The 57,671-nt window shown below is 44.6% G+C and carries 53 protein-coding genes, 5 tRNA genes, 1 other RNA gene and 1 pseudogene (2 of these 60 only partly in view); 21 read left to right on the top strand and 39 right to left on the bottom strand.

Annotated elements, in window-relative coordinates:
- A protein-coding gene (locus DYD54_RS06050; RefSeq protein ID WP_063514993.1) for an efflux RND transporter periplasmic adaptor subunit crosses the window boundary here: on the bottom strand, positions 1 to 881 show its 5' portion. 520 nt of this gene lie to the left of the window's left edge; only the first 881 of its 1,401 coding nucleotides appear in the window; the start codon lies at positions 879 to 881; its stop codon lies off the left edge, out of view.
- A 482-nt stretch (positions 882 to 1,363) separates the two neighbouring features.
- Here DYD54_RS06050 and DYD54_RS06055 point away from each other — a divergent pair.
- Both DYD54_RS06055 and DYD54_RS06060 read left to right on the top strand, forming a co-directional pair.
- A tRNA-Cys gene (locus DYD54_RS06055) sits at positions 1,364 to 1,437 on the top strand.
- 26 nt (positions 1,438 to 1,463) lie between these two features.
- Positions 1,464 to 1,550 (top strand) — tRNA-Leu (locus DYD54_RS06060).
- A gap of 197 nt (positions 1,551 to 1,747) precedes the next feature.
- On the opposite strand, the gene DYD54_RS06065 is transcribed toward DYD54_RS06060, so the two are convergent.
- Together DYD54_RS06065 and DYD54_RS06070 are read right to left on the bottom strand one after the other, a co-directional pair.
- Positions 1,748 to 2,530 carry a hypothetical protein gene (locus tag DYD54_RS06065; RefSeq protein WP_063514164.1) on the bottom strand — a complete coding sequence of 261 codons (783 nt, stop codon included), beginning with the start codon at positions 2,528 to 2,530 and terminating at the stop codon, positions 1,748 to 1,750.
- Positions 2,521 to 3,345 (bottom strand): D-Ala-D-Ala carboxypeptidase family metallohydrolase, encoded by an 825-nt coding sequence (locus DYD54_RS06070; protein ID WP_228703529.1) that lies wholly within the window; start codon positions 3,343 to 3,345, stop codon positions 2,521 to 2,523. Before DYD54_RS06070 ends, DYD54_RS06065 begins: the two co-directional genes overlap by 10 nt.
- A 683-nt stretch (positions 3,346 to 4,028) precedes the next feature.
- On the opposite strand from DYD54_RS06070, the gene DYD54_RS06075 reads away from it, so the two are divergent.
- Positions 4,029 to 4,613 (top strand): septal ring lytic transglycosylase RlpA family protein, encoded by a 585-nt coding sequence (locus DYD54_RS06075; protein ID WP_063514165.1) that lies wholly within the window; start codon positions 4,029 to 4,031, stop codon positions 4,611 to 4,613.
- 76 nt (positions 4,614 to 4,689) lie between these two features.
- Here the strand turns inward: DYD54_RS06075 and radA are convergent, their stop codons facing one another.
- From radA to ffh, 12 genes are all read right to left on the bottom strand, one after another.
- Complete coding sequence (radA, locus tag DYD54_RS06080; RefSeq protein ID WP_063514166.1) at positions 4,690 to 6,105, bottom strand: DNA repair protein RadA; 1,416 nt, start codon at positions 6,103 to 6,105, stop codon at positions 4,690 to 4,692.
- 23 nt (positions 6,106 to 6,128) lie between these two features.
- Positions 6,129 to 6,860, bottom strand: a complete 732-nt coding sequence (lptB, locus tag DYD54_RS06085; protein WP_228703530.1) for an LPS export ABC transporter ATP-binding protein — start codon at positions 6,858 to 6,860, stop codon at positions 6,129 to 6,131.
- 96 nt (positions 6,861 to 6,956) lie between these two features.
- Positions 6,957 to 7,487, bottom strand: a complete 531-nt coding sequence (gene lptA, locus DYD54_RS06090) for a lipopolysaccharide transport periplasmic protein LptA (protein WP_063514168.1) — start codon at positions 7,485 to 7,487, stop codon at positions 6,957 to 6,959.
- Between the two features lie 27 nt (positions 7,488 to 7,514).
- Positions 7,515 to 8,090 carry an LPS export ABC transporter periplasmic protein LptC gene (gene lptC / locus DYD54_RS06095; protein WP_063514169.1) on the bottom strand — a complete coding sequence of 192 codons (576 nt, stop codon included), beginning with the start codon at positions 8,088 to 8,090 and terminating at the stop codon, positions 7,515 to 7,517.
- A 23-nt stretch (positions 8,091 to 8,113) separates the two neighbouring features.
- A complete protein-coding gene (locus DYD54_RS06100; RefSeq protein WP_063514170.1) occupies positions 8,114 to 8,641 on the bottom strand; it encodes a KdsC family phosphatase in 528 nt (175 codons plus the stop codon).
- 15 nt (positions 8,642 to 8,656) lie between these two features.
- Complete coding sequence (locus tag DYD54_RS06105; protein WP_063514995.1) at positions 8,657 to 9,628, bottom strand: KpsF/GutQ family sugar-phosphate isomerase; 972 nt, start codon at positions 9,626 to 9,628, stop codon at positions 8,657 to 8,659.
- 225 nt (positions 9,629 to 9,853) lie between these two features.
- Positions 9,854 to 10,735 carry a 4-hydroxybenzoate octaprenyltransferase gene (gene ubiA, locus DYD54_RS06110; protein WP_063514171.1) on the bottom strand — a complete coding sequence of 294 codons (882 nt, stop codon included), beginning with the start codon at positions 10,733 to 10,735 and terminating at the stop codon, positions 9,854 to 9,856.
- Positions 10,725 to 11,000, bottom strand: coding sequence for a hypothetical protein (locus DYD54_RS06115; RefSeq protein ID WP_063514172.1), 276 nt, complete (start codon positions 10,998 to 11,000; stop codon positions 10,725 to 10,727). Before DYD54_RS06115 ends, ubiA begins: the two co-directional genes overlap by 11 nt.
- Before the next feature lie 12 nt (positions 11,001 to 11,012).
- Positions 11,013 to 11,828 carry a class I SAM-dependent methyltransferase gene (locus DYD54_RS06120; RefSeq protein ID WP_063514173.1) on the bottom strand — a complete coding sequence of 272 codons (816 nt, stop codon included), beginning with the start codon at positions 11,826 to 11,828 and terminating at the stop codon, positions 11,013 to 11,015.
- Positions 11,829 to 11,961: 133 nt separating this feature from the next.
- Entirely contained in the window at positions 11,962 to 12,804 is an 843-nt protein-coding gene (locus DYD54_RS06125) for an undecaprenyl-diphosphate phosphatase (RefSeq protein ID WP_063514174.1), read from the bottom strand.
- A 125-nt stretch (positions 12,805 to 12,929) separates the two neighbouring features.
- Positions 12,930 to 13,586, bottom strand: coding sequence for a tRNA (adenosine(37)-N6)-threonylcarbamoyltransferase complex dimerization subunit type 1 TsaB (gene tsaB, locus DYD54_RS06130; RefSeq protein ID WP_063514175.1), 657 nt, complete (start codon positions 13,584 to 13,586; stop codon positions 12,930 to 12,932).
- Between the two features lie 78 nt (positions 13,587 to 13,664).
- Positions 13,665 to 15,212, bottom strand: coding sequence for a signal recognition particle protein (gene ffh, locus DYD54_RS06135; RefSeq protein WP_063514176.1), 1,548 nt, complete (start codon positions 15,210 to 15,212; stop codon positions 13,665 to 13,667).
- Between the two features lie 151 nt (positions 15,213 to 15,363).
- Here ffh and DYD54_RS06140 point away from each other — a divergent pair, with 151 nt between their 5' ends.
- Positions 15,364 to 16,155 carry a cytochrome C assembly family protein gene (locus DYD54_RS06140; protein ID WP_063514177.1) on the top strand — a complete coding sequence of 264 codons (792 nt, stop codon included), beginning with the start codon at positions 15,364 to 15,366 and terminating at the stop codon, positions 16,153 to 16,155.
- Between the two features lie 101 nt (positions 16,156 to 16,256).
- On the opposite strand, the gene folD is transcribed toward DYD54_RS06140, so the two are convergent.
- The 7 genes and pseudogenes from folD to argC form a co-directional block, all read right to left on the bottom strand.
- Positions 16,257 to 17,108, bottom strand: coding sequence for a bifunctional methylenetetrahydrofolate dehydrogenase/methenyltetrahydrofolate cyclohydrolase FolD (folD, locus tag DYD54_RS06145; protein ID WP_063514178.1), 852 nt, complete (start codon positions 17,106 to 17,108; stop codon positions 16,257 to 16,259).
- Positions 17,109 to 17,275: 167 nt separating this feature from the next.
- A pseudogene (gene clpA, locus DYD54_RS06150) lies at positions 17,276 to 19,480 on the bottom strand (ATP-dependent Clp protease ATP-binding subunit ClpA); the annotation flags it as partial.
- Between the two features lie 45 nt (positions 19,481 to 19,525).
- Positions 19,526 to 19,864 (bottom strand): ATP-dependent Clp protease adaptor ClpS, encoded by a 339-nt coding sequence (locus tag DYD54_RS06155; RefSeq protein WP_063514180.1) that lies wholly within the window; start codon positions 19,862 to 19,864, stop codon positions 19,526 to 19,528.
- Positions 19,865 to 19,931: 67 nt separating this feature from the next.
- Entirely contained in the window at positions 19,932 to 20,699 is a 768-nt protein-coding gene (locus tag DYD54_RS06160) for a hypothetical protein (protein WP_063514181.1), read from the bottom strand.
- Positions 20,700 to 20,835: 136 nt separating this feature from the next.
- Entirely contained in the window at positions 20,836 to 23,061 is a 2,226-nt protein-coding gene (locus tag DYD54_RS06165) for a heavy metal translocating P-type ATPase (protein WP_063514182.1), read from the bottom strand.
- A 150-nt stretch (positions 23,062 to 23,211) separates the two neighbouring features.
- Positions 23,212 to 23,424, bottom strand: coding sequence for a heavy-metal-associated domain-containing protein (locus tag DYD54_RS06170; RefSeq protein ID WP_063514183.1), 213 nt, complete (start codon positions 23,422 to 23,424; stop codon positions 23,212 to 23,214).
- A 103-nt stretch (positions 23,425 to 23,527) separates the two neighbouring features.
- Positions 23,528 to 24,586, bottom strand: coding sequence for an N-acetyl-gamma-glutamyl-phosphate reductase (argC, locus tag DYD54_RS06175; protein WP_063514184.1), 1,059 nt, complete (start codon positions 24,584 to 24,586; stop codon positions 23,528 to 23,530).
- 256 nt (positions 24,587 to 24,842) lie between these two features.
- Here argC and folE point away from each other — a divergent pair, with 256 nt between their 5' ends.
- From folE to ybeY, 5 genes are all read left to right on the top strand, one after another.
- Positions 24,843 to 25,448, top strand: coding sequence for a GTP cyclohydrolase I FolE (gene folE / locus DYD54_RS06180; RefSeq protein ID WP_063514185.1), 606 nt, complete (start codon positions 24,843 to 24,845; stop codon positions 25,446 to 25,448).
- A 160-nt stretch (positions 25,449 to 25,608) separates the two neighbouring features.
- Positions 25,609 to 25,803: non-coding RNA, 6S RNA (gene ssrS / locus DYD54_RS06185), on the top strand.
- 139 nt (positions 25,804 to 25,942) lie between these two features.
- A tRNA-Asn gene (locus DYD54_RS06190) sits at positions 25,943 to 26,018 on the top strand.
- Between the two features lie 134 nt (positions 26,019 to 26,152).
- Positions 26,153 to 27,232, top strand: a complete 1,080-nt coding sequence (locus DYD54_RS06195) for a PhoH family protein (protein WP_063514186.1) — start codon at positions 26,153 to 26,155, stop codon at positions 27,230 to 27,232.
- A complete protein-coding gene (ybeY, locus tag DYD54_RS06200) occupies positions 27,222 to 27,749 on the top strand; it encodes an rRNA maturation RNase YbeY (protein ID WP_063514187.1) in 528 nt (175 codons plus the stop codon). Before DYD54_RS06195 ends, ybeY begins: the two co-directional genes overlap by 11 nt.
- Before the next feature lie 48 nt (positions 27,750 to 27,797).
- Here the strand turns inward: ybeY and pyrF are convergent, their stop codons facing one another.
- The 12 genes from pyrF to ppsA form a co-directional block, all read right to left on the bottom strand.
- Positions 27,798 to 28,496 (bottom strand): orotidine-5'-phosphate decarboxylase, encoded by a 699-nt coding sequence (gene pyrF, locus DYD54_RS06205; protein ID WP_172459604.1) that lies wholly within the window; start codon positions 28,494 to 28,496, stop codon positions 27,798 to 27,800.
- On the bottom strand, positions 28,496 to 28,864 hold the full coding sequence (locus tag DYD54_RS06210; protein ID WP_063514189.1) for a LapA family protein: 369 nt from the start codon (positions 28,862 to 28,864) through the stop codon (positions 28,496 to 28,498). The genes pyrF and DYD54_RS06210 overlap by 1 nt, the downstream gene beginning before the upstream one ends.
- Positions 28,865 to 28,899: 35 nt before the next feature.
- A complete protein-coding gene (locus tag DYD54_RS06215; RefSeq protein ID WP_063514190.1) occupies positions 28,900 to 29,208 on the bottom strand; it encodes an HU family DNA-binding protein in 309 nt (102 codons plus the stop codon).
- Between the two features lie 266 nt (positions 29,209 to 29,474).
- Complete coding sequence (gene rpsA / locus DYD54_RS06220; protein WP_036362958.1) at positions 29,475 to 31,148, bottom strand: 30S ribosomal protein S1; 1,674 nt, start codon at positions 31,146 to 31,148, stop codon at positions 29,475 to 29,477.
- 305 nt (positions 31,149 to 31,453) lie between these two features.
- Complete coding sequence (locus DYD54_RS06225) at positions 31,454 to 31,774, bottom strand: GNAT family N-acetyltransferase (protein ID WP_063514191.1); 321 nt, start codon at positions 31,772 to 31,774, stop codon at positions 31,454 to 31,456.
- Positions 31,771 to 32,481, bottom strand: coding sequence for a (d)CMP kinase (cmk, locus tag DYD54_RS06230; RefSeq protein ID WP_370446610.1), 711 nt, complete (start codon positions 32,479 to 32,481; stop codon positions 31,771 to 31,773). The genes DYD54_RS06225 and cmk overlap by 4 nt, the downstream gene beginning before the upstream one ends.
- Before the next feature lie 202 nt (positions 32,482 to 32,683).
- Positions 32,684 to 33,253, bottom strand: a complete 570-nt coding sequence (gene tadA, locus DYD54_RS06235) for a tRNA adenosine(34) deaminase TadA (RefSeq protein ID WP_370446591.1) — start codon at positions 33,251 to 33,253, stop codon at positions 32,684 to 32,686.
- Positions 33,253 to 33,975 (bottom strand): uracil-DNA glycosylase, encoded by a 723-nt coding sequence (ung, locus tag DYD54_RS06240; RefSeq protein WP_063514193.1) that lies wholly within the window; start codon positions 33,973 to 33,975, stop codon positions 33,253 to 33,255. Before ung ends, tadA begins: the two co-directional genes overlap by 1 nt.
- Positions 33,976 to 34,014: 39 nt before the next feature.
- Complete coding sequence (locus tag DYD54_RS06245; RefSeq protein ID WP_063514194.1) at positions 34,015 to 34,968, bottom strand: RDD family protein; 954 nt, start codon at positions 34,966 to 34,968, stop codon at positions 34,015 to 34,017.
- Positions 34,969 to 35,302: 334 nt separating this feature from the next.
- The gene (locus DYD54_RS06255) at positions 35,303 to 36,502 is read right to left on the bottom strand and encodes an MFS transporter (protein ID WP_063514196.1); all 1,200 of its coding nucleotides are present in this window, start codon (positions 36,500 to 36,502) and stop codon (positions 35,303 to 35,305) included.
- 220 nt (positions 36,503 to 36,722) lie between these two features.
- Positions 36,723 to 38,354 carry a tetratricopeptide repeat protein gene (locus DYD54_RS06260; protein WP_063514197.1) on the bottom strand — a complete coding sequence of 544 codons (1,632 nt, stop codon included), beginning with the start codon at positions 38,352 to 38,354 and terminating at the stop codon, positions 36,723 to 36,725.
- Positions 38,355 to 38,504: 150 nt separating this feature from the next.
- Positions 38,505 to 40,868: a phosphoenolpyruvate synthase gene (ppsA, locus tag DYD54_RS06265; protein WP_063514198.1), complete on the bottom strand. Its 2,364-nt coding sequence runs from the start codon at positions 40,866 to 40,868 to the stop codon at positions 38,505 to 38,507.
- Positions 40,869 to 41,113: 245 nt separating this feature from the next.
- Between ppsA and ppsR the strand changes: the two genes are divergently transcribed.
- The 3 genes from ppsR to sthA all read left to right on the top strand — a co-directional run bounded on the left by ppsR (position 41,114) and on the right by sthA (position 44,005).
- Positions 41,114 to 41,986, top strand: a complete 873-nt coding sequence (gene ppsR, locus DYD54_RS06270; RefSeq protein ID WP_063514199.1) for a posphoenolpyruvate synthetase regulatory kinase/phosphorylase PpsR — start codon at positions 41,114 to 41,116, stop codon at positions 41,984 to 41,986.
- Positions 41,987 to 42,014: 28 nt separating this feature from the next.
- Entirely contained in the window at positions 42,015 to 42,395 is a 381-nt protein-coding gene (locus DYD54_RS06275) for a DUF4377 domain-containing protein (RefSeq protein ID WP_063514200.1), read from the top strand.
- A gap of 98 nt (positions 42,396 to 42,493) precedes the next feature.
- A complete protein-coding gene (sthA, locus tag DYD54_RS06280; protein WP_115265772.1) occupies positions 42,494 to 44,005 on the top strand; it encodes a Si-specific NAD(P)(+) transhydrogenase in 1,512 nt (503 codons plus the stop codon).
- A 56-nt stretch (positions 44,006 to 44,061) separates the two neighbouring features.
- On the opposite strand, the gene DYD54_RS06285 is transcribed toward sthA, so the two are convergent.
- The 4 genes from DYD54_RS06285 to DYD54_RS06300 all read right to left on the bottom strand — a co-directional run bounded on the left by DYD54_RS06285 (position 44,062) and on the right by DYD54_RS06300 (position 48,900).
- The gene (locus DYD54_RS06285) at positions 44,062 to 45,081 is read right to left on the bottom strand and encodes a mechanosensitive ion channel family protein (RefSeq protein ID WP_063514201.1); all 1,020 of its coding nucleotides are present in this window, start codon (positions 45,079 to 45,081) and stop codon (positions 44,062 to 44,064) included.
- A gap of 140 nt (positions 45,082 to 45,221) precedes the next feature.
- Positions 45,222 to 46,574, bottom strand: coding sequence for a siroheme synthase CysG (cysG, locus tag DYD54_RS06290; protein ID WP_063514202.1), 1,353 nt, complete (start codon positions 46,572 to 46,574; stop codon positions 45,222 to 45,224).
- Positions 46,575 to 46,683: 109 nt separating this feature from the next.
- Complete coding sequence (locus tag DYD54_RS06295) at positions 46,684 to 47,202, bottom strand: DUF934 domain-containing protein (RefSeq protein WP_063514203.1); 519 nt, start codon at positions 47,200 to 47,202, stop codon at positions 46,684 to 46,686.
- Positions 47,203 to 47,223: 21 nt separating this feature from the next.
- Positions 47,224 to 48,900, bottom strand: a complete 1,677-nt coding sequence (locus tag DYD54_RS06300) for a nitrite/sulfite reductase (RefSeq protein ID WP_063514204.1) — start codon at positions 48,898 to 48,900, stop codon at positions 47,224 to 47,226.
- Positions 48,901 to 49,439: 539 nt separating this feature from the next.
- Here DYD54_RS06300 and DYD54_RS06305 point away from each other — a divergent pair.
- Positions 49,440 to 50,693, top strand: a complete 1,254-nt coding sequence (locus DYD54_RS06305) for an NRAMP family divalent metal transporter (protein ID WP_063514998.1) — start codon at positions 49,440 to 49,442, stop codon at positions 50,691 to 50,693.
- Positions 50,694 to 50,752: 59 nt separating this feature from the next.
- On the opposite strand, the gene DYD54_RS06310 is transcribed toward DYD54_RS06305, so the two are convergent.
- A complete protein-coding gene (locus DYD54_RS06310) occupies positions 50,753 to 52,324 on the bottom strand; it encodes an aminotransferase class I/II-fold pyridoxal phosphate-dependent enzyme (protein WP_063514205.1) in 1,572 nt (523 codons plus the stop codon).
- 227 nt (positions 52,325 to 52,551) lie between these two features.
- Between DYD54_RS06310 and msrB the strand changes: the two genes are divergently transcribed.
- The 8 genes from msrB to trpC form a co-directional block, all read left to right on the top strand.
- On the top strand, positions 52,552 to 52,977 hold the full coding sequence (gene msrB / locus DYD54_RS06315) for a peptide-methionine (R)-S-oxide reductase MsrB (protein WP_063514206.1): 426 nt from the start codon (positions 52,552 to 52,554) through the stop codon (positions 52,975 to 52,977).
- 33 nt (positions 52,978 to 53,010) lie between these two features.
- Positions 53,011 to 53,490 (top strand): glutathione peroxidase, encoded by a 480-nt coding sequence (locus tag DYD54_RS06320; protein ID WP_046698257.1) that lies wholly within the window; start codon positions 53,011 to 53,013, stop codon positions 53,488 to 53,490.
- Between the two features lie 159 nt (positions 53,491 to 53,649).
- Positions 53,650 to 53,725, top strand: a tRNA-Val gene (locus DYD54_RS06325).
- 5 nt (positions 53,726 to 53,730) lie between these two features.
- Positions 53,731 to 53,807 (top strand) — tRNA-Asp (locus DYD54_RS06330).
- Positions 53,808 to 54,055: 248 nt separating this feature from the next.
- Positions 54,056 to 55,456, top strand: a complete 1,401-nt coding sequence (gene rimO, locus DYD54_RS06335) for a 30S ribosomal protein S12 methylthiotransferase RimO (RefSeq protein WP_063514999.1) — start codon at positions 54,056 to 54,058, stop codon at positions 55,454 to 55,456.
- 175 nt (positions 55,457 to 55,631) lie between these two features.
- Positions 55,632 to 56,255: an aminodeoxychorismate/anthranilate synthase component II gene (locus DYD54_RS06340; RefSeq protein ID WP_063514207.1), complete on the top strand. Its 624-nt coding sequence runs from the start codon at positions 55,632 to 55,634 to the stop codon at positions 56,253 to 56,255.
- A gap of 32 nt (positions 56,256 to 56,287) precedes the next feature.
- Positions 56,288 to 57,370, top strand: a complete 1,083-nt coding sequence (gene trpD, locus DYD54_RS06345; RefSeq protein ID WP_063514208.1) for an anthranilate phosphoribosyltransferase — start codon at positions 56,288 to 56,290, stop codon at positions 57,368 to 57,370.
- Between the two features lie 29 nt (positions 57,371 to 57,399).
- Positions 57,400 to 57,671, top strand: the 5' end (the start) of a protein-coding gene (gene trpC / locus DYD54_RS06350; protein WP_063514209.1) for an indole-3-glycerol phosphate synthase TrpC. 565 nt of this gene lie beyond the right edge of the window; only the first 272 of its 837 coding nucleotides appear in the window; it begins with the start codon at positions 57,400 to 57,402; the stop codon falls past the right edge of the window.

The following is a 57,671-nucleotide window of genomic DNA, read 5'->3' on the forward strand; positions in this document are numbered from 1 at the left end:
CCGTCTTCTAGGACAATTTGCACTTCTGGATCGCCTTGGCTCGCTTTACCTTCGGCGATCTGCTGACGTAAGCGTAGCATCTCTGTGGATGATTGGCTGATGTCTACATAGACATAATCGGTGCGCGCGATGGTTACCAAGGCGTTTGATTGATTGGCTGACACCAATGCACCATTCGTTACTGCCGAGATACCTACTTTACCGCTAATGGGTGCGCGTACGATGGTACGGCTTAGGTCTAGCTCGCTTGCGCTTAGGCTGGCTTTGGCGCTGTTGATCGCAGAATCTGCACTACCGACACTCGCTTTGGCTTGTGCGACCGTGGCTCTAGCAGCTTCGACATTCGCCTCAGCCGTACGCACAGCAGTCACCGCCTGATCATAAAACTGTCTTGATACTGCATCAACTTCAACTAAGCCTTGTAATCTGGCTAGGTCAGCACGCGCTTGGGCTAAAGTTGCTTGCTGCGCGGTTAGGTTGGCTTGAGCTTGAGCTTGGGCTGCACGTGCATTTTGCGCAGAAGCTTCAGCATTGGCAATCGCTGCACGACCTGCATTAATCGCACTGGTATAGTTATCCGTGTTGATACGGTACAAAGGCTGACCTGCACGTACAAACCCACCTTCGCGGAACAACACTTCATCAACGATCCCCGTCACCTGCGGGCGAACCTCAGATGTCTCAACTGCCGTCACACGACCCGAGAAAGACTTCACTACAGGAATGGCACTAAGCGTTACCGTCTGAACATCCACGACCGTTGGCGGCATTTGTTGCTGTGCTGCCGCTTGCTCATCTTGGGCTGATTTATTACAAGCAGCCAGCAGTGTCATGCCTGCAAATACTGCAGCAATGGTCGCTGCACGTAAATTTAATTTCATAAGCACCTTATTTTTGGTTTTATCAGAGAATGAAAATGGGGTTTTACGGATTTGATTTTTTAGATGGTTGCAAAACCAATCATCAAGCAAGCACCCAAGAAAGCAAAACCCTAAAACCACGCAGAATAAAAGCATCGATAAACACTCTTATTCAACCTAATGGTTTTATTGAGTTTTTTGTATTTGACAATTTCAAAACAAACCAACAGTTTTGATAAACCCATAAAACTAAATAAATTTTACTATTATACTTTAAAATTCTTGATTTTATGAGCTTTTTATGTACTTCACATCCAAAAAAATAGATTGATTTTTACCAAAAATTGTGAACAAGCGTCTATTTTTTATGCATAATTATCGTCACACACTCTGCCATTTGACAAAAAATATAAAAAATGCAAATTTTTATAAAAAATCACTTGCTTTTTTGTAAAAATTTGATATCATAGCGTCCACTTAATCGATGCGATTAAGCACATAATGGCTGGGTGGCAGAGTGGTCATGCAGCGGACTGCAACTCCGTGTACGCCGGTTCGATTCCGACCTCAGCCTCCATTTTTGAGTGTTATTATTAACAACCCGCCCGGGTGGTGAAATTGGTAGACACAAGGGATTTAAAATCCCTCGCTAGCAATAGCGTGCCGGTTCGAGTCCGGCCCCGGGCACCATCTTTAAGCTCTTGAATATTCAAGAGTTTTTTTATTGCCTAAATAAAAGTAAACGCCCTAAATTAATTGGTTATTCTCAGTGAAAGTTGGAAATTAACCAATCAATAATTAAAATTATCACATGCCTTTATATCATTAAAATAACAGTACAATTGACAGTACAAAACCAAGTCGGTCCCATCCTTAATTCAAGATGGTTAAGCCGTTACCGACTGCCACAGCTGTTTCTTAGCATTACCGTCTTGATGCATCACCAAAAGTTGTGGTAATGTTTGCACTTCACCAAAATAATCCACCCCATCACTTAGCTCGCTTAGGAAGGCTAATTTTACCTGATCGAATTTGGTGATGTCGCCCATCATTCGTAATCGCAGAATAAAACCATCAAGGCACTTTTGAGCCAGCGCTGGCGAATTTTCCAGATCATCGTTCATAGGATAACGAATACTCTCCACCGAAAGAAAGGCTTTGCGTTCTGTCGCCCATTTTGACAATGCCGTCTTTAGCGATGCCCATACCAGCTTCTCTTCATCACCCATCAGAGTCATATCCACCAAGAGCACCCACTCACCAACACGAATACCTTCTAGCACATATGAAATAGCAGTCGATGATAAATCAGCGGATTGGGAGGTACTCACCTCATCTATATTTGAAAGTGCACTTTGGGCAGGATTTTTAGATTGCTGTGTGTTATTGATTGACTTATTCAGTTCTTGGACAACCGATGTAATCTGCGTATTATCATCTACCACCACAGAATTTTCAGGCGTGGTTAATGGCGGGCTAGGCTCAGCTTGATCCTGACGTATATCATCGTTCTTAGAATCGAAACGCTTAGCATCCTTCATAAACCTATCAGCTAAGCTTGCCACCTGAGCGACAGGCGTGCTTAATTGCCCCCATTGGCGAATACCGATAAGGTTTAAGATATGTCGCTGTTGTATCAATGCATCAAAGGATGATTTGGTTATTGCCATGTGAACTCACCAGGCTTAGGCAGTGTATAGCGGCACATGGAATGAGACTCGGAGAATTGTGCACCCCATTTTCGATAGCCTTGCGTATCTAGATGAATGGCGCCTGTGCCATATAATCCCAAACCAAAATTATGCGATTCACCATAAAACACCCAGTACTCGCACAGACGATTCTGCAGTTGATATAATTCATGACTGCCTGCATCATAAGTAGGCACCCAAATATCCATCGCACCATTCGTCATGTGCTTACTGCTGGGCGCACCGCCAGCACAACGGTTTAAGTCAGGATTGCGATATACTGAACGGATATGGGTATTGGCAGGTAGGATGCCTTTAGCGCGAAGTTCGTTATACAGCTTAATCGTTGGCAGCATCTGCGCCCATAGCTCACGGGGCGGTACTTCATAAGGCTCATAACCACACTCCTGCCATGAACGCGCCGTCGTCAGTAGCTGGTGCATCGGCGGCAAATTTTTACCGATATGATTCTTAAGGAATTGCTTATATTCTTCAACCTGAGATTTTTGATGGGGATGACTGCGTAGCCACATCTCAAAATCTGCCTTCGTTCCGACATTCCTGATAATGTCATGAGCATGCCCATCATGATCATCGTGATGATGGATGATGTTAATCTGAGGCGGTTTAACCACTGTATTGACGGTCTTCACGGGTTGCTTGTTGGACTGTTTAGGTTTTGATAACACTTTGGTTGGTTGTGGTTTTTTGACGGGTGCAGTTTTTTGGGCGCACGATGACAAGCCAAACACCCCCATCATAACCACCGCTGTTACCTGTAATTTTTTATTCATTGTCATCATCTTATCAACCTAGCCAATTATCATTAGCACCAAAGCTATTGATTATTATAAAATATCTTAACATTAATCCGAAAAAATCTCATGCTACATTTGTAATTTTAGCAATTTTTCCACCAATCCACAAATCGCTATCGCATTATTCGATACAAATAAAATCGCATTATTAAAATTATTAAGTTTATCTTAATTATTATTAATAAAAATATCATAATTAAATATTTAAAATATCTAAACCTATTAGACAGTAATTTTAATCAATAACAACGCAACATAACCAATTTTTGAATCAAAAAACCTTGCAAATATGGACTTTATAAATGATATTTTTAGTTAAGTATATGATTTTAATGGTTTTAATATGCTTGTAATTTATCTAAATGGTGTTACCATATAAAACATCCATAAATCTGCATTGCTTTATCAGTTTATCAATTGATTTAGACAATGAAAGTTATACTTTTTATGACCAAAATCGTTTAGTTAAAGTGCAAGGCATTTTGATCAGACATCAAATTATTGAATGCAGTTTGTCATATGGTTTAAAATCACAGTGACTTGAATTTTTCTGCGTTCATCCCCATGTTATTAAGATGTTTTAATAACAAATGTCTATCTAATAGACATCGGTGAAATCGCCTGATGGGACTTCACCAAACACCAAAGAAGAGGTAGTTATGAAAAACATTAGCACGTATTTGCTAGGCACCAGCATCGCACTTGGCGCAGCCATGAGTGTAACTGCCACTGCTGCCGACAGCAAAACAGGCGCTGTCAACATCGATCAAGTGCTCGGTGAATTGATTCGTCAGCATAATGGCGCACCAAGCTTGGTCAAATCTGCTCGTCAGCCTTCTTCTTTGACCTTTAACAGTCCATTGATTACTCAATCCGGCTCATCAGCTAAACAAGACGAGCCCGTATTAGAAAAATTAACTGCTGTGGCTTCTAACACAGTCAATAAATTCAAACAAACTGGTCTGGCATCTTGGTATGGCCGTCAGTTTCATGGCAAAAAAACCGCCAGTGGCGAGACTTTTAACATGAACGCAATGACCGCAGCCCATCGTTCACTGCCTCTTAACTGCTATATTCGAGTCACTAATAAAGACAATGGCAAGTCCGTCATCGTAAAAGTCAATGATCGCGGTCCTTTTAATGGTAATCGCGTGCTTGATCTGTCTTATGGTGCAGCACAAGCCATCGGCATCACGCAACGTGGCACAGGCAATGTCATCATCGAGCGCGTTGATGGACCTTAATATTTCATTTAATAAAAAACAGCCCTAGGAGCTGTTTTTTATTTGTGTCTTTTTCACCATGTAAAGGCCATACTACCTAAATCAACTCAAATGCTCTATCAATGGCATCATCCAATCGATCTACAGCAATCACCTGAATGCCTTTAAATTGCGAACTGTCAGATTTGGGTGCATTGGCCTTAGGCACGATGGCGTGTGTGAATCCGTGCTTCATCGCTTCTTTTAATCTTTCCTGCCCATTAGGTACAGGGCGAATCTCACCTGATAGCCCCACCTCTCCAAAAACCGCCAAGCGTGGTGGCAGAGCCTTTTCTCTTAAGCTGGATGCACAGGCCAACAGCACTGCAAGATCAGAACCTGTCTCCACGACCTTCACGCCACCCACGACGTTTACATACACATCTTGTCCGCTTGTGTGAATGCCACCATGTCTATGCATGACCGCAAGGAGCATGGATAACCTTTGATGGTCAAGACCTAACGCCATACGCCTAGGCTGAGCGTGCGAATCATCGACCAGTGCCTGAACTTCAACAAGTAGCGGGCGAGTTCCTTCTCGGCTTACCATGACCACCGAGCCTGCAATCGGTCGTTCGTAACGACTTAAGAATATCGCCGAAGGGTTGGCGACTTCTTTTAGTCCTGTATCTGTCATACCGAAGATACCAAGTTCATTCACCGCACCGAAGCGATTCTTTACCGCGCGAATCATTCGAAAACGACTGTCAGATTCCCCCTCAAAATAAAGTACCGTATCAACCATATGTTCAAGCACACGCGGACCTGCTAATGCACCCTCCTTGGTAACATGACCTACCAAAAATAGCGCCGTTCCCGTCTGCTTGGCATAGCGTGTCAATATCGCTGCAGATTCACGAATCTGAGCCACGCCACCAGGCGCCGACTGTATGGCATCGGTAAATAATGTCTGGATAGAATCAATGATTACCACGGCTGGCTGTTCGGTGGATAAAGCCAAACAAATGGTATCAACATTGGTCTCAGCAAGCACTCTTAAGCGATCTGTCGGCAGTCCTAATCGCTTGGCACGCATGGCAACCTGAGATAAGCTCTCCTCACCCGTGATGTATAGCGCCGATCCCGCCAGAGAATCACTTGCCGCCATATTGGTGGCAGTCTGTAGCAGGATCGTAGATTTACCAATGCCTGGATCGCCACCAATCAGCACAACCGATCCTGCCACCAAGCCCCCGCCAAGCACTCGATCAAATTCCCCTATCCCTGTCGGCATTCGAGTCTCTACAGTAACGCCCACCTCATCAAGGCTCATGACACCCGACAACGCACCTGCATAATTAGAAGTTTTAGGCGTGGATGCGATGGTCTTTTTGGTGGCTTTATGATGTGGCATACTGACATCGAGTGCCTCTACCAGCGAATTCCATTCACCGCAGTCGGCACACTGTCCTGACCATTTGCCATAATGAGCACCACAGGATTGACAGACATAAGATGTTGATTTTTTTGCCATTTATTTATAATATTCAAGTTTGATTAAACTAAGAAATCTTTACCAAGGTATACTTTTTGCACCAATTCATTCGCCAAGATGTCATTGGGCGCGCCTTCTGCGATGATGGCGCCTTCTGAGACGATGTAAGCTTTTTCACAAATGGACAAGGTCTCACGCACATTGTGATCGGTGATTAACACGCCAATGCCGCGCATTCTTAGGGTGCTGATGACGTCTTTAATATCACTAACAGAGATCGGGTCAACACCTGCAAATGGCTCATCAAGCAAAATAAACTTAGGGTTGCTTGCCAAAGCACGTGCTATCTCGCAACGACGACGCTCACCACCAGAGACGCTCATCCCGAGAGATTGGCGCACGTGCTCTAAGCTAAACTCGGCCATTAACTTCTCAAGCTCTTGCAACTGCTGGTCCTTGTTCAGGTCTTTGCGCATTTGTAGCACAGCCAGAATGTTCTGCTCGATTGTCAATTTACGAAAAATCGATGCTTCTTGTGGCAGGTAACCAATACCTTGAGCGGCGCGTTCATGCATGCTTTTTTTGGACAAATCCAATTCGCCAAGCGTTACCTGACCACGATCCATCGGCACAAGCCCGACCACCATATAAAAACTGGTTGTTTTGCCGGCACCATTTGGCCCCAAGATACCAACAACTTGACCTTGCTCCACTTCAAATGACACGTCTTTAACAACCCAGCGCTGACCATAGCGCTTGCCCAAATGACGCATGCTCAATGTCGTATTTGACATGTTTTTCCTTATAAGTTTTGACATTCAAAGCATCATCAATCACACAGATGCCCCATACCCAAAAATCAAAATAGGGCAAAACGCCCTATTCAACCATCAGCGCAAGCCCTGCTGAGAGCTGCCGCCACTTGGTGGGAAAACAAGCTCCACACGCTGACCACCGCCGGCATTCGCTTCAACATCCCCAGCTTTTAGGCTGTAACGGATGGTATTGCCTGCAAAACTAGAACCTGCTTGGGTAAGCTTTGCATTGCCGGTTAGGGTTACGATGCCAGTGACTGTATTGTAGTCAATGCGATTGGCTTGACCCTTAGCAACACCCTTTTCTTTGGTGATGACTTGCTGGAAGGTAGCAGGTCTGCCGGTGGCAGTCGCCGAGCTGATCTTACGATCGTTACTTAAGTTCAGCGTGATGTTATCAGCAGCGATCTTAAGGCTGCCCTGCTCAATGGTGACATTGCCCGAATAAGTTGTAACGCCAGTACGTTCCACATAAGTGGCACGGTCGGCCAGTAGGCTAATTGGTTGATTGGCGTCTGATGGCAACGCATTGGCGCTACTGATAACCAAAGGTAATCCAAATACGCCGATTGCCAAAGCAGTTTTTAGAACATTAAAAGTTGACATAGTATTCTCAAATTTTAAAAATATAAATTAAAACAACGATTTGTCCTGTCTAGGTGCAGAATTGTAAAGCACTTCAATCTTACTAAATTCGTATTCGCCTGTTTGTAGGTTCGCACTAAAACCCTGAGCTTTAAAGCGATCTTCACCATTGACAACAGTCAGCGGTTCATCGCTTGAGAGCATACGCGATTTGGTATTACCCGATAGTTTATTACCCGTGATGACAAGTTTGGGTTTATTATCCACCGCTTCACGCGTTAAAGTAAACCCATCAGAAAGCGCCATATCGCCTGTTGACTGTTCAAGAACAGCTCTTTTAGCTTCGATGATATACTTCTCGCCTTCAGGTGGCTGCCAATTCATCACCGCGACCAACATCTCATCTTCGCCACTGGCATTTTGCACCAAAGAGTCGGCAGTTAACGTGTACTCAGTCTCGCCCGTCTCTTCATTCGTCTGAACGGCTTTGATCTCGGTGACTTCATAAGATACGTCAGGCTTGTCGGGTACGGCAGGTTCAATCTTTGGGTCCTCTTGATAAAAAAACCAAGCGGCAACCATGATTACCATTACGCCAAGTACACTTAAAATTCGTACATTCATTTAATAATGCCTATCACACTAGACTACAAAAATTTTTGGATAAAGGCATCGTACTTACCTTGCGCCTGCAAAATAAGCTCACACACTTCACGTACTGCGCCATGCCCACCAGCCTTCGTGGTTACATAGTCTGCCGTCTGCTGAACGATGGGCGCTCCATTTGGTACACTCATGCCAAGCCCTGCTTCGCGTATCGCCTTTAGGTCTGGCAAGTCATCGCCCATGTATGCACATTCATTCAAAGATAAATTCAGATCGGCAGCAAGCTTTGATAACGCGGTAAATTTATCATCGCGACCTTGAATAACATGGCGCACCCCAAGCTCGTATGCACGACGATCCACCATGGGAGATCTGCGACCCGTGATGATGGCAAGGATAATGCCCACTTCTTTGAGTGCTTGCAATCCTACACCATCTTGTACATAGAACGCTTTCGTCTCCACGTGATTCGAGCTATAAATGATCTGCCCATCCGACAAGATGCCATCGACATCCATCGCCAACATTCGGATTTTGGCAGCTTTTTGGGTGATAATGTCTTGTGTCATGTCTTCTTCCGATTTTTAGCTAACGCCTGCTTGTACCACATCATGGATAGATAGAACACCTTGTAACTTACCGCCATCCAAGACCAACAATTGCCCGATACTGCACTCATTCATGATGGATAATGCATCAGCGGCGCGTGTCTCTTTGGTGGTGTGTTTTGGTGTACGCGTCATGATGTCGCCAATTTTTACTGATAGATCCGTGCGCTCAGCAAGTCTGCGGCGTAAGTCACCATCGGTAAAAACGCCAACCACATCTTCTGCATCATCAATGATTACCGCAAGTCCTAGGCGACCACTGGTCATGACAAGCAGCGTATCATGCAGGCTGGCGTCCTGATTGATGACGGGTAGATTCTGGTCGTGCATCAGATCTTGAACACGGGTCAATAGCTTGCGACCCAATGCACCTGCTGGGTGCGACAAGGCAAAATCATTACTGGTAAATCCACGCGCATGCAGCAATGCCACCGCGAGCGCATCCCCCAGTGCAAGGGTTGCTGTCGTACTGGATGTCGGCGCCAAACCAAGTGGGCAGGCTTCCTCAGACTTACCCAGCGTCAGCGCAATGTCAGCAGACTTCGGCAAAAACCCGCGCTTATCACGGCTGATGCTGATGAGCGGAATGTTAAGCTGCTTAACCACAGGGATTAATGTGCGAATCTCATCAGACTCGCCTGAATTAGAGATGGCAATCAATACATCGCCTTTGACGAGCATGCCTAAATCACCATGCCCCGCCTCACCAGGATGCACAAAAAAAGACGGCGTGCCAGTCGATGCAAATGTCGCTGCCATCTTGCGTCCAATATGGCCAGACTTACCCATGCCTGTAACCACCACACGCCCATTGCAATTCAAAATCGTCTGGCAAGCCAAGATGAATCGCTCATCAAGCTCATCAATCAATAAATCAAGCGCACTCTGTTCTGTGCGAATGGATTGCACCGCATCAGCAATAAAATCAGTCTTCATCTTATCCGTCATAATAAATAATAAATACCAAGCCAAATCCTCTTGGCAAATTACCAGTCCATTCACATCATCCAGCACCATCTACAGCGCGGTTATTTTAAGGATGTATCATATCATATTTTGATCGTAAGTTATGAATTTTCCTAATGATATGAGCCCACTTTCCCGAAAAATCCATAAAAATACAACAAGGTATTTATAAATAATAACAAAGAAATACCTATAACTTTGAAGGAATTAACCACCAAAATAAAAAATACACAAAATCAACACCAACGCAAAAACATAGCGCCCCACCCATGCGTTGTGGCGAAAGGCATGAAAGCACGCCATGCGCTCACGATTCCTAATTAATCGATATTGATAAGCGAACATTACAAACAATGGTGAAACCAACAGCCACCCCGTCCAATTATCAAAATAATGCCGCAAGACCAAGCCCATCAATAGCGCAAATGCCAAATGCAGCAACATGGTGATTGCCACATCATAGCGACCAAACAAGATTGCTGTTGATTTAACCCCGATTTTTAGGTCATCATCTCTGTCGCACATGGCATACTGCGTGTCATAGGCCACCGTCCAGCACATGTAGGCAGCGAATACCAGCCAGCCCCATCCATCCACATACCCTAAAGTCGCAGCATAAGCCATCGGCACCGCCCAGCCAAACGCTGCCGCCAATACAACTTGGGGCAGATGCGTATAACGCTTCATGAATGGATAAATAAAAGCAAGTGCTACCGCCCCAAACGACCAATAAAATACCTGCAACGGCAAAAATACAAGCAGACAGGCCGACAATAAAGCCAAACCCACAAAGGTCACCACGGCCGTCTTGGCAGACAACCTTCCATCCGCCAAAGGTCGATCTTTGGTACGCTTAACCTGACCATCTACCTTGCGATCAGCAAAATCATTAATCGCACAGCCTGCCGCACGCATGAATATCGCCCCAAGCATAAAAATCACCAAATGAGCGATACTTGGCAATCTTTGTAATCCTGCATTGGCCAAGAACAGCGCCCACAGCGTCGGGTAAAGAAGCAACTCCGTGCCCACAGGCTTATCAAAGCGGGTCAACTGAAGCCAAGCGATGAGTTTGTCTTTAAAAGTCATGCTTTTGGTTCTTGGTTTTGATTGGCTGATTGTGTGCGATTTGACTCACTTCGACCGCTTGTAGCAGGTTTAGCTCGCTAAATTCACGGCGCAGCTGCTTGACAGCCACAGCTTGGTCGCGCGTCTGAGCCACGATCTCAAGATAGCGCGTTATATATTTGCTCTTATCCATCGCTTGCCACAACTGTTTAATTTTACGTCTTAACGAAAAATTCTGCCACGCCATGATCAGTACAATGATTAGCACCAGATATTCATATTGCATAGATTTTCTCACTCATTTATTTAATTCATATCTATCAAACCGTATTACATCATTTGCCACGCTTTGCACGGGCGTTTTATTTGCCAAATAGGGGGCGGATAAGGGACGTTTGATGATGATTTTGCCATTGTCTTTTAATTGAGTATTGGCAATATCCAAAAATAGTTTTTCATCATCATCGCTTGGCGGATTTGCCAAATCATGTAATACTTGCATGGTTTTACCCACTTTGGCAGAATAACAATCAGACGGAAACATGGGGTCAAGATAAATCATATCCGCCTTTGGTAATGTCGCCATAAAATCAGTATTCAAAAAATTACCATGATAAATTGCAATTCGGCTTAATAATTTTTGCCAATTTGGATTGGTGTTCATCATTTGGTGTTCAAATAATAATAGCATTGCCAAGATAGGATTTTGCTCTATCATGATTACATTTGCCCCTGTGCTTGCCAATATCAATCCGTCCTGCCCAAAGCCTGCCGTACCGTCTATCACGCTCATGTCGGACGTTAATTTGCTTGCTTGTAGTATCAGCTCGGACTTTCGCCCTGCGGTTACGATACGTTTGGTTAGGGCTTGCCAATTTAATGATGATTTTATAATGGCGTTATTGTCAATTTTAATTAAAGTTGGGGTATTTTTGATAAGAGCAATTAAAGGAATATTGACATTATTATTGGTAAACGATGAGATAAATTTATCACTTAATTTTGATAAAGCATAAAAAGATAACTTTAAAGACAAATTGTGAGTTTTATTGATAACGTCTAATGTATCAAATAAATCTTTGTCTTGTTCGGTGCCGATGATGTTAATATTCAAAATGTTGCCTTTTAAATGGGTATTTTATAAATCAAAAATGTTTTTTAGGATTGTAGGAGCGAATTGTAATTCTCCCTAGATTGGTTTTTATTAAAAGTAAATATTATTTATATACATTAAATTTAATAAAAATTTACCCTTGAATTTGATAACCAAACACAAAATACGCCAATAACACAATTACGCCTGTGATAATCCGCAAATAGGCAAAAATCATAAAGTCTTTTTTGGATACCCATGCCACCAAAAGGCGAATACATAGCAGGGCAACGACAAAAGACACAAACGTTCCCACACCCAAAATCGCCCAATCTTGTCCTGTTTGTAGCACGTCTTTTTTCTCAATCAGCTCCAAAAGTCCCGCCCCGACAATGACAGGAATGCCCAAAAAGAACGAAAATTCGGTCGCCGCCTTGCGAGACGCTCCAAACCACAACGCCCCGATGATGGTAGAGCCAGAGCGACTGGTACCGGGGATTAGGGCAAGGCATTGAGCCAGTCCGATTTTTAACGCCATTTTAAAGTCAATATGCTCGGCTTCTTGTGCCTTAATGGGGCGTGGGTGCTTTTCGACATAGATAATCAGTAACGCCCCAATGATAAGCATGGTCGCCACGACAAGCGGATGAAAGAGCATGCCTGTGATAAAGTCTTTTAGGGTAAAGCCGACAACCATGACAGGAATGGTGGCGACAATGAGCGAGATACCCAGTCCACGGGGGTTGGTCATGCCGTCCGCCTTGCCTGTCAGTAGCCCCATAAACGCCGTCCACAGCCTGCCCCAATAGTCATAAATGACCGCCAAAATCGCCCCAAGCTGAACAAAAACAATAAACAAATCTCGCTTGCCCTTGTCCCAAAAATTCATGATGTCTGCCGACAAAATCATATAACCTGTGCTAGAAATCGGCAAAAACTCGGTAATGCCTTCGACAATACCCATGATAACGGCTTTGATAAATAATAAAATGTCCAAAATATTACTCTTTTATTTAAATTTACCAATATTTATTGGCGGTATGGATTGGGGGTTAAATAATTTTTTGGCATTAAATGATTGGGCGAATAAATTGCCCTGTATTTCATTTTAAAATTGGTTAATTATTTCTTACCTTGTTCTGCCAATGTTTTCCAAGCGTTATTTCTTAGATACACAGGTAAGGCATTTTCTGCCGTTACCGTCTCACCCTTTAAAAATAAGGGATAGGCAAGGTGTGCAATGTGGCAAGCAGTCGGATTTAGGCGTAATTTTTTGGCAGTTGTTGCCACCAAATCCACCCCGTCCCCCACGATGATGTCGGTCTCTACACGCTTATCATAATCCAGCAAATATTCGCTTTGGGCAATGGGTAAGGCGTTTTGCACCACAAAATCCCCTGCATAGACTTGGTTTTGGCGAGCGTCTATCACGGCAGTTATCGTTGTGCCGTCCGCCATGCTCTCTTGTTCACACGCCATAAACGCCAAGGCGTGCAGGCTAGATATGCCGATACACGGTGCGTCATTGGCGACAGATAGGGCTTGGACTAGGGCGGTATTGATTCGAATACCACTAAACGCCCCCGGCCCACGGTTAAACGCCCAAGCCTGTACGTCTTTTATGTCCACACCTACCGTATGTAATGCCTTGTCAAGCATGGGCAAAATAATCTCCGTTTGCCCACGCCCGCCTGCCAAGGTCTCGGTATAGATAACAGTGTCATTTTGCAAAATGGCGATAGAGCATTGCTCAAAAATGGTGTCAAAGGCGATTAGCATGGTCAGGAGATCTTGGTTTATACAATAAAAACAAAACACCCAAGCCCATTGTTGGGTGTTTTATGGCGAAATAGATGATTAAAAACGCTTTTTAAAATTAGGAAGCTGCCCTTCCATCGCTTTCATCTGCTTTTGCATGTCTTCCATGCTTGGCATATTGTTAGGATCTAGCCCTAGGTCTGCCATGGATTTTTTCATGTCTTCAGCATTCATGCCTGCTGGATTTTGACCAGCATTAGCACCACCGAATAACGGCCCACCGCCACCACTCATGCCTTTGGTTAGCCCTTGAACAGCTTTCATCATCTTGCCGATGCCATCAGGACGGCTGATCATCTTCATCATTTTCGCCATTTGCTTGTGTTGTTTTAGCAAGCGATTGACATCTTGAATTTGCTTACCGGAACCTGCGGCAATACGACGTTTACGGCTCGGGGTGATTTTGTCAGGGTTCTGGCGCTCAAATGGGGTCATTGAGTGGATCAGCGCTTCCATCTCCTTGACTTTCTCTTCAGGCTTGGCTTCTTCCATCGCTTTTTGGAGGTCGGCGCCACCCATGCCAGGCATCTTATCAAGGAATCCTGCCATACCGCCAAGATTTTTCATTTGCTGGAATTGATTTAACAAATCTTCCAAATCAAACTCACCGCCCTTTTGGAGCTTTTTCGCCATGCGTTCGGCTTGCTCGCGGTCGATTTTATTCTCAACCTCTTCGACCAATGACAACACGTCACCCATGCCAAGGATTCGCTGTGCGATACGCTCAGGATGGAACAGCTCCAAGGCCTCCAGCTTCTCGCCACGACCTAGGAATTTGATTGGCTTACCGGTGATGGCACGCACAGACAAGGCAGCGCCACCGCGAGCATCACCATCTGTCTTAGTCAAGATGACACCTGTCAGCGGCAAGGCGTCGTTAAATGCCTTGGCAGTATTGGCAGCATCTTGACCTGTCATCGAGTCCACCACGAACAGTGTCTCGGTTGGGTTCACCGCTGCAGTAAGCTCCTTAATCTCATTCATCATCTCCTCGTCGATCGCAAGGCGACCTGCGGTGTCAATGATCAGAATGTCTTGATACTGCAATTTGGCTTGTTCGATGGCGCGGCGAGCGATGTCGATTGGGTTCTCGTCTGTACTAGATGGCACAAAGCTTGCATTAACCTGACCTGCCACCTGCTCAAGCTGACGAATCGCTGCTGGACGATATACGTCGGCTGATACAAGCATGACTTTTTTCTTTTGTTTTTCTTGTAGGAATTTGGCAAGCTTACCTGCGGTCGTTGTCTTACCTGCGCCCTGTAGACCTGCCAACAGATACACCACTGGCGGCTTGCCAGTCATCTCCAAAGACTGATTCGCCGAACCCATCATCTCAGTCAGCTCATCATAGACAATCTTAACGAATGCCTGACCTGGCGCAAGCTCTTTTAGAACCTCTTGTCCTAGCGCCTGCTCTTTAACCTTCGCGACAAATTCACGCGCCACAGGCAAGGCAACATCCGCCTCAAGCAGTGCCATGCGCACTTCACGCAATGTATCCTTAATGTTATCTTCGGTCAGCTGACCTGTGCCTGCAATATTACGAAGGCTGCCAGAGAGTCGTTCGGTTAAGGTATCAAACATAATTTTTCCACAGTTAAATTTAAAATCAAACAGCAAGACTGCTACAAATCCCCCCTATTTTATGATAAATTATGCAATTATGCCAATTTAAATTAAAAGTACGGGGAAAAATACGCAATTTTGGGCGTTTTTATCCTAATTAGGGGTTGTTGTGTTAATTATTTATCTGTTGACCGCTTTGATTTATACCGCCACCGGCCTGATCTTGTATCAAAAACTCATCAAGCAACAACCCATCAACAAACTTCCAATCATCACCGCGTTCATCATCGGCGCAGGAGTGCACGCATTTTTGCTATGTCCAAAAATCGTCACGCTATACGGGCTTAATTTTAACATCTTTAACACGATTAGCCTAATCAGTTTGTTCTTTTTGGTGTTTTTTGTACTATTTAGTCTATATCGCCCCATATTAAGCCTTGGTATCCTTGCTGCGCCATCTGCTTTGGTCGGGCTTAGCGCGGGCTACTTTGGGCGCGCCGCTTACGAGCCGCTAACCGACCTTAACCCCCTGCTTCAGGCACACATCTTACTCTCATTCGCCGCTTACTGCGCTCTGCTGATGGCTGCTGTGCAAGCGATTATCTTGCGCCTACAGATTCGCGAACTCAAACACAAGACCATCCACCGCTTTTGGGTGAGTAAACTGCCAAGCCTACAGAGCATGGAAGGCTTGTTGTTTGACATGATTTTGATGGGTTTTGTGATTTTAAGTGTGGCGCTTGGGCTTGGCGTGGTTGCCACTTATGATATCATGGCACAGCACATCGCGCACAAGCTATTCTTTAGCGTGCTGTCATGGACGGTATTTGGTGTGTTTATCGTTGGTCATTATCGCCAAGGCTGGCGCGGTAAACGTGCGGCGAACTTTACCATCTATGGCTTTATTCTACTTGCCATTGGTTTTGTTGGCTCAAAAGCGGTGTTGGATTTGATCGTCTAAAATTATCACAGCTGCCACAAATACACACATAGGGATTTAATAATTCCTCGCCAAAAATAAAACCACTCCGAAGAGTGGTTTTATCATTTAAGCGATACAGATTAGATGCCAGCTTCTAGCTCAGCGGCTTCCACTGTCTGGCGAATCAGTGTATTGATCGTCATCGGACCCACACCACCTGGAACTGGCGTGTACGCTGAAGCCACGTTCTCGATGCCTTTTAGCTCGATGTCACCGCATCCGCCTTCTGGCGTTGGGTGGAAGCCTGCATCAACCACGATTGCGCCTTGCTTGATCCAGTCTTTTTTGATTAGCTCAGGAACGCCCACAGCACCCACCACGATGTCCGCTTGACGGATGTGCTCGCTTAGGTTCTGAGTGCGTGAATGGCAGATGGTCACGGTACAGTTGGCATTTAGTAGCATCGCCGCCATTGGTTTGCCCAAGATGGCGCTACGACCCACCACCACAGCATGTTTGCCAGACAATTCAACATTGTAGTGGTTCAGCAGGTGCATGATGCCTTGCGGCGTGCAAGAACCATAAGCACTCTCACCCATCGCCATACGACCATAACCTAGGCACGTAACACCATCCACGTCTTTTGATAGACTGATGCGATCAAAGCACGCACGCTCATCGATCTGAGCAGGCACAGGGTGCTGCAGTAGGATGCCGTGCACGTCAGGATTGGCATTAAGTTCATCGATCTTTGCCAATAATTCATCGGTCGTGGTACTCTCAGGCATCTCAACGCGAATGCTGTCCATGCCGATACGCTTACAAGCATTGCCCTTCATGCGCACATAAGTGGCAGATGCAGGGTCATCACCCACCAAAATGGTCGCAAGAATTGGCGTGCGCCCAGTTTTTTCTTTTAATGTTGCCACGCGTGCTGACAGTTCATTTTCGATAGAACTTGCCAATGCTTTACCGTCTAAAATCTGTGCCATAAAAAATCCTTCATCGGTTCAAATTATGCTCATAACAAGCCGCCACAAGGCTTAAATCATCGCATTTAAGCAGGCGAATTTTGCAATGTGGATTGTATCACATTAAAGCTTAATTTTGCTAAGTTTTGTTGATTGTCATCCGCCTGAGATTCTTTGGTATTCATGGATTTATCAACAGAAATCTGCACCACACCGCCATCAACCAACTCCCCAAAGAGAATCATCTCAGCGAGGACTTTTTTGATTTCATTTTGGATCAGCCTGCCCATTGGGCGCGCACCCATGAGCTTGTCATAACCTTTTTTGGCAAGATATGCTCTGGCCTCGCCATCGATCTCAATCACGACATTCTTATCATCAAGCTGAGCCTGTAGCTCGATGATGAATTTATCAACAACCGATGTGATGACACTCTCATCAAGCGGTGCAAAATTTACAATCGCGTCCAAACGGTTACGAAATTCCGGCGTGAATGTGCGTTTTAGTGCGTCAGCATTGTCCGCCGAATGATCTTGGTGGGTAAAGCCCATGGATGCGCGACTGATGCTCTCTGCGCCCACGTTCGTCGTCATGATTAAGATAACCTGCCTGAACGACACCGAGCGCCCGTTATTATCAGTCAGCGTGCCATGATCCATGACTTGCAATAATAGGTTAAAGACATCAGGATGCGCCTTTTCAATCTCATCTAGTAGCAGTACAGAATGTGGGTGTTTATGGATCTTTTCGGTCAAGAGCCCACCTTGGTCAAAGCCCACATAACCCGGCGGAGAACCGATCAAACGCGATGCGGTATGCGCCTCCATGTATTCACTCATGTCAAAACGCACGAACTCCACACCCAGCGCAAAGGCAAGCTGCTTACATACTTCAGTCTTACCCACCCCTGTCGGGCCTGCAAACATGAACACACCAATGGGCTTATCGGTAGGCTTTAGACCCGCGCGAGCAAGCTTAATCGCATCAGACAATGCCTCAATGGCCTCATCCTGCCCAAAGATGACGTGTTTTATATTACGCTCAAGGTTTTTTAGGGTATCTTTATCGTCTTTTGAGACTGACTTGGGCGGAATGCGTGCAATCTTCGCCACCACCTCTTCGATCGCTGGCACATCAATCACGGTCGCAGCTTCATCGTCTTTGGCAGCTTGAACTAGCCTCGTTCGTGCACCAGCCTCATCCATTACGTCGATCGCCTTATCGGGCAATAATCTATCTTGAATGTAGCGCGCTGACAATGCTGCCGCAGCCTCTAGCGCTTCATCTGTGTACTGCACATGATGGTGTTTCTCATAACGCTCTTTTAGCCCTTCAAGAATGCCCACTGTATCAGTCACGCTCGGCTCAACCACGTCGATTTTTTGGAATCGGCGTGACAAAGCATGGTCTTTTTCAAAGATCTGACGATATTCATTAAAAGTCGTCGAGCCAATACAACGAAGCTCGCCATTAGACAGTGCTGGCTTAATCAGATTAGACATGTCCATTGAGCTGTTCATGGTAGAACCTGCGCCGATCATCGTATGAATTTCATCAATGAATAATACGGCATTTGGTTGTTCTTTTAAAGCTTCTAATAGTGCCTTCATGCGATTCTCAAAGTCGCCGCGAAACTTAGTACCGGCAACCAGAGAACCCACTTCAAGGCTATAAATCACCGTGTCAGCCAAAGGTTTTGGCGCTCTGCCGTTGACAATCAACCAAGCCAAACCTTCTGCGATCGCCGTCTTACCTACGCCGGCTTCACCGACCAACAAAGGGTTATTTTTACGGCGGCGGCACAGAACTTGAGCCGTACGCTCAATCTCAGCATCACGTCCGATGAGTGGGTCGATTCGGCCTTTTTTGGCTCGCTTGTTTAGATTGGTAGCGAATTCTTCAAGCGGGTTTTTGGATTTGGCAGGCTCTTTATTCTCACTTGGTGTCTGAGAGGATTCAACTTCGTCTTTTTTATTGTGTGATATGTAGCGAAGGACGCGCAATTTACTCACTTCACGCGCCTGCAGTAGATACAATGCCTGAGAGTCTTTTTCGCTGAATATCCCAACCAGTACATCCATGCAATCAATCGGTCGCTCAATGCCGCTAGATTGATGATGCCATATCGCACGCTGCAAGACGCGCTCGCAGCTCTTAGTAGGTTTGACACGTGCATTATCGTCGGCGGTTTTTGGTACATAATCCGACAGGTATATTTTTAGGGCATCACTTAATTCATTGACATCCACCCCAAAATCATCCAACATGTCTTTGACAGCCTGATCATTAATCAATCCTAAGAGCAGATGCTCGACCGTGATGAATTCATGGCGATTTTTTTTGGTAAAAGTTTCTATGCGTTTACGTACTATTTCAAAATCTGAACCAAACATCTCTACCCCGTTTATTTAATCATTATCTTAATAATGTTATCCATGTCATTGTTTTTCAAGCGTGGTCAAAAGCGGATATTCCATTTGCTCTGCCAATTCATTCACCTGTAGGATTTTCATCTCACCAATCTCAAATGGCAGTATCGCCACCACCGCTCGCCCTGATTCATGGATCTGATACATGAGCTCAACCGCCCGATCAACACCATGATCGAAGATCTCAACGAGCACATACACCACAAAATCCATCGTCGTGTAATTATCATTATGCATGACAACCGCATACATGGGCGCACGAACAGGTTCCGACACTGTCTCAAGCGCGACGTCTGATTCTGCCTCATGTTCCTTAGTATTATAGATAGACAACTTATTCTGATTCATGATATTCATATCTTATCTGGCTCATCATAACAATAAAAAAGCCGAGCGCGCGCCCAGCTTTTGGTGATTAATTACTACTGATGGGTCGATTATCCGCACCATCCGCCTCTGACAAGGAAGCTGGTGCATCGCTGATGATCTTACCCACCTGCCAATCGTATAGCTGCTGGATTTTTTGATCGCCTGCGACCAACTCCAGCTTCATCTGACGAGGAGAGAAGCCTTCAGGCATCACAAAGCGACCACGAATATTCGCCACGCCATTAATGTCATAGCTAGATGGCTCAAGCGGGATCTCAACCATGCTTGTCGCGTTTAATAGAGTCAATCTTGGCACCATGCGTACCGATCTGCCCGACACATCGATCATCGCCACATCAAAGCGATATTCAAAAGTGTTCTCAGGCAAAGAACCAATCTCCGAACCGATTACCTTTAGGGCAACACCGCCTTGCTCCGCCACCGATGATTTTAATAGATCATTAACTTGGGCGAGTTGTAGATTTTTTGTTTCTAATGCTTTTTGTTCTTCGGTCAGTCTTTCAAGATTGCCTATGCTGATGTCGCGCTCTTTAGTTAGTGCATCCACATCTTCTTTGAGCTTGGTATTCTCAGCCGCCAAGGTACTCACATCTGCCGAGGCCACCTGATCGGACTTTAGGTTTTTGGCAGCATAGACGCCTTGGCGATGACCAACTTGATAACCAATAAACGCCACAACGAGCGACGTAAAAATAAGCGCTGCAAGAAATAGTGCTAAAATCTTTGCCGTCGCGCCCGCTTGTTGATTAAGCGAACGGCGCGATGGCACGGTTTTTGAGGGTGTTATTGACATGATACTCAAAATTCATCAAACTAAATTCGCGTATTATATCAAATATCTGAGGATATTAATGATAATTTTTTTCAAAAGCTACGAAAAAATTACAATAGCAGAACATACCGATTTTTCGGCTAATTTTTGCGCTTTGTTAAATTTTCAATCGCTTTAATCGCAAGGCATTCATCAGCACCGAGATTGAGCTTAGTGCCATGGCGGCTGCCGCAATGATCGGATTGAGCAATCCAAAAGCAGCAGCCACGATACCAATGCAGTTATACACGAATGCAAAAAATAAGTTTTGCTTGATGTTATTTAACGTCGACAATGCGATATGCTGAGCATGCTGTGCGTGCGTGACAGAATCACCCACCAGCTCCGCCGATGAAGTATGCTTGGCGATGCTGGATGCGTCATGTACCGAGAAGCTGACCTGCGCCTCTGCCATGGCTGGCGCATCATTTACACCATCACCGACCATGGCGACAGTTTTACCCTCTTGCTTAAGCTTACTGATTTTTTGTGCTTTGTCGCGTGGTGAGAGCTTACCATAGGCGGACGTAATGCCCAGTCGCGCCGCCACATCATCAACCACACCTTGATGGTCGCCACTCATGATGATCACGTCGATGCCGTCTTGTTTTAATTGATCGATGGCGTCTTTGGCGTTCTTCTTAATCTCATCCATGAGCGCATAAGCTGCCACAGGCACATCATTCACCGATACCGCAACAATACTGGCAATCTGCCAAATATTATCATCATAAGCACCGACGTATCGCACATTCTTAGCATTGGTTGAACTGGTGACAGTCTCATCAAAGTGATCAAAGTCGGCAAATTGCGGTGTCCCCACCTTAACCATGCCAACACCTGCCACCTCACCCATCAGACCTTGACCGACAACGGTGGTGGGATTTTTAATATCGGTGAGATTAAGCCCTTGGGTTAAGGCACTTTTGACCAATGCATTCGCCAATGGATGCGATGCGTGTTGCTCTAGGCTCGCTGTGATGCCAAGTGCATCATTCTCATCCATGCCATCAGACAGATAGGTAGCACGGATACTTGGCTGACCCATGGTGAGCGTGCCTGTCTTATCAAATACCATGGTGTCAATACGTCCCGCCATCTCAAGGCTGGGCGCATCTTTAAAACGCACACCATATCGCGCCGCCGTGCCCATGCCTGCCATGATAGCAGCGGGCGTCGCTAATCCAAGCGCGCACGGACATGCAATGACAAGCACCGACACAGCTCTCATTAACGCCTCATCAAAGCTGCCCAACATCACCCAATTCCCAAAGAACACCACAAGCGCAATGCCAACCACCACAGGCACAAAGACACCGGCAACTTTATCAGCCAAGCGCGCGATGTCTGCTTTTGTGCCTTGCGCCTCATCAAGTGCACGCACCATATCGCCAAGTGCAGTCTCACCACCCGTGGCAGTCGCACGATATTCAAACCCACCATCAACCACGGCACTGCCAGCTAGAACCCCATCTCCAGCTGTCTTGGCAAGTGCAGCACTCTCTCCTGTTAGATGCGCCTCATCAGTAAAGCCCGCCCCCATGGTGACCACACCGTCCACGCCGATGCGATCGCCCACACGAGCCAGCAGAACATCACCAATTTTGATGTCTTTGACGCTAACCGCGCTCCAGCTATCACCTGCTTTACGCTGAACCGTATCAGGTACCAGATCCATCAGCATCGATAAGCTGTTTAGGCTTTGCTGCTTTGTGCGCGCCTCAAGATATTTACCAAGACTTACGAAAGCTATTACCATCACCGACGCTTCGAAGTACACAAGCCCGTGCCCACCATGATCGGAAGTGAGCCACGTATAGGTTGAGTAAGCCCAGATCGCGCTCGTGCCCAATGCCACAAGTACATCCATGTTAGCAAGACCGCCACGAATTGACGCCCACGCACCCTTATAAAATACCCAACCAAAATAAAACTGAACCACGCTAGCAAGCACAAACTGCATCCACACAGGTGGCATCAGTGCATGACTACCGACCATCATGCCGACCATCCCCACCCAAAATGGCAATGACAACGCCCATAATACAATCAATCGCCAAGGCATGCTTGGTGCTTGTCTTGGTTTTGGTGCATCATCGATCAGCCGCCCCTCAAAGCCTGTTTTTTTGATCCAGGCTTGGATGTCCTGAGTGTCAGCATCATGATATCGGATGTTTAAGGTTTCGGTTGCAAAATTCACCTGCGCCAGATCTACCGATGGATTTTTATTTAAGACCTTCTCTAGGCGATTGGCACAGGCTTGGCATGTCATGCCTGTGATGGCATAACGCGCTTCTTGGGTCTCGGATGAAGGGGTGGTATTGTTATTTTGATTGTCATTCATGGCGGTCTCGTCGTTTTAGTTATTGTTCATTTTTATTATGCGCCCTTATCATCATTTATCAATCCCGATTTACCAAAACAATTAAATAAATCCAACAAAAAACCGAACGCATTTAGCATTCGGTTTTTTAATGATTCATCAAGTAAAGAATTAAGTCGTACTAAATCCCGCACTCTCAACAGCATTGATGATCTGAATCTTATCAAGCACCTCATCATCATAAGTGACCACGGCTTGTTCAAGTGGGCGATTCACTTCAACATCCTGCACGCCCGCCAGTTCACTCACCGCATTAATAACGCTCGTCTCACAGCCCTCGCAGGTCATGCCATATACTTTCAAAGTTAAGGTTTCAACACTCATGATTTTCTCCATTTCGTTAATTGTTAATCATATAAGCACTCTAGCACAGCCGTTCGCCTGCTACAAGCACCATTTACAAAAACACTACCCAGCCACCTACCAATTAAGGCACTACAGGCACGATGTCCAGCCCGGCCTTCTCATCTAGACCGAACATGATATTCATGTTCTGCACCGCTTGCCCTGCCGCGCCTTTCACCAAATTATCCTGCACTACGAGTATCGTTAATGTCTCGCCATCTTGGTGGACAGCCACTCTAAGGAAATTTGAAGCGCGGGTCTGACGCGTCTGCGGCAGCTGCCCCTTAGAAAGAACATCCACAAAATACTCATCTTGGAATCGACGCTCAAATACGCTCTGCCAATCGACCGCACCACCTGCCTCAGTCAAGGTCAGATGAATCGTGCTGAACATGCCTCGAATCATCGGCACTAGATGCGGGACAAAGCGGATTTTGTGTTTAAAATTGGAACCCAAGAGCGCATGCACACCCTGCTCAATCTCCGGCAGGTGGCGATGTCCTGCCACGCCGTACGCACTAAAGTTATCCGCCGTCTCACCAAAAATCATCTCCATCTTCGCACTGCGACCTGCGCCTGAGATACCTGATTTGGCATCAATGATGATGTGATCGCCGATAAGCTGAGCGTTTTGGCGGTTTTGCTCATCGATGATGGCGGATAAGCCCAAAATCGCTGTCGTCGGATAACAGCCAGGGTTGCCCACGACTTTGGCGTCTTTGATGACATCGCGATTCACCTCAGGCAGACCGTATGCAGACTGCTTAAGGACATCAGGGCATTCATGCGCCATGCCGTACCATCTACTAAAAGCATCCAAATCCTGCAGACGAAAATCCGCCGCCAAGTCGATCACCTTAACGCCCTTTTCGGTAAGATACGGCGCTGACTTCATGGCAACCCCATGCGGCGTGGCAAAGAACACCACATCACATTCGGTTAATTTCTCATCATCAGCATCACTAAACACCACATCTGACAGACCACGAAGGCTGGGGAAAATATCACTGGCTTTCTTGCCCGCTTCCGAGCGAGACGTTAGCATGATTATCTGAGCTTGCGGATGATTTACCAGAAGGCGAATCAGCTCCACCCCTGTGTAACCTGTGCCACCAACAATACCTACTTTAATCTTTGACATAACGCACCCACCATGAGATATTTAAAAATTTCCAACAATATACCAAATTTTAACCGCCTTGCCAAAACTTTTACAAATATTCAAACATTAGAACCAAACCAATCAAAATCCACCCCAAAGTACTTTTAAGATGCATGATGCAAAATTCATCATGATTTTGTGATTTTTTGGGTAATTTTTGCGATTTTTACTTGATAAAATTTGATTTTAAGTTAAGCTATACCGTTTATATTTTAACTTTTTATAGCTTATTGCCATGTCGAATTCTGATAACTCTAATTTCACCCCCGATTATGATAAAATTGCGAGCTATTACGCCAGCATCATTGAAGGCTGCGGCGAAGATCTAAGCCGCGAAGGACTGCTTGACACCCCGATGCGTGCCGCAAAGGCGTTTGGCTATCTTACGCGCGGCTACCATCAGTCGCTTGAAGTCGTGGCGAACGATGCGATTTTTCCCTCGGATAACCCCGAGCTGGTACTGGTGCAGAACATTGAGTTTTATTCACTGTGCGAACATCACCTTCTGCCTTTTCATGGCGTGGCACACGTGGGCTATCTGCCAGAAGGTAAGGTTTTGGGTCTATCCAAAGTAGCGCGCATCGTTGATATGTACGCGCGCCGTCTACAAATCCAAGAAAACCTCACCAAGCAAATCGCCACCGCCATCGAAGAGCTGACCGGCTGCCGCGGCGTTGCTGTCGTGATGGATGCCAGCCACATGTGCATGATGATGCGCGGCGTGGGCAAACAACAATCCACTACCAGAACCATGAGCATGCTTGGCGAATTCACCACCAATAATACAGCACGCGCTGAATTCTTAGATGCCATTCCTAGACGTAGGCCTGCGTTTGGCTAATACATTGATGCAATTCTTAAGCCACCCCTACCAATGTAAAAGCTAGTAGGGATTTTGTTATCCTTTACTCGCTAGATTTTATAAAAATATTAAAAATCGAATAGTTATCACTGCAAAGACAAAGTATTACCTTGATAACTGACGAAATTTTGTTATAATAAACATACTGAAGTGTTCGCCAGTAGAGCGTATTCCTGAGCCGATAATTTTACCTTAGGGATGCATTTCTACTATTTTGTTGAGCAGGCCTGCATCTTTTTTAGATGTTTCAGGAAGCCGTAATAAATAGTGATGAATCCCGCCTTGAACTTCACGGTTCATGGTAACCCCTCTACAGCGGCACTTTGGTTTTTTATTGCCTAAATTTCTTGGTTGCGTTATTTTTGGTCTTTTTTACAATTTTTTGAAATTTTAAAAATTTTTTTAAAAAAAATGATTGACACGCAAAAAATACTTGCTATAATACGCACCATCTTAAGCGACTTGCTTAATATTCCCCAATAGCTCAGTTGGTAGAGCATCGGACTGTTAATCCGTGTGTCCCTGGTTCGAGCCCAGGTTGGGGAGCCATATTCTGCTATAAATAGCAACTTAAAAGCCTTTTCATATCGAGAAGGCTTTTTTATTGCTAAAATCTCTTGAAAATCTTTGCATTGATCCTTATTATGAACTCGTGATTCATTCAACCACATAAGGATAACTTCTTGAGCATCACTCGCACTCTTGTTTTAGAACTTGACAGCCACGCCCTGCGCAACTTAGCAGGTGAATATAATAAACACATCAAATACCTACAAGAACGCCTAGAAATTCAAATCACTCAGCGCCAAAATAACTTTATCCTAACAGGCGATTTAGACGCTGTTGAACGAGGCGAATTCATCCTAAATAAACTCTCAGAAATCGCCGATGATGACGTCCCTAGCGAAGAGTTGCACCTCATCATCCAATCAAGCCTTGCCCGCAGCAATGACAGCGACATCACTCAAAATACCCAAGCCCCCTCAACCAAGAAGACTAGCAACACTTATGCTGACATCAGCCTAAGAACACGCAAAGGCAAAATCACACCGCGCGGTTACAATCAACAAGAATACGTCAAAAAAATCCTAATCTCTGACGTGTCTTTTGGCGTGGGTCCTGCTGGTACAGGTAAGACCTATCTTGCCGTTGCCTGCGCCGTTGATATGCTCGAGCGCGGCGAGATTGAACGCATCTTGCTTGTGCGCCCCGCGGTTGAAGCAGGTGAAAAATTGGGCTTCCTACCCGGTGACTTAACCCAAAAGATTGACCCCTATTTACGTCCCCTATACGATGCCTTGTACGAGATGCTTGGCTTTGAGAAAGTGGGTAAGCTGCTAGAGCGTCAAGTTATCGAGGTTGCGCCCCTAGCCTACATGCGTGGGCGCACACTAAATAACAGCTTTGTCATTCTTGATGAAGCCCAGAACACTACGCCAGAGCAGATGAAGATGTTCTTGACGCGTCTTGGCTTTGGCTCACGCGCGGTCATCACGGGCGACATGACGCAGGTGGATCTACCTCGCGGTCACAAATCAGGACTGTCCCAAGCCCTGCAAATCCTATCAAAAATCGACGAGATTCACATCACCCGTTTTGACAGTAAGGACGTGGTACGTCACCATCTGGTTCAAAAGATCGTCCAAGCCTATGACGCGTTCGATGATGAACAAGAAAAAATCGCCGCCAAACGAAAAGCCGCTCGTCTGGCTGAGGAATTAGCAAAAGCAAGCTTAGATAAGGCAGAATCGCATGACGATTAGTCTATACATCGATCATCATCCTGACATTGATGGTACTGTCTATGACGAAGCGACTCTAACCAAAGTTGCGCATCATGCCATCAATGTCATGACCGATAAACTAAAAAACGGCTTAGAATTTTCCTATTTTGACAACGTTGAAGATTATTGGCAAAAAAACAAAACCTTGGACATCTATATCACTAATACCACCGAAGGACGACAGCTTAACTTAGATGCACGCGGCAAAGACTATGCCACAAACATCTTATCCTATCCAAGTGAGCTGCCCAGCGATGTACTTGATCTGATGGATGACATACCATTAGGCGAGCTCATCATCTGTCATGAGGTACTTGTGCGTGAGGCAAATGAACAAGACAAGCAGTTTGAAGATCATCTGTATCATTTATTGGTGCATGGCATCTTGCATTTGCTTGGATTCGATCATGAGATCAGTGATGCTGATGCCGATGAGATGGAAGGTTTTGAAATCGAAATCCTACAAGGATTAGGAATAAGCAATCCATATCTCTAATTTTAATAGTTAAATAAAAAGCAATCTTTAAAAGATTGCTTTTTAATTTTATAGGTCATTTAAGATTAAGCGAAGCTTATTATTGGGATTATCAGCATTGGTGATGGAGCGTCCAATAACCAGATAATCCGAACCATTAGCCAGTGCGTCTTTTGGGGTGCAGATACGCTGCTGATCATCGCTACCGTCTGTCGCCAAACGGATGCCTGGTGTAACAAGCTTAAAATCACTACCAAACGCTGATTTTAATACGCTTGCTTCTTGTGCAGAGCATACAACACCATCAAGACCGGCATTTTTGGTTAATGCAGCAAGTCTAAGTACGTGCTCTTGAGCATTGCCGTTAATACCAAGCTCCAATAGATCGCTGTCCGCCATCGAGGTTAATACCGTTACCGCGATCAATAGCGTATTATAACCACCAGTGAACAGACGCGATTTGGCCAATGCCATCGCTTTGGACCCTGCCGATGCATGGACATTCACCATCCATACACCCATATCAGCAGCCGACAATACAGCCTGTGCTGTGGTATTTGGAATGTCATGAAACTTCAAATCCAAAAATACATCAAAGCCACGTCGATGGAATTCTTGAACAACCTGAGGACCGCAGATGGTGAAGAGCTCCTTGCCAACTTTAAGACGGCAAAGCGATGGATCTAAAGCATCTGCCAACGCAAGTGCGCCATTCAAATCATGCTTGTCCACCGCAACGATTACAGGGGTGTTTAACTTACTCATGATTATAGATGTGGGTCGTTAGTTGCATTTGCCGGCGCTGCATTCTCAACGATCACCGCCCCAGCAGGACGAACCTCAGATTGCTGAGCCAATTTGATGTTTGCTTCTATTAGCTGAGACTGGGTTAGTTTCAGCTCTTTTTTTAGACGGCTGATTTCCCATTTGTTCTGGAAAACGCGGAATACCAACAGCGCAAGTAGCATCCCTAGGATGACACCAAGAACAATCGTCACCACAAGCAGCAAGCCCAAATTCATGGTAGGCACGCTCGAGAACATCAGGTTCACCGCCACTTCACTGTTGTTCATCAGCACCAGACCAATGGCATAGGCGCATACCGCCACTAATAATACGATTAAAATAATATGCATGTTTATACTCTCATTTATCAGTCATTAAGGATAAATTAATCATTAATGGCATTTACTGCTTCTTTTAGCGCTTTGCCAGGTTTAAAGTATGGCACAGCTTTGGCTTTTACTGCCACCGTTTCACCTGTTCTTGGATTTCTGGCATGGCGTGCATCGCGATGGTGCAAACAAAAACTACCAAAACCTCGAACTTCCACCCTGCCATCATGCGACAAACTGTCCACCAGCAAACCAATAATCTCACGCACCGCCTCATCAACGACAGTCTCTTCGATGCCGTCACATGCCGATGCCAAATTAGTAATAAGATCAGATTTATTAATGACTTGTTGTGCTTGCTGCATATATCCCGCCTATCAATCCGCCATCATATCATAAGGACGAATCAGCTCATATTAACAAAAATGCAATCTTTGGTAAGATTTTGTTCAAGTTATAATGATAACTGAAAAATGGCAAAATGTGAATGAATTTTTTGTTAATTTTCATCACTTTGCAAATCTTTAATATTTTAGCATGCTTGTTAATTTTGCAATGTAGTAAATCAGTAAACATATGTTCAAGATAATAAAAAAGAGCAGCCTAAGCCGCTCTTTTTTGTTTGCTTTGATTAGCCTTTTAGCTGATCAGCAAAGATGTCACCTAGAGTTTTAGGTTGGTTCTCTGCAGCTGTATTTGACAGCTCTTTGATCGCTTGACGCTCATCAGCCTCGTCTTTGGCTTTCACAGATAGTGTGATGCCACGAGATTTACGGTCAACACGAACGATCTTAGCTTCAACTTCGTCACCAACGTTTAGCACTTTAGAAGCATCTTCAGTACGCTCACGAGCGATGTCAGCAGCAGCTAGGTAGCCTTCTACTTCGTCAGCTAGTGTGATAACAGCACCTTTAGCGTCAACTTCTTTTACTGAACCTTTTACGATAGCGCCACGGTCATTTGCCAGTAGGTATTCGTTGAATGGGTCAGAGTTAAGTTGCTTGATACCCAGGCTGATACGGTTGGCTTCTGCATCAACTTGTAGAACAACAGCTTCTACAGTGTCGCCTTTAGAGTAGTTGCGGATCGCTTCTTCGCCAGACTCAGTCCAAGAGATGTCAGATAGGTGAACCAGACCATCAATGCCACCTTCTAGACCAATGAATAGACCGAAGTCAGTGATTGACTTGATGGTACCAGAGATTTTGTCGCCTTTAGCGTGGTTTTTGTCAAACTCTGCCCATGGGTTTGGCATGGTTTGCTTGATACCCAAGCTAATACGACGACGCTCGCCATCAATTTCAAGAACCATTACATCAACTTCATCGCCCACTTGAACAACTTTAGATGGGTGGATGTTCTTGTTGGTGTGATCCATCTCAGAAACGTGTACCAAACCTTCGATGCCTTCTGCGATTTCAGCGAAGCAACCATAATCAGTTAGGTTGGTTACGCGAGCCTTAGTGATGGTACCCACTGGGTAAGTCTTCTCAACTTCGCCCCATGGATCAGAACCAAGCTGCTTAAGACCTAGGCTAACACGGTTACGCTCACGGTCGAATTTCAACACTTTAACTTTAAGGTCTTGGCCAACTTCTACTGCTTCTGATGGGTGCTTGATACGCTTCCAAGCCATGTCAGTGATGTGTAGTAGACCATCGATGCCACCTAGATCAACGAATGCACCGTAGTCAGTTAGGTTCTTAACGATACCATTAACTTCCATGCCTTCTTCTAGCTTAGCAAGTAGTTCGTCACGCTCAGCACTGTTCTCAGCTTCCATTACCGCACGGCGAGATACAACGATGTTATTGCGTTGCTTGTCGATCTTGATAACTTTAAATTCTAGCTCTTTGCCTTCTAGGTGAGTGGTTTCGCGTACTGGACGAACGTCAACCAATGAACCAGGTAGGAACGCACGTACAGAACCGATCTCAACAGTAAAGCCGCCTTTAACTTTAGAAGAGATAAGACCAGTAACGATTTCGTCATTTTCATGAAGCTGTTCAAGCGCACGCCAGCTTTCTTCACGTTTTGCTTTTTCACGAGAAAGAACAGTTTCGCCCATGCCGTTGTCAACTTTCTCAACAACTACGTCTACTTTGTCGCCGATAGCCACTTCAAGCTCGCCAGCTTCGTTCAAGAACTCTGAACGCGCGATGAAGCCTTCTGATTTTAGGCCAGTATCAACAGTGATGCGCTCGTTGTCGATGGCAACAACAGTACCAGAAATAACGGCACCGATTTCAACTTTGATTTCGTTGGCGTTGCTTTGTTCAAACAGTTCAGCAAATGATAAACTCATTAGTAATACCTTAAAATTAGCCGTAGCCTGTCCAGCACAGTACGGTTCAAGTGATGTGCGCTATTGAGAGATGCTGGTTTTGACTCAAATAGCAACACAAAAATATGATAAACCCGACAATTATATCAGATAATTATTAAAATAGATAGCGATTTTATTTTAAGACAATACACCCCTTGCTCGCTTTTTTTCCCCATAACGGTTCGTGCCTGTCTTATAAAACTTATCTTTTCATAAAGTCTTTGGGCGGAGACATTGGCGTGATTTACTCCAAGCACAATCTCATCACAAAGGGCAGTGCGACTTTAGCAGAAATTTTTTAAACGATTAAACTCTAAGGCTCTTTTAGCGTAGCCCTTACCTTGAAAAACAGGATTTATGGACATAGAGCGAAGTAGGACGGCATTGGGATTGTCGGTGTAGCGGTATTTGTCCTGTCCAATATCCAGCACAAAAAATCCCACCACCTGATGCAAATCATCGTCCAAAATCACCGCCTTATAAGCATCCGCACGCTCATCATCAAGCCAGTCTTTTGGCAAGACAGTAAACTGTATTTGCTCATCGCCTGGCTCATAAGACAGCTCATTTTGATGTGTGCTGCTAAGTGGAGCAAGTGTTATCACAGCTTACCCTGTGTAAATGCCAAAATCTCATCAAACACCACATCTGCCGATTTGTCCGAGCTGTCAATGACAAGGGCATCCACAGCAGGGCGACTTGGGGCAACAGCACGGTTTTCATCTCGCTCGTCTCGCTCGATGATATCCACCAAAATCGCTTCATAATCTGCCACTTTGCCTGCCGTTTGTAATTGTAGCACTCGTCTGTCGGCACGAGCTTTGGCACTTGCGGTTAAAAATACCTTGACAGGAGCATCGGGGAAAATCACCGTCCCCATGTCTCGCCCGTCCGCCACAAGTCCTGCTCTGTCTTTTGCCATGTTTTTTTGTAAATCAAACAAAGCCGTCCGCACGCTTGGCAACACAGCGACACAGGACGCATATCCGCCCACGATTTCGTTGCGAATGTCGTCCGTTAGGGGGGTGTTATCCACTAGGATTTCCACCGTTTTTGTGGCGGTATTGGGGCGAAAAGATAGGTTTAAAGACTTAGTTAATTTGGCAACTTTTTGCTCGTCAATTTCTGTGCTATTAAGCAAGCCGTTTTTAAATGCCATTAGCCCAACAATGCGATACAACGCACCGCTATCTAACAGTTCAAAACCAAAATGCTCGGCAAGGCGATATGCCACCGTGCCTTTACCTGCACCCGAAGGACCGTCAATGGTGATGATTTTTGGGGTTGTCATGGGGATTTCTCTTTTAAGAATAAATTTAATAAATTTTTAAAATAAAAATGTCTTTTAAAATTGGGTATGTAGGTATAAATTTATTTGCCAAAATTTAATGTTTTATCATAGGGCGAATGTAATTCGCTCCCACAAGCCCTTTCAAAGATATGTTTGATTAACAATAGCAAATTTTTAAATGATGATTTTAAAATATCATAAAACAGAATTAAAAATACAAAAATCAATGCCCGCCATTTAACTGATTTTCAATTTTCGCCTTTTTCTTATCGGCTCGTCTTTGTTTAAAAAATTGGCTTAATAGCTTTGAGCTTTCATTTGCCAACAGTCCGCCTTGAATATTGATGACATGATTATAAAACGACTCTTTGATGAGGGTTAATTGGCTTGCCACCACCCCTGCCTTTGGTTCATACGCCCCAAACACCACACGGCTGACACGGGCATGAATGAGCGAACCAAAACACATGGTACACGGCTCTAACGTAACATACAGCGTACTACCAATCGGCAAGCGGTAATTTTGCACCCGCTCACACGCCTGACGCAAGGCGACAATCTCGGCATGATGCGTGGGGTCGTGCGTGCCAATCGGGCAATTAAAGCCTTCGCCCAAAATCTGTCCGTCATGCACCACCACCGCCCCCACAGGTATCTCGCCACGCTCCGCCCCAAGTCTGGCAAGAGCTAGGGCGTGGTTCATCATGGCGACATCGGTAGGCGACCAAAATGTTAAGGAGCTAAAATTTGGCAAATCACACGCCATTTTAGGAGCAATTTCACGATACGCCATTACTGTGGCAACGCCCAATCAATCGCCCCTTTGCCATGTCTAATGAGATAATCATTGGTCTGCGAAAACGGACGAGAGCCAAAAAATCCGCCACGGTTCGCCGATAAAGGGGATGGATGATTGGCGGTTAAAATCAAATGGCGAGAGGTATCAATAAACCGCCCCTTTTTCTTGGCATAACTGCCCCACAGAATAAAAACCGTGCGGTCGGTTTGGCGGTTAATAACGTCTATCACCGTGTCCGTAAATTCTTCCCAGCCTTTACCTTGGTGCGAGCCTGCTTGCCCATTTTCTACCGTTAATGTGGCGTTAAGCAGTAGCACGCCTTGATTTGCCCAATGGGTCAAATCGCCATGAGCCGAGACAGGAATGCCCAAATCGGTGGCAAGTTCCTTTAAAATATTGGCAAGGCTTGGCGGTTTAGGGATGATTTTTGGCACGCTAAACGACAGCCCCATAGCCTGCCCTGCCCCATGATAGGGATCTTGCCCAAGTATCACAACTTTGACCGCTGATAAGGGCGTGGTATTTAGGGCATTAAAAATTTGTGATTTTGGCGGATAAATGGTTTTGCCTTGGGCGTATTCGTTTTGCAAAAAAACACGCAAATCATCCATAACAGGCGATAATAATATATCCGCTAAGGCAAATTTCCAATCATCGGGTAATTGTACTTTGTTTAAGGCGGTTAATTGGTCGGGGGTGAGTTCTTGGCTGTGCATAGGTATATTGGGATATTTCAATAAAATCAGACAGATTGATCACAACCTGCCCGAACGGGTGTTATTTTTGGTTTTATCCAGCTGGCTTGGGTGCGCCTTAACCACAATGGTATTGGCAATTCTGTCATGCCAGCCCTGCTTTTTATCATTCGTCGACGCCATAAAATAATTCACACCCACCAGTACCAATGCCAGGTTAAATGGCATCGCAGATGCTATCCAATAAATCACCACAAGCAGAAGCGTGCGCACACCCACTAATGACGTAAAAGGCGGAATTTTTTTTGTGCTTTGGCTGACCGCTCGGATGCCCATGACTAATTTACCAAATGATTGACCGCGCACCACAATCAAGATCAACTGTATCAATATGAATCCACCCACCATCATCAGCGTCATCATCGCCACTTGGCTTGGTATCTGCTCAGCGAGAGTCTGGGCATATGTCATGCGTGATTCAAAGCTGCCGGTGGTCATCTTCTGCTGATCAGGGTTTAGCTTAACCATCGCTGATAAGAATGGCAAAAATGCAATGATGAATAGCACAAGATTAATCGCCAATGCCAAGAATCGACTGCCAATCGAAGCATAAACCACTTCATTGGCATTAGTTGTCGATGACACCTTAGAAAATGCTGGTGTAGACTTAGGTGGCAGCATGGTCGATGGCTCGACAGGCTTACGACCGTAGAGCTCAGCAACACTAACTCGCTGATCTTTTTCTGATTTAAAATCAACATTATCGCCAAAGCCACGCTGACTTGATGGCTGGGCTGACTGATTGGCTGACTGATTGGCTGACTGCAAATTGGTGGTGTTTGGCTGGTAACTTAGTTGACCACCAGTAACATCGCCAATTTTTTGCCAGCCATTCATTCCCGCATGCCACATCAAATCATCAAGAACCACCGCTCCTGATGAAAGCATGATATTGACCTCTTCGAGAGTGTATGGACCTGCTTGAACTTTATTTCTAGCTAAAAAAATTTTCATTTTACTGTCGTCATGATGAAATTTTTTTATTTTAAACGAAAATGTGGCAAGTTACAATAATTGAATGTGAATTTTCTCAATGAACAAATTTCGTCTGATGATGATTTGTTTTCTTAGTTTTTCATTTAATGTCATGAGTGCAGGATTAATGAAACATAACAAGTTAAATTGATTGCTGATATGACTTGAATGATGTATTGCACCCCCACCCATCATGACATATTTAAACAACATTGATGCTGTTTCATCACACATTGATTTGGTGATGACAATCCAAAAAAACAGTTGAAATGACCTTCCGTCATGACGGTGCATCACACACCTTACACCAATACTATCTTTTTATCAATAACTTTAACAAAAAAATAATCACCATATGAACAGCTGCCAATACTGCACAATATAAACAAATCTGGGCATAATCTGCTATATTTTTTGGTACAATCCATAAACTTGTAACCAATGAACCAACAGCATCTCCTGCCAAAAAAGCAGTTTGGGTAAAGCCCAAAGCCATCGCCAAAGTTGCTTTATCAAGAAATTCATATTCTAATACTTCTTCAAAAGATGAAGATAATCCAGTAAATGCACTTCTCGCCAAAGTTGCTAACACCAGCACCCAAAGAGCCAAACCATAATACAAGCCAAAAGACATTAGCAAAAAAGACAAAATATAACCCATCATTGCAACAAAAAATCCAATAAAAGGCATATTTTTAAATTTGTTATTATATTTCAATAATAGCATATTTACCAAAATAGACATAACGGTCGTCATCAGATAAATAAATACCGACTTAGATTCGGAAACACCATACTCCACAAACATCAAAATCAAGTAAGGCTTAAATAAACCAACATAAAAACCAACAACAAAATTAGATAAAATAAACAAAATAGTAGATAAGGTTAAAATATTTTTTATGGATATTTTTTCTTTCGGCTTAATTGCTACCTTTTTCAATTTATCAAACTTAATATTCTGATAGGCAAACACACTTGACATAAAAACAAAACCGCCTGCCATTAACAATAACCAAAAATAAATAGAACCAAATACATACACCGCCAACGATACAAGACCCGTCCCAACCAACATAGCAATATTGACAATCATAGAACGCATTGCGGTTAATTTGGTGGTATTCTGGGTACTGTCTTCAGAAATTTGTAGAACCCAAGAGCGATTGGCGAGAATGGCAGTAGATGCACCAACACCTGCGATTATTGCCGTCATAACCGCAATGACTGGGTGCGTAAATACCCGCATAGATAAAGCAAGGGCGTATAATAATAAAGCAAATAACAAGGCTTTGGCAAAACCAATTTTATCTACAAATATTCCATAAACAAAAGAAAACGCCCCTGTTACCGCCATAACCGAATATGCCATTCCGTAGGCGGAGATGGCGTTTTCATTTTTAAAATAAATTGGCATAGAAGCCAGTGATATTGCCATACCCATCTGAAAAAAGAGCATAAAAAAAGCATACCGCTTTACATTTGGGTTAGCAAAAAAAATTTCTTTAATCATAAAAAACTCTTGACTTTTTAAAAAATATATTGTATATTAAGAAACGTCAGAAAAAATCTGACATTTTGAAAAATTTTAACTCACTTGAAAAGGAGACTGCTATGAAACTAGCAATTCAAGCGCCAGAAATGAAAAAAGTCAATCATGATCTACTTTATCATATGAAGTAAGCTTTAGCAAAAGATGTAGAAACACGTCTAAATCGACATTTAGCCGTGTTTTATTCAAAATATAAAGAACTTAAAAATTCATAGTTTTGTTTTAAAATGTTATTATTGGGAAATTTAACCAGTGCTAATGATAAATAATCAAGGGCTTGCTTCTGATTACCTTTACACAACTCTGTTTCCGCCAATAAACTAAAAGACTTTACAACCTCACTTTCATCAAAGCCAAATAATTCTTTATTTGTTACAAAATTCTTTAACACCGCTTCTAAATCAGGACAACAATCTTGTTCTTTGGATAAAATTTTTGAGTAGAGAGCATCATTTAGATACATTAAAGACTTTTTAGGATCAAGACACAATTTATAAGCATAATAATAGTTAAATGCTGAATCTAAATACAATGTTTTTTGTAATTGCCAATAAGCAAGGTTTGCCCAGTTTTGATGACTGTAAGGGTTGATTAATGTTGTCTGTCTGCAACTAAAAATCGCAGAATCTATATCATTTAAATAACCATAAACTCTTGCCAAATCCAAATAATAAGTATCCATTAACTTATCTTTATCCAAAAGTTTATTTAAAGAGATGATGGCATTATTATAATCGCCAAGCCTTTCATAACATTGAGCCAAATTGTACACCAAAACAGAACAATACAATTCTAATTTTTCTTCTCCATCAATGATCGATATATTGTCAATTTGAGCAATACAATCTATCATTAAATTTTTTGCCTCTTCTATTTTATTATTTCGAAATAAAATCAAAGCATACCCATTACGATTAAATAAAGCTGAAAAAATTGCATTTGGAACATTATTTAGATACTCATCAGAGCTTGTAATTTCATTATAGGCTTGATTCAATAAAGACTCTGACTTTTCTATACTTTGAAGTTCTTTACTGTGTACTCTAGCATATAGCATAGCCTTAGAATATCTAGAACCATTTTTGTATTTTTCAATATTATTGTTATTTAATATTAAATCTAAATAATATTCAGACATTATTGGATTTCTTAGCATTTGTTCAGATATAGAAAGAGTATTCCATAAATCAGAATCGCTATAAAAATTCTTAACAAAATTACAGATATTTTTTGCAGTCAAAGCATCGCCAGCATTTAAATATTCAAGTGAGATATTAATTAAATCATCATACAAACCCTTATCAAAATCACTTTTTCCATTGGATTTTAGTGTACTTAATTTATTATATAAATTTTCATCATTTTGATTTTTATCTGAATTTAAAGAGTAATTATGCTGAATTTTACAGGAAACCTCCCAACCGCCAAATTTTTGAGCCATCTCAAAAAACCTCTGGCTAAATTCATCCAAATAAGAGTTGCATACAACATAGACAGATAATTTTTCTCCATCAATGTTTTTGTTGATATAGTCAATAATCTTAGCGTATACCGAATCCAAAACATTTTTGGTTCTATAACGAATTCTTTGCTCCAAAGGAATTTTTTCTGTCAAACTAAGATTGCACTGATAAAAATTAGATTTTACAACCATATCAGTGGGATAAAACAGATATAGACTTTTAGATAGACTTGGATCAAAGTTTTGTTCATTCAGACCCAGTTTTCTAAACAAATCTTTTACAGAAGAGAAAGCAATGACATTTCTAGTATCGTGATGAACAACCAATTCCAATTTTTTAACTTCAACCATAAAAAACTCCATTAAGCTAAGAATGGTTCCAATACTTATATCATAACATAGTTATAAAGTCAACAAAAATTTATTGTATTGTATAAAAAATCCTGCAAGCCCTATTTTTGCAACAAAAACAAGACTTGCAGGAAAACAACAAATTTTTAATTACTTATCCTTTGCTAAAAATAACCAAGTATCAAGTACGCTATCAGGGTTTAGTGATACTGAGCTGATACCCTGCTCCATGAGCCATTTGGCAAGGTCTGGGTGGTCGGACGGTCCTTGACCGCAAATGCCGACATATTTGCCTTGCTTGCGACACGCTTCAATCGCCATGCCAAGCAGTTTTTTGACCGCAGGGTCTCGCTCATCAAACAAGTGCGACACGATGCCACTATCACGGTCAAGCCCTAGCGTAAGCTGAGTTAGGTCGTTTGAACCGATTGAAAAACCGTCAAAGTATTGTAAGAATTCATCGGCAAGCAAGGCATTGGTTGGCAGCTCGCACATCATGATGATCTCAAGAGAATTCTCGCCACGTTTTAGCCCATTTTTTTCAAGTAATTCAATGACTTGGCGGGCTTCGCCTGTGGTACGCACAAACGGAATCATGATTTTTACGTTGGTTAGCCCCATGTCATCACGGACGTATTTCAACGCACGGCATTCAAGCTCAAAGCAATCACGGAAATTGTCCGAAATATAACGGCTCGCCCCACGGAAACCGAGCATGGGGTTTTCTTCGTGTGGTTCGTACAACTTACCGCCGATTAGGTTGGCGTATTCGTTGGATTTAAAATCGCTCATACGCACGATGACAGGCTTGTCTTTAAATGCCACGGCAAGCGTTGAGATGCCTTCGATGAGTTTGTTGATATAAAACTCCACAGGCGAGTTGTACCCTGCGATACGCTCAAACACTTGGGCTTGGGTCTCTTGGGGCAAGGTGTCCACGTTAAGCAAGGCTTTTGGGTGTACGCCAATCATGCGGTTGATGATAAATTCTAAGCGAGCCAAGCCCACGCCTTCGTTCGGGATTTGGGCAAAGTCAAAGGCACGGTCGGGGTTGCCCACGTTCATCATGACCTTAAAGCCAAGCTTGGGCATACTGGCGACAGAATTTTTTTGTACCTCAAAATCCAAAACACCGTCATAAATAAAGCCTGTATCCCCTTCGGCACACGATACCGTTACCGCCTGTCCGTCCGTCAAAAGCTCGGTGGCATTACCACAACCGACAATGGCAGGTACGCCAAGCTCACGAGCGATAATCGCCGCATGGCAGGTACGTCCGCCACGGTTGGTGATAATCGCACTGGCACGCTTCATCACAGGTTCCCAATCGGGGTCGGTCATATCAGACACCAGTACATCGCCGTCTTGAACTTTGCTCATCTCGTTCAAATTCGTTACGATACGCACCTTGCCTGCACCGACACGCTGACCAATAGAACGCCCTTCGCATAGCACTTTTGCCCCCTTGCTATTGATGACGTAACGCTCCATGCTGGTTTTGTCTTGGCGAGATTTGACGGTCTCGGGGCGAGCTTGTACGATGAAAAGCTCGTTAGTATCGCCGTCTTTTGCCCACTCAATGTCCATAGGACAGCCGTAGTGTTTTTCAATGATAAGGGCTTGTTTGGCAAGGCGAGTTAGCTCATCGGTATTTAGGGCAAACTGCTGACGGTCGGCTTTTTCTACGTCCACGATTTTGGTTGAGCGTTTGGTCGTGCCTTCATCGCCATAGACCATTTTGATGTGTTTTGAGCCAAGATTTCGGCGAACCACGGCAGGGCGATTTTCTGCCAATAATTTTTTGGATAAATAAAACTCATCAGGGTTTACCGCCCCTTGCACCACCATTTCGCCCAAGCCATAGCTTGCCGTGATAAATACCACGTCATTAAATCCGCTTTCGGTGTCAAGCGTAAACATCACGCCAGACGTGCCCGTCTCCGAGCGTACCATACGCTGAACGCCTGCCGACAACGCCACGCCTGCGTGTTCAAAGCCTTTGTGTACACGATAGGCAATCGCACGGTCGTTATAAAGGCTTGCAAACACTTCTTTGATGGCAATCAGCACGTTGTCAATACCACGAATGTTCAAAAATGTCTCTTGCTGACCTGCAAAAGACGCATCGGGCAAATCCTCGGCAGTCGCTGACGAACGCACCGCCACCGCCACATCTTGACCGCCTGTAAGCGCATCAAATGCCGTGCGAATCTCGTCTTCTAAGTCTTTTGGCAATGCTTGGGCGATGACCCAACCACGCACTTTTGCCCCCACTTCGGCAAGTTTTTCGACATCATCAACGTCCAAGCCTTTTAGTTCGGCATTGATTTTGTCAAGCAAACCTGTTTCGTTCAAAAAGCGGTTAAACGCCTCTGCGGTCGTGGCAAAGCCGTTTGGCACAGACACACCAACATTGGCAAGATTGCTAATCATCTCGCCCAAAGACGCATTTTTACCACCGACAATCTCAACATCATCTTTACCAAGTTTGTTAAAAGGGATAACTTGTGCCATACGAACACCTTTTTTAATCTATGAAATTTGTCAAATTATAACGATAAATTGCTTAATACTCAATGATATTTAATATAAAAATAATCATATTTATTAAAATAATACTATCTAATAAAAATATAATTTTAAGGATGTTTAATTGATTTAAATTTATGGCATAACAATTTATTCAGCAGTCGCACGATGAGCGTATTTTATGATATACTTCTGTGTGATTTTATTAATTATATTCTTAAGGAGCTGACATGTACGTCCACACTCCCAATAATAACACACCCCCCCAAAATACCAAATTCGAACCCACACGAAGCGCGTTCTTTATCTCAGATGGTACTGCGATCACTGCCGAGACTTTGGGTCGCTCTCTACTAAGTCAGTTTGGCAATGTCAAATTTGACATCAAAATCATTCCCTATGTCGACAACGCTGAACTTGCCCAAGAAGCGGTGAAGCGTATCAATGAGGCGAATCACCTATCAGGACTCAAGCCTTTGGTGTTTGACACCATCGTCAGCGATGAGATTCGCACCATCATTAATGGCGCCGAAGCTACCAACCTAGACATCTATGAAGGCCTCATTAATCGCATCGCCAATGAGATCGGCGAGAAGCCCGACCCGCATTCAGGCATTGCACACGGCCATGTCGATAGTGACGACTATAAGGCACGTATTAATGCTGTTCACTTCGCCTTAGATAATGATGATGGCGCGCGCACGACGCACTATGATGGCGCTGACATTATCCTAGTGGGATTATCACGCTCAGGCAAGACGCCAACAAGTCTGTACCTAGCTTTACAGTTCGGCATTCGCGCCGCTAACTACCCTTTGACCGAAGATGACTTGGACAGTAGTAATCTGCCTAAAGTGCTACAGCCTTACCGTCATAAGCTATTTGGTCTAACCATTGACACCGAACGTCTGGTGCGTATCCGCCAAGAACGCAAAGCGGGCTCTCGCTATGCGTCTCTTGCTCAGTGCCAGGAAGAACAGCGCGCCATCCAAGCCATCTACACCGCCCAAAAAATACCAAATCTTAATGTCTCTGAGATGAGCGTGGAAGAAATCGCCACGCGCATCCTGCAGATGACTGGACTTGCGCGCCGTATTGGTTAATATAGCAATAAAAAATTCAAGGTAGTTTATGAAAAAATCAATCAAGCCACTTTATCTATTAACTTTATTGTCTGGCACCCTATTTATGAGCGCCTGCCAAAAATCACCGCCAGTACCCGAGCCACTTTATATCCCTAGCATCGCCCTTGGTGAAGCTTTGGTATTAGATGTACTGCCCAATCGCGCACCCTGCCAATCCACCACGCCAATGCAATGCCTGCTGGTAAAAAAAGAAGGCGCACCGACAAGTGAAGTGTTTGGCATCGGTTATAACGACATTCATGGATTTGAGCCGCGTCAAGGTGTCAGTTATAAGATTCGCGTATATGAACAAATCGATGAAAACACTGGTAAGCCAACTGTTGCTTGGCAGTTGAACGAAATTTTATCCCAACAAATCTCACGCTAAACATTACCAATAAATAAAGGAATAGGACATCATCCATGTCAAAAAAACCAATAGCAAATACAGAACAAAGCAGTGTAAAAACTGCTGAGAATAATGAAATGCCAATCTTAACCCCAGTGACTGATGTTGATCATGATCCAATCCATCAAAATCTCATCAGCCCGCTAGATGGTCAGCGCATTGAATTAAACAGCGAAAACAACACCAAATCACGAAAAAAACACGGCTATGAATATGATGCCATCGTACTGGGCGCAGGCCCTGCCGGGGAAGCTGCCGCGATGAAGCTTGCCAAGTCAGGCATGAAAGTTGCCGTGATCGACCCACGCGAACAGGTTGGTGGTAACTGTGCTCATGTGGGCACCATTCCAAGTAAGGCCTTGCGTCAGTCGGTGTTTAACATCATTGGCATGCGCCGCGATCCGATTTTTAGCTCATTTACAGACAACTTCCAGATTCCGCTAAATAAAGTACTCAGTAAAGCGCGCCGCGTTATTCTAAGTCAGGTAAATACCCATCGTCTGTTCTACGAGCGCAACCGCATTGAAGTCATTCACGGCTGGGGCAGCTTTCTAGATAAACACACCTTACAAATTGAAGAACCCACAGAAGAAGGCACCAAAAAAACCTTAACCTTCAACCAAGCAGTGATTGCAGTTGGTTCTCGCCCTTATCGTCCTGATTTTCTAGACTTCGATCATCCGCGCGTGTTCGATTCTGATAAAATCCTACAAATGGATTATGTCGCGCGCAAAATCATCATTTATGGCGCCGGCGTGATCGGCTGTGAATACGCATCCATCTTTACCGGCCTAGGCTATGTTGTTGATCTGATTAACAATAAAGATCAGCTACTTAGCTATCTGGACGATGAGATCTCGGACGCGCTATCCCACGACTTCCGTCAGTTCGGTGTACGCATTCGTAACAACGAAGAAATCGACCATCTAGAGACGCACGATGATTGTGTTGTTCTACACCTAAAAAGTGGTAAAAAAATTAAATCTGACGCCATTCTTTGGTGTAATGGCCGCTCGGGTAATACCGACAGCCTAAACCTTGAAGCGGTCGGTTTAACCGCCAACAATCGTGGTCAGCTTGAAGTTGACAAGACTTATCGTACTGCCGCACCGCACATCTATGCCGTCGGTGATGTGATTGGTTGGCCATCACTAGCATCAGCCGCCTACGATCAAGGTAGGAATGCCGCGGGCTTTATGGTGGGTGACAAGCACGCAGAATTCATCACAAGTGTACCAACAGGGATCTACACTATCCCTGAAATCTCAAGCATCGGCGCCACCGAAGAAGACCTAACTCGTGATCAGATTCCTTATGAAGTGGGTCAAGCATTCTTTAAACATCTAGCTCGCGCTCAAATCATCGGTGAACGCTCTGGCGTATTGAAGATTCTATTCCACCGTGAAACCCTTGAAATCCTAGGCATACACTGCTACGGCAACCATGCATCTGAGATTATCCACATCGGTCAAGCTGTGATGAAATGCGGGCATACCTTGGAGTATTTCGTTACTACGACATTTAACTATCCTACCATGGCTGAAGCCTACCGTGTGGCAGCCTTGAATGGATTAAACAGAATCTTTTAAGGTTCATCATAAAAAAGCCCTAATTTAAATTAGGGCTTTTTGTTAATTCTATATAATCAGCTATTTGATGCTGCACTTTTTTGTTCTTGTAATAGCTTAGACAGCCCTTCAACGCCTTGAATATGAACCGTACGGTTCGGAAATGGAATATCCACACCGGATTCATCAAAGGCATATTTCACTTTCTCAAGCAAATCGCACTGCACATCAAACCAATCACCATTCTCTGTCCATACATATAAGGTCAAATCAACCGAGCTTTCAGAAAGTGCCGTCACGCGCACATTTGGCGCCGGATGCTTTAAAATTTTATCATGGCGCGACGCCACCGACAGCATCACCTCGCGCGCCTTTTGGATATCGCTGTGATAGCCAATACCCACCAACACATCAACACGGCGCGTCGGCAATGAGGTGTAGTTAGTGCTTGAATTCGTCATGATGTCGCCATTTGGGATGATGATCTCATGATTGGCAGGCGTTCTGATGCGTGTATTAACCAGAGTAATGTCAATCACCGTACCCGTCTGACCTCCTACCTCTACATAATCTCCGCGTCCAAAAGGTCGAAAAATAACAATCATCACACCCGCTGCTAGGTTTGACAACTGATCCTTTAAGGACATACCAATCGCTACCGCTGCCGCACCCAATACCGCGACGAACGAGTTGGTATTAATACCGAGCTTATTCAGTGCCGCCAATAGCACCGCAACGATCATCACGCCATACAGAAGGTTATTAAGAAAATTCACCACCGTCTGATCAAGTCGGCTACGCTCCAGCATGCGGTTAATCACCGTCAGCACTCGCTTACCCACCCATTTACCCACAAAGAAGATAAGCAGCGCCAACAAGATATTAATGCCAAGCTCAACCCCATCATGAATCAATGTATGTATATCAATGGGCACACCCAAGAATTCAAGGGCGTGATTGGTGGTACCCTCCAATCCCTCAACCGTTGCAGCGGTAACTTCCTTGGCAACTTCTTTGGTGTTTTTGGTGGCTAGTTTTATCTCTTCTGCAGCCTTAATCACCGCCTCCGGTGTGACTGATTCTTTTGGTGTTGTCATGATTAATTATTGATCCAATACAGTTATTATCAAAAGTCGTATTTTACCCCAATCCACACAAAAAATCATCTCAATCATCGCCCACCCAATAAAAAAGCCACCTTCACTTTGGCAGCTTTGTATTAATCAGTTCCAAATAATCATGGTCTATATAATTTCACTACATTGCCCACGATAATGATGGCTGGCGCTGACAGTCCTGCCTGCTCGTTTTTGATGATAATGTCATCCAGCGTCCCCGTCAGAACTTGCTGTGTTGGTAGGCTTGCATTTGAGACGATGACAACGGGCGTATCAGCCGACAACCCTGAGACGAGCAGACTATCTACAATCTTACCCAGCGCATGCAGACCCATATAGAACACCAAGGTTTCATCACTTTGATAGGTGCTTTTTAGACCATCAAAAGACTCACTAGTCTGATAGCACCCCGTCAAGAATCTCACCGACGTCGCCACCCCTCGATGCGTGAGCGGGATGCCTGCATAGCTGCCCGCCGCCAACGCTGCCGTGATGCCACTCACCACCTGATACGGCACACCCGCTTCTTGACAAGCGATCATCTCTTCGCCTCCACGACCAAAAACAAAAGGATCGCCACCCTTTAGGCGCAGCACTCGCTTGCCTTGCTTGGCGTATTCTACGATTAGCTCATTGATTTGATCTTGAGTTTTGGCGTGGTCAGCGCGCTTTTTACCGACGAATATCTTATCACTGTCACGGCGACATAGATCCAAAATCTCATCAGACACCAATGCATCATACAGCACCACATCCGCCTGCTGCATGAGTCGTAGCGCCTTAAAGGTCAAAAGATCAGGATCGCCCGCACCTGCACCCACAATATACACCTCACCCGCTTTGTCGTTATTTTTGACAAAATCATCCAATTCATCAGCCAGATGACCGACAATCTTATCCGCCAAGGCTCTGTTAAACACCCCTTCCCAGAAATGACGGCGCTCGGTGATTGTTGGTAGTTTATCCTTAACCGCCTGACGAAAATCCCCAGCAAGCTTGGCGATTCTACCGATACTAGATGGTATCTGACTTTCTATCTTGGCGCGGATTAGTCTTGCCAAGACGGGTGCCTTACCATTACTAGACACGCCAATGACGATGGGATCTCTATCCACGATAGCTGGAAAAATAAAATCGCACAAATCCGGCACATCCACCACATTGATGGCGATGCCGCGTACCTTAGCATCTGCATGCACCTGCACATTCAGCGCATGATCATCAGTGGCGCAGATGATAAAGCTAGGCTTACCAATTCCATCCAAATCGCCACTCTCATAAGGCTTATGTATGATGGCATGATTATTATCCTGTAGGAATTTCAAAAACCCCTCATCAAAGCGCTTCGACAGCACCACAAGGCTCGCCCCTGCTTTATGCAAAAGACTGGCTTTTCTTTGGGCAACTTCACCGCCACCTATGATAAGAACTCTTTGATGGCTTAAATTAAAAAACAAAGGCAGTGTATTCATGACATTTCCACATTGATCATTGAATTATTGTAATTTTAGAAACAAAAATCCCCTCAAGGACGCCGATCATCATCAGCGCGCCTGTCTTTATTGAGGTTTGGATTATTAATTAACGGAACATTGGCAGCGCGTCAGCAGTCGTGCCTGCATGCGCGGTTTTTAGGTCGTGTAGTGTGGTTTTTAGGGTGGTTACAAGCTCTGGTCGCACCGCAAACGCATTTGCACCTGACTTATAAAAATATGACGCCTGATCAAGCCCGAACTCGCCTGCGATGATGATCTCAGCATGTTCTCTTAGCTGCCGAAGCTGACGCACCAGGCTGAAAACTCGTCCATCCTTAAAGTCCGCCACATGCACTACGAACAGGTTAATCAATGCCTCATCAAGTACAGATTCGATCTCTTTGATGGTATTGTCCGCTGTAACGAGCAGTCCACGCGTATCACGAAAGTCTGTTGGCGTACTCAGCAGCGTGCTATTGCCATCACCGCGCTCATTGATCTTCCCTAGATCAAGACCTGCATAGTTTGGCTCATCCGCACTGCTTGAAATCAAGAAAAACTCAGCCGTGCTTTCATGAACATTGGCATGGCTATCTACACTGATGATCGTTGTCAAGACACTCATTTCAATCTCCTTTTGGCTAAATTAAGCGTAAACTGCCGCCTTAAATGGCGCAATACCTACGCGCTCCACCACCTGAGCAAAGCTCTCTACATGTTCATCGGTGGTGATACGCTCATTTTGATACACCTTAGCAATGATGTCAATGGTATTCGCCACCTCATCTGCCGCCACCGCACGCCCAAGAATCTGACCAAGTTTGGCATCCTCTGATGAGCTACCCCCAAGGCTGATCTGATACCAGTGTTCGCCTTTTTTGTCCACGCCCAGAATGCCAATATCGCCCACATGATGGTGCGCACAGGCGTTCATGCAGCCTGACATGTTCAGGCGAATATCCCCAAGATCGTACAGATAGTCTAGGTCTTGGAATTGCTCTTCGATACTCTGAGCGATATTATGCGTGGTAGCATTTGCCAATGCGCAATAATCAAATCCTGGGCAGACCGTCATGTCAGTCAATGTACCGATATTGGCGCGGGCCAGATGCAGCTTGGATAACTCTTGCCAAAGCGCATACAAATCAGCAATCTTAACATCGCCCAGCACCAGATTCTGATGGTGTGTGGCACGAATCTCACCCAAACTATAAGCATCCGCCAGATCCGCCAGAGCAAACATCTGATCATCCGTCATGTCGCCTGATGGGACGTACTTGCCATTGATGATACCCGCCTTTAATGAGATCACCACCGCACGATAGCCAGCCACTTTATGAGCCACGGTATTATGCTCATACCAATTTTTAAAATTATCATCAACCAGATATTTTTGAAGCTGGTTTTGCGCTGCCAGTGGGTCGATTTTCTCATATGACGGTGCGGTAAAATAACTCTCAGCCTTAGTAAAGTGCGCATCCGTCAAGGTAAGATCGCCATCTTTTAGGTGCTGCCATTCATCAGCGACTTTTTGGGCGAACACCTCCTTACCTAGACTCTCCACCAAGATTTTGATGCGTGCTTTATATTTATTATCACGACGACCTTCTAAATTGTAGACTCTCAAGATCGCATCAAGATAGCTTAGCAGATGCTCGCGCGGCAAGAACTCATTAATCACTTTACCAATAATAGGTGTACGCCCAAGACCGCCGCCCACGATGACCTCAAAGCCAATTTGACCGTCTTTTTTGATGACGTGCAGACCAATGTCATGCACCTGCGTCGCAGCGCGGTCAGCCTTAGTGCCGATGACTGCAATTTTAAATTTGCGCGGCAAATAAGCAAACTCAGGGTGAAACGTACTCCACTGTCTAATGATCTCACAATAAGGCCTTGGATCGACCACTTCTTCGCTGTGAATGCCAGCGTACGGATCGGTCGTGGTATTGCGGATACAGTTGCCTGATGTTTGAATGGCATGCATCTGATGACTAGCAAGCTTCGCCAGAATGTCGGGCACTTCTTCAAGCTTTACCCAATTTAACTGCAAATTGGTACGCGTGGTAAAGTGCGCATACCCTCTGTCAAAGTCACGCGCAATCTCAGCCAAAACACGCAGCTGATGGCTTGCCATCAAGCCATAAGGGATGGCGATGCGCAGCATGGGCGCATGACGCTGAATATAAAGTCCGTTTTGCAAGCGCAAGGGTAGAAACTGCTCTTCTGGCAACTCCCCTGCCAAAAAACGCTGCGTCTGATCTCGAAACTGCTCAACTCGTTCATCAACGATTTTTTGATCGGTATAAGAATATTGATACATGATAATTTCCTTTGGCGGTCGGCTTAGGCGTCATGACGACTTTAGGATTGTCATGTTAAGCATTTCACGCCAAAATTTAAAATTCAAAAACGGCATATAGATAGCAAATATGAGCATAATCAACCATCCTTAGATCAAACTTTTCATTAAATCCAAGCATCAGCCATTCTATCACTCAAAAATAAAACCCAGAAAACAAACTTTTAAAGGAAATCAAAGAAAAAATCCATACTAATTATAGTCATTGTATGTAATTTTTATATACATCTCTAGCCTGTGTGAATACCTTACGAGCTTTAAAATAATTTTAAGTAATGACTTCATTCCACCTGACAAACCAAAAGTTAAGTAAAATTTTATTAGTATTCAAAATGATGGATAAACACATTATTTGATTTGTGGTTTTGTGAATTTGTGGTAGAATAAGCGCATTTCATCACGCCCAAAAATATTAGGGAAAATAAACGTTTTACATGTAAGAATGATCAGATTTGTTTTTCCATGAAAACCACTTTTTATCTACTTTCGATAAATCTGATATGACAATCGCACAAACCTCTGATAAAGCCCAAAAACTTACCTGGAAAGCCTTCGGGCCTGGCATTTTAATGGCATCTGCCGCCATTGGCGGTTCGCACCTTGTATCATCCACCCAAGCTGGGGCGTTGTATGGTTGGCAACTTGCCATTATGATCGTGCTTGCCAACTTTTTTAAATACCCTTTTTACCGCTTTGGCACAGAATACGCCTACAAAACAGGCGATAGTCTCGTGGCAGGTTACGCCAAAAAATCCAAAGCCTACCTTTGGGCATTTTTTGGCTTATCTGTCGTGTCAGGCGTGATTACCACAGGGGCAGTCGCCCTGCTCTGTGCGACCATTTTGGGCTTTATTCTGCCTTTTGAGCTAAATCCACTTATCCTGTCAATGATTGTAATGACCGTCTCATGGGGGCTACTCATTGCAGGGCATTATAAGGTTTTGGATAATATCTCAAAGTGGATTATTCTGGCATTGACGGTTGCCACCATTTTGGCGGTCATCATCGCAGGTATGTCGCCAAAAGAAGTCGCCCCTGATTTTGTGCCAATGTCGCCTTGGAACTTGGCGTCTTTGGGCTTTATCATCGCTCTTATGGGTTGGATGCCTGCTCCGCTTGAATTTTCGGTCATTACATCTGTGTGGACTGCCAAAAAAATCCGCACCGACCACACAAGCCATTTTCAAGGCGTGGTAGATTTTAACGTAGGCTATTTTACATCGGCGATTTTGGCGTTATTTTTCTTGACGCTTGGCGTGTTTGTACAGTACGGCACAGGCGAAGAGATTGCCACCAAAGGCGGCGCTTACATCGGTCAGCTTGTAGAGATGTACACAGAGACCATTGGCAATTGGTCAAAAATTCTCGTGGCATTCATCGCTTTTTTGTGTATGTTTGGCACGGTCATCACGAGTGCGGACGGCTATGGGCGTACCAATGCCGAGAGTCTGTCGCTCATCAAAACAGGCACAACCGAGCTTACCGAAAAATACGTCATGCGCTGGACGACCGCTATGATCATTGGTGGATTTATCTTGATTAATGTGTTTGCAGGACAAATGGCAAGCCTACTCAAATTTGCGATGATTAGCTCCTTTGTCTCCGCTCCGATTTTTGCCTACCTGAACTACTCGTTGGCAAAATCTGAAAACCTACTCACCCCAAAAATGAATATTTATGCCCTACTTGGCATTGCCTTTTTGGCAGGATTTGCAGGCTCGTTTTTATTGCAGTTTTTTGGGATTATTGGATAAAAACAAAAACATCAAAAAGGGCGACAGCAATCGCCCTTTGTTTTTAAAAGCACCCTGCCCTATTCTGTGCCAAATTCCTTACGCTTATTGGCAAAAAATCTATCCAGCCTATCCATCGCATCTTCCAAATCTATCAAATTGGGCAGAAATACGACCCTAAAATGGTCTGGCTTATCCCAATTAAAGCCCGTACCCTGCACCATTAAGACTTTTTCTTGAATCAATAAATCCATCATGAATTTCATGTCATTTTGGATGGGATAGACATCAAGGTCAATCTTGGCAAAACAGTAAAACGCCCCTTGCGGTTTGGTGCAGCTAATGCCCTTAATGGCATTTAAGCGAGAGACCGCCATCTCACGTTGTTTGTACAGTCGCCCTGTCGGTGCGGTCAACTCCTGCATGGACTGATAACCACCCATTGCCGTCTGTATGGCGTACTGAGCAGGCACATTGGCACACAGTCGCATACTGGCGAGCATGGTCAAGCCTTCTATAAAGTCGCCAGCATGGTCTTTTTTGCCCGACAACATGACCCAGCCTGAGCGATAGCCTGCAATGCGGTGTGATTTTGACAAGCCATTAAAGGTTAAAACCAGCGTCTTATCGGTAATCGTACACATGGGCGTATGCACAGCATCATCATACAAAATACGGTCATAAATCTCGTCTGCCATGATAACCAAGCCATGTTTTACCGCCAAATCAGCAACCTGCTCTAAGATTTCCTTGCTATATAATGCTCCTGTGGGGTTGTTGGGGTTGATGATGACAATGGCTTTGGTTTTGTCGGTGATTTTACTCTCAATATCCGCCAAATCAGGGTGCCAGTTGCCTTCTTCCACACAGCGATAATGCACCGCCCTGCCCCCTGCTAGGTTGGTGGACGCTGTCCACAGCGGATAATCAGGCATGGGAATAAGCACTTCATCGCCGTCATCAAGCAGGGCTTGCAAGGTCATGACGATAAGCTCCGACACGCCATTGCCGATATACACATCATTGACATCGGTCGCTGACAGCAGTCCTTTGGCTTGATAATATTGCAAGATTGCCTTGCGAGCTGAGAAAATCCCCTTAGAATCTGAGTAGCCAGACGCATTTTGCAAGTTCATCGCCACGTCTTGCACAATCTCATCGGGGGGCAACAGCCCAAACGGTTCAGGATTGCCGATGTTGAGTTTGATGATACGCTGACCTTCGGCTTCCATGCGGTTGGCGGTTTGCAAAAGTTCGCCCCGAATGTCATAGCAGACGTTGGCAAGTTTGGCAGATTTTTTTAAAGGTTTCATGAGGGATACCTTGTGAGAATGGTTGTGTGAATTTGGTAAATTATCTTGTAAATCAATCTCTTGACTGGCATTATTGACGATTGGATTTACCGATACATTACCTGTCAAAAGATAATTTTCAGTCGTGCCTAGCACTTGGGCGACTATGGGGAGCTTGCTACTTGTGATACCATTTTTATCGCATTCCCAATTGGCAATCGCTCCACGACTGACGGACGCACCGTGGGCGTTTAGCTTATCGGCTAGGGCTTGGGCGGATAATCCTAAGGATTTGCGGAGCTGTTTTAGGCGTTCGCCTTGCGTGGTGGGCGTATTTGGTGGGTGGGTGTCGTTGGTCATGGCGGTAATTGCAAGTAAAAGTTGCAATTATCATACAAGGCTTCGAATGGTTTTGCAAGAGAATTTTAAAGGCATGAATTTAACAAGCACTATTCTGATTGAACTTCACCCCACCCACACAAATTTAGATAAATTAGATTTGCCTCATGCTTGTATTTGTACCAAACCCACCCCATTCAATATCAAGATTAAAAACTCAAACTCTGACCTACTTATAAGGAAAATCCATGCCCTTACCCGACCATAGCCTTAGCCCCGATGAAATTGCCCAATTAACTGAACAAGATTGGCAAAATCGCCTAACCGCTGACGAATATTACGTCTTACGCCAAAAAGGCACCGAGCGACCTTTTGCCGGCTTATATACCGATGTGTTTGAAACTGGTGTGTATCGTTGTAAGGGCTGTAATGCCAAGCTCTTTGACAGCGATAGCAAATACCACTCAGGCTGTGGCTGGCCCAGCTTTGATAAGACAATTAATGACACCGTGCTGACTGAGACACTGGATTTATCTCACGGCATGAGACGTATTGAAGTTACTTGCAGCAACTGCGGCGGGCATTTGGGACACGTTTTTCCTGATGGTCCAAGAGAGACGACAGGCATGAGATATTGCATCAACTCAATCGCCATTGATTTTGAACCCAATTAACACCAATCACTTGCAATCAGCTTGGAGATTTTTATGTCTAGCATCTATGAATTTAGCGCCAATGATTTGACTGGTAATGTCGTACATTTTAAGGGTTTTGAAGGTAAGGTTTTGCTTATCGTCAATACTGCAAGCAAATGCGGCTTTACACCGCAATTTGCAGGCTTGCAAGAATTGCACACCAAATACCACGATAAGGGCTTAGTCGTGATCGGCTTTCCTTGCAATCAATTCGGCGCACAGGAGCCTCACGAAGGCGCAGAGATTGGCGAGTTCTGTCAAAAGAACTACGGCGTGGACTTTTTAATGATGGATAAAGTAGATGTGAACGGCGATCACGCCCATCCAATTTTTGATTTTCTAAAGCATGAGCAAGGTGGCATCTTAACCGATGCGATCAAGTGGAATTTTACCAAATTCTTGGTTGGTCGTGACGGTAAAGTGCTGGATCGTTACGCACCGACCACCAAGCCACAAGACTTAGAAAAAGACATCGAGGCAGCTTTGGCGTAGTTTTATTTTTTAAAATTATTTTAAAATCAATATTTTACATAAAATTTTAAAATTTTTTGAAAAAAGTATTTGACACCCTGTCAAAAATCTATATAATACGCACCACAACGAACGAACACGGTAGCGATAAGTTACTTAGTTCGAAAGTTAAAAGAACATGGGCGGTTAGCTCAGTTGGTAGAGCGTCTGCCTTACAAGCAGAGGGTCAGCGGTTCGAATCCGTTACCGCCCACCATGTTCGCAGCGGTAGTTCAGTTGGTTAGAATACCGGCCTGTCACGCCGGGGGTCGCGGGTTCGAGTCCCGTCCGCTGCGCCATTATTCAAGAAACTCCAAATCTTCGGATTTGGAGTTTTTTTATTATTTAACACCTCCTTTTGCTCGTTATTGAGCTTACTAATTATGCTATAATACCATTTTTTCAGCCATCTATTAAGACAGCTAACATGAGTGTTCAAACCTTTAATCCCAAAAACCCCAATCCCAATCTTAGTCCCAGTGAAGTTGGCTATCACCACAAAGCCAACCACAACCAAAACCGCACCCTAGAAGAGTCGGCAAGTCTGATGCAGATTACTGAGCCTAGTGGCGGTTTATCCAGTGAGATTGTCAAAACGCCCAAAGTCGGGTTTGTATCCTTAGGTTGTCCCAAGGCACTGGTGGACAGTGAGCGGATTATTACCGAACTTACTCGTGAGGGCTACCAAGTCGCCAAGGATTATGACGGGGCGGATCTTGTGGTGGTAAACACCTGCGGATTTATTGAATCTGCCGTCCAAGAAAGCCTTGATGCCATTGGCGAGGCAATCACCAAAAACGGCAAGGTCATCGTAACAGGCTGTTTGGGTAAAGATGCCGAAAAAATCCGCACCATGCACCCTGCCGTATTGACGGTAACAGGGGCTCATGCCTATGATGAAGTGGTCAAAGCGGTAACGCACCATGTGCCAAAACCTGCCAAATCAAAGACTTATGACCCCAAAATCGACCTTATCAATGACGCAGGCGTGAAGCTGACCCCTGCCCATTATGCGTATGTCAAAATCAGTGAAGGCTGTAATCATCGCTGTACTTTTTGTATCATTCCGTCCTTGCGTGGCGACTTGGTGTCTCGCACCATTGACAGCGTGATGAATGAAGCTGTTGCCCTAAAAAAAGCAGGGGTCAAAGAGCTACTTATCATCAGCCAAGACACGTCCGCTTATGGCGTGGATTTAAAATATAAAATGGCGTTTTGGCAAGGCGAACCGATAAAGACCAAGTTTTTTGATATGTGTCAAGCCTTAGCAAGGCTTGGCATTTGGGTGCGTTTGCATTATGTGTACCCTTATCCGCACGTGGATAATGTGGTACAAATCATGGCGGACAGCATGAAAGCCAGTGGTGGTAAGGGTGGGCTACTGCCATATCTTGACATTCCCTTTCAGCACGCAAGCCCCAGTGTATTAAAGGCGATGAAACGCCCTGCCATGAGCGAAAATACCTTGGAGCGACTTGCCAAATGGCGGAAGATTTGCCCCCAGATTGTCATTCGTTCTACCTTTGTGGTGGGCTTTCCAGGGGAGACCGAAGAAGATTTTGAGTACTTGCTTGACTGGTTAAAACAAGCACGCCTTGACCGTGTGGGCTGTTTTACTTATTCAGAGATTGACGGGGCGGTAGCGAATGATTTGCCAAACCCTGTGCCAGAGCCTGTTAAGCAAGAGCGTTACGAGCGGTTTATGGCGGTCGCCCAACAAATCAGCGAAGAAAAATTGCAAGAAAAAGTCGGGCAAACGTTGGTGGTATTGGTAGATGAAATTGATACAGAAGAGAACATCGCCATTTGCCGTAGCTATGCCGATGCCCCAGAGATTGACGGTCATGTCTATGTGGATAATATTGATGAGACAGTAAAAGTAGGGCAGTTTTTAACCGTTACCATTGATGAAGCCAGTGAGTATGATTTGTTTGCCAGTTTTAAATAATAAAATAAGCCCTAAATACTGTTTTAGGGCTTATTTTTATTGCTTGCATTTATCAAAATATGCAAAGCAAAGACTTTGGGTGCATCAACTCAATTTAAATCAAAAATCCTGCACTACATAAATAAAAAATGGTAAAATAATTCAATTTATCGATATATTAGCAAGGAACACTCTCATGGTACTCATGATTGATAATTTTTGCAGTTTTACTTATAACATCGTACAGTATTTTGGAGAATTACAACAAGACATCAAGGTATTTCGTAATAACGAAATTACCCTAGATGAGATTCGCGCACTGTCACCCAAGGCCATTATCTTAGGCCCTGGTCCTTGTAGCCCAACCGAGGCAGGTGTGACATTGCCGATTTTGGCTGAATTTAGCGGTCAGATCCCGATCCTAGGTGTCTGCCTAGGTCATCAAGCGATCGGGCAGGCTTTTGGTGGTGATGTGGTTCGCGCAGGTGAGGTCATGCATGGCAGATTATCACCTATTTATCATCATGATCAGGGAGTGTTTAGCGATCTACCAAGCCCATTTGATGCCACGCGCTACCACTCACTTGTCATCGACAGAAACACCCTGCCCGACTGCCTAGAGATCACCGCGTGGACTCAGAATTCTGATGGCTCAATGGAAGAGATCATGGGTGTTCGTCATAAGACATTAGATGTAGAGGGTGTTCAATTCCACCCAGAATCTATCCTAAGCGAGCACGGCTATCAGCTGTTTAATAATTTTTTGGTACGCTGCGGCCTTGCCAAGCTAAGCAACGACAACCTACCACAAGTCGCCTAAGCCATAGACAACGAATACAGTAAGGATGGATAATGATTAACTTAAATAATATTAATACGCTTAGCGATGATGAGATCGGTCAATTTTTAAGCCAAACGTTAAATACATTATTACAAGGCAAAAACCTAGACAGCGACACCATGCAGGGCGTAATGCTTGCCATCATGCATGGACGTTGCCCAGATGCACTGATGGGTGCCATCTTGGTGGCGCTACGCATCAAGGGCGAGAGCATTGATGAGATTACCGCCGCCGCCGCCGTGATGAGAAGACTGGCACATAACATCACATTAGATGATCTGACAAATGTGGTCGATATCGTGGGAACAGGTGGCGATGGCGCCAATCTATTTAACGTATCAACAGCAGCCACGTTCGTGGTATCCGCCAGTGGCGTTAAGGTCGCCAAGCACGGCAATCGCGGCGTCTCCACCAAGTCAGGCTCTTCAGACCTACTACAAACGCTTGGCGTACGTCTCGACTTGACCAATGACGAGATCATTCGCTGCATTCAAGAACAGCAATTAGGATTCTTATTCGCGCCCAACCATCATAAAGCCATGCGTCATGCCGTTGGTGTCCGCCAGCAGCTAAAAGCTCGTACGATCTTCAACGTCTTAGGCCCATTAACAAACCCTGCTGGTGTGGTTAATTCGGTCATCGGTGTATTTGATCAGTCTCTATGCGAACCGCTTGCCCACGCTCTAAAGAACCTTGGTTCAAAGCACGCAATTGTTGTGCATTCAGCCGATGGATTAGATGAATTTAGCTTGGCGGACGATAGTTTTGTGAGCGAACTAAAAGATGGCGTGGTTAGCAGTAACACCATCAGCCCTCGAGATGTCGGCATTGAACCACAAAGCCTTGACGGGCTAGATGTATCATCTTCCAAAGATAGCCTAGAGCTCATCACCGCCGCCCTATCAGGGGCAAGCGATGATCAGCGCATCAAAAAAGCCCAAGATATCATTGCACTAAATTCAGGCGCAGCCATCTATGTCTCAGGCAAGGCAGACACCCTACAATCAGGCGTACAGATTGCCAAAGATACCATCGGCAGTGGCGCAGCATTAACCAAAATGCGTGAATTTGCCAAGTTTACCCAATCTTTATAATCTTATAAAACCATACATCAGGAATAATCATGACAAGTTCGAGTACGCCAAGCATCCTCCAAAAAATCGTCACCACCAAGCATGAAGAAATCGCCGCCGCCAAGGCTTTGGTGAGCCAAGATGAACTCATCAGGCTTATTCGCCTTAATAACGACAAGCCAAGAGGCTTTGCCAATACCCTACGCGCTGTCAATACTACAGAAGGCAAGATTGGCGTCATCAGCGAAATCAAACAAGCCAGCCCATCAAAGGGCGTCATCTGTCAGAATTTCAATGCTGTCGATGCCGCCAAAGGCTATGA

Origin of the sequence: Moraxella ovis (genome assembly GCF_900453105.1) — a bacterium.
Classification (GTDB): Bacteria; Pseudomonadota; Gammaproteobacteria; order Pseudomonadales; family Moraxellaceae; genus Moraxella; species Moraxella ovis.

Excerpts from the sequence above, each read along its gene's own strand:
- DYD54_RS06065 (WP_063514164.1), bottom strand. The coding sequence starts at position 2,530 with ATGGCAATAACCAAATCATCCTTTGATGCATTGATACAACAGCGACAT.
- DYD54_RS06070 (WP_228703529.1), bottom strand. The coding sequence starts at position 3,345 with ATGAATAAAAAATTACAGGTAACAGCGGTGGTTATGATGGGGGTGTTT.
- DYD54_RS06075 (WP_063514165.1), top strand. The coding sequence starts at position 4,029 with ATGAAAAACATTAGCACGTATTTGCTAGGCACCAGCATCGCACTTGGC.
- radA (WP_063514166.1), bottom strand. The coding sequence starts at position 6,105 with ATGGCAAAAAAATCAACATCTTATGTCTGTCAATCCTGTGGTGCTCAT.
- lptB (WP_228703530.1), bottom strand. The coding sequence starts at position 6,860 with ATGTCAAATACGACATTGAGCATGCGTCATTTGGGCAAGCGCTATGGT.
- lptA (WP_063514168.1), bottom strand. The coding sequence starts at position 7,487 with ATGTCAACTTTTAATGTTCTAAAAACTGCTTTGGCAATCGGCGTATTT.
- lptC (WP_063514169.1), bottom strand. The coding sequence starts at position 8,090 with ATGAATGTACGAATTTTAAGTGTACTTGGCGTAATGGTAATCATGGTT.
- DYD54_RS06100 (WP_063514170.1), bottom strand. The coding sequence starts at position 8,641 with ATGACACAAGACATTATCACCCAAAAAGCTGCCAAAATCCGAATGTTG.
- DYD54_RS06105 (WP_063514995.1), bottom strand. The coding sequence starts at position 9,628 with ATGACGGATAAGATGAAGACTGATTTTATTGCTGATGCGGTGCAATCC.
- ubiA (WP_063514171.1), bottom strand. The coding sequence starts at position 10,735 with ATGACTTTTAAAGACAAACTCATCGCTTGGCTTCAGTTGACCCGCTTT.
- DYD54_RS06115 (WP_063514172.1), bottom strand. The coding sequence starts at position 11,000 with ATGCAATATGAATATCTGGTGCTAATCATTGTACTGATCATGGCGTGG.
- tsaB (WP_063514175.1), bottom strand. The coding sequence starts at position 13,586 with ATGCTAATCGCCTTTGACACCATTTTTGAGCAATGCTCTATCGCCATT.
- ffh (WP_063514176.1), bottom strand. The coding sequence starts at position 15,212 with ATGTTTGATACCTTAACCGAACGACTCTCTGGCAGCCTTCGTAATATT.
- folD (WP_063514178.1), bottom strand. The coding sequence starts at position 17,108 with ATGGCACAGATTTTAGACGGTAAAGCATTGGCAAGTTCTATCGAAAAT.
- DYD54_RS06155 (WP_063514180.1), bottom strand. The coding sequence starts at position 19,864 with ATGAATCAGAATAAGTTGTCTATCTATAATACTAAGGAACATGAGGCA.
- DYD54_RS06160 (WP_063514181.1), bottom strand. The coding sequence starts at position 20,699 with ATGTCAATAACACCCTCAAAAACCGTGCCATCGCGCCGTTCGCTTAAT.
- DYD54_RS06165 (WP_063514182.1), bottom strand. The coding sequence starts at position 23,061 with ATGAATGACAATCAAAATAACAATACCACCCCTTCATCCGAGACCCAA.
- DYD54_RS06170 (WP_063514183.1), bottom strand. The coding sequence starts at position 23,424 with ATGAGTGTTGAAACCTTAACTTTGAAAGTATATGGCATGACCTGCGAG.
- argC (WP_063514184.1), bottom strand. The coding sequence starts at position 24,586 with ATGTCAAAGATTAAAGTAGGTATTGTTGGTGGCACAGGTTACACAGGG.
- folE (WP_063514185.1), top strand. The coding sequence starts at position 24,843 with ATGTCGAATTCTGATAACTCTAATTTCACCCCCGATTATGATAAAATT.
- ybeY (WP_063514187.1), top strand. The coding sequence starts at position 27,222 with ATGACGATTAGTCTATACATCGATCATCATCCTGACATTGATGGTACT.
- DYD54_RS06210 (WP_063514189.1), bottom strand. The coding sequence starts at position 28,864 with ATGCATATTATTTTAATCGTATTATTAGTGGCGGTATGCGCCTATGCC.
- DYD54_RS06215 (WP_063514190.1), bottom strand. The coding sequence starts at position 29,208 with ATGCAGCAAGCACAACAAGTCATTAATAAATCTGATCTTATTACTAAT.
- rpsA (WP_036362958.1), bottom strand. The coding sequence starts at position 31,148 with ATGAGTTTATCATTTGCTGAACTGTTTGAACAAAGCAACGCCAACGAA.
- tadA (WP_370446591.1), bottom strand. The coding sequence starts at position 33,253 with ATGGCGTATCGTGAAATTGCTCCTAAAATGGCGTGTGATTTGCCAAAT.
- ung (WP_063514193.1), bottom strand. The coding sequence starts at position 33,975 with ATGCACAGCCAAGAACTCACCCCCGACCAATTAACCGCCTTAAACAAA.
- DYD54_RS06245 (WP_063514194.1), bottom strand. The coding sequence starts at position 34,968 with ATGAAAATTTTTTTAGCTAGAAATAAAGTTCAAGCAGGTCCATACACT.
- DYD54_RS06255 (WP_063514196.1), bottom strand. The coding sequence starts at position 36,502 with ATGATTAAAGAAATTTTTTTTGCTAACCCAAATGTAAAGCGGTATGCT.
- DYD54_RS06260 (WP_063514197.1), bottom strand. The coding sequence starts at position 38,354 with ATGGTTGAAGTTAAAAAATTGGAATTGGTTGTTCATCACGATACTAGA.
- ppsA (WP_063514198.1), bottom strand. The coding sequence starts at position 40,868 with ATGGCACAAGTTATCCCTTTTAACAAACTTGGTAAAGATGATGTTGAG.
- ppsR (WP_063514199.1), top strand. The coding sequence starts at position 41,114 with ATGTACGTCCACACTCCCAATAATAACACACCCCCCCAAAATACCAAA.
- DYD54_RS06275 (WP_063514200.1), top strand. The coding sequence starts at position 42,015 with ATGAAAAAATCAATCAAGCCACTTTATCTATTAACTTTATTGTCTGGC.
- sthA (WP_115265772.1), top strand. The coding sequence starts at position 42,494 with ATGCCAATCTTAACCCCAGTGACTGATGTTGATCATGATCCAATCCAT.
- DYD54_RS06285 (WP_063514201.1), bottom strand. The coding sequence starts at position 45,081 with ATGACAACACCAAAAGAATCAGTCACACCGGAGGCGGTGATTAAGGCT.
- cysG (WP_063514202.1), bottom strand. The coding sequence starts at position 46,574 with ATGAATACACTGCCTTTGTTTTTTAATTTAAGCCATCAAAGAGTTCTT.
- DYD54_RS06295 (WP_063514203.1), bottom strand. The coding sequence starts at position 47,202 with ATGAGTGTCTTGACAACGATCATCAGTGTAGATAGCCATGCCAATGTT.
- DYD54_RS06300 (WP_063514204.1), bottom strand. The coding sequence starts at position 48,900 with ATGTATCAATATTCTTATACCGATCAAAAAATCGTTGATGAACGAGTT.
- DYD54_RS06305 (WP_063514998.1), top strand. The coding sequence starts at position 49,440 with ATGACAATCGCACAAACCTCTGATAAAGCCCAAAAACTTACCTGGAAA.
- DYD54_RS06310 (WP_063514205.1), bottom strand. The coding sequence starts at position 52,324 with ATGACCAACGACACCCACCCACCAAATACGCCCACCACGCAAGGCGAA.
- msrB (WP_063514206.1), top strand. The coding sequence starts at position 52,552 with ATGCCCTTACCCGACCATAGCCTTAGCCCCGATGAAATTGCCCAATTA.
- DYD54_RS06320 (WP_046698257.1), top strand. The coding sequence starts at position 53,011 with ATGTCTAGCATCTATGAATTTAGCGCCAATGATTTGACTGGTAATGTC.
- rimO (WP_063514999.1), top strand. The coding sequence starts at position 54,056 with ATGCAGATTACTGAGCCTAGTGGCGGTTTATCCAGTGAGATTGTCAAA.
- DYD54_RS06340 (WP_063514207.1), top strand. The coding sequence starts at position 55,632 with ATGGTACTCATGATTGATAATTTTTGCAGTTTTACTTATAACATCGTA.
- trpD (WP_063514208.1), top strand. The coding sequence starts at position 56,288 with ATGATTAACTTAAATAATATTAATACGCTTAGCGATGATGAGATCGGT.